Annotated in this window: 53 protein-coding genes, 1 tRNA gene and 1 other annotated feature (2 of these 55 cut by a window edge); of the genes, 22 read left to right on the plus strand and 32 right to left on the minus strand. The window is 45.7% G+C overall.

Annotation, left to right across the window (positions count from 1 at the left end; all coding sequences use genetic code 11):
* The 4 genes from QH73_RS07915 to gloA form a co-directional block, all read right to left on the minus strand.
* On the minus strand, positions 1 to 446 hold the 5' portion of the coding sequence (locus QH73_RS07915; RefSeq protein WP_039716852.1) for an O-antigen ligase family protein. Its footprint begins 859 nt before the window's first position; only the first 446 of its 1,305 coding nucleotides appear in the window; the start codon lies at positions 444 to 446; its stop codon lies off the left edge, out of view.
* Positions 447 to 545: 99 nt separating this feature from the next.
* A complete protein-coding gene (locus tag QH73_RS07920; RefSeq protein ID WP_039716851.1) occupies positions 546 to 1,970 on the minus strand; it encodes a GumC family protein in 1,425 nt (474 codons plus the stop codon).
* Positions 1,971 to 2,747: 777 nt separating this feature from the next.
* Positions 2,748 to 5,405, minus strand: coding sequence for an ATP-dependent chaperone ClpB (gene clpB / locus QH73_RS07925; RefSeq protein WP_039716850.1), 2,658 nt, complete (start codon positions 5,403 to 5,405; stop codon positions 2,748 to 2,750).
* A 306-nt stretch (positions 5,406 to 5,711) separates the two neighbouring features.
* Positions 5,712 to 6,137, minus strand: a complete 426-nt coding sequence (gene gloA / locus QH73_RS07930) for a lactoylglutathione lyase (RefSeq protein ID WP_132866812.1) — start codon at positions 6,135 to 6,137, stop codon at positions 5,712 to 5,714.
* Positions 6,138 to 6,508: 371 nt separating this feature from the next.
* On the opposite strand from gloA, the gene eno reads away from it, so the two are divergent.
* On the plus strand, positions 6,509 to 7,798 hold the full coding sequence (gene eno, locus QH73_RS07935) for a phosphopyruvate hydratase (protein ID WP_039716848.1): 1,290 nt from the start codon (positions 6,509 to 6,511) through the stop codon (positions 7,796 to 7,798).
* Positions 7,799 to 7,852: 54 nt separating this feature from the next.
* On the opposite strand, the gene argC is transcribed toward eno, so the two are convergent.
* From argC to QH73_RS28700, 6 genes are all read right to left on the minus strand, one after another.
* Complete coding sequence (gene argC, locus QH73_RS07940) at positions 7,853 to 8,911, minus strand: N-acetyl-gamma-glutamyl-phosphate reductase (protein WP_039716847.1); 1,059 nt, start codon at positions 8,909 to 8,911, stop codon at positions 7,853 to 7,855.
* A gap of 360 nt (positions 8,912 to 9,271) precedes the next feature.
* A complete protein-coding gene (locus QH73_RS07945) occupies positions 9,272 to 10,354 on the minus strand; it encodes an OmpH family outer membrane protein (RefSeq protein ID WP_132866813.1) in 1,083 nt (360 codons plus the stop codon).
* Between the two features lie 48 nt (positions 10,355 to 10,402).
* Positions 10,403 to 11,431 carry a response regulator gene (locus tag QH73_RS07950; RefSeq protein ID WP_039716845.1) on the minus strand — a complete coding sequence of 343 codons (1,029 nt, stop codon included), beginning with the start codon at positions 11,429 to 11,431 and terminating at the stop codon, positions 10,403 to 10,405.
* A 266-nt stretch (positions 11,432 to 11,697) separates the two neighbouring features.
* On the minus strand, positions 11,698 to 11,865 hold the full coding sequence (locus tag QH73_RS07955) for a hypothetical protein (protein WP_165587640.1): 168 nt from the start codon (positions 11,863 to 11,865) through the stop codon (positions 11,698 to 11,700).
* Positions 11,855 to 12,934 carry an ATP-dependent 6-phosphofructokinase gene (locus QH73_RS07960; protein ID WP_039716844.1) on the minus strand — a complete coding sequence of 360 codons (1,080 nt, stop codon included), beginning with the start codon at positions 12,932 to 12,934 and terminating at the stop codon, positions 11,855 to 11,857. Before QH73_RS07960 ends, QH73_RS07955 begins: the two co-directional genes overlap by 11 nt.
* A gap of 106 nt (positions 12,935 to 13,040) precedes the next feature.
* Complete coding sequence (locus tag QH73_RS28700) at positions 13,041 to 13,163, minus strand: hypothetical protein (protein WP_286194073.1); 123 nt, start codon at positions 13,161 to 13,163, stop codon at positions 13,041 to 13,043.
* Positions 13,164 to 13,268: 105 nt separating this feature from the next.
* Here QH73_RS28700 and era point away from each other — a divergent pair, with 105 nt between their 5' ends.
* Both era and QH73_RS07970 read left to right on the plus strand, forming a co-directional pair.
* The gene (gene era / locus QH73_RS07965; protein ID WP_039716843.1) at positions 13,269 to 14,225 is read left to right on the plus strand and encodes a GTPase Era; all 957 of its coding nucleotides are present in this window, start codon (positions 13,269 to 13,271) and stop codon (positions 14,223 to 14,225) included.
* A 141-nt stretch (positions 14,226 to 14,366) separates the two neighbouring features.
* The gene (locus QH73_RS07970; RefSeq protein WP_039716842.1) at positions 14,367 to 15,455 is read left to right on the plus strand and encodes a PstS family phosphate ABC transporter substrate-binding protein; all 1,089 of its coding nucleotides are present in this window, start codon (positions 14,367 to 14,369) and stop codon (positions 15,453 to 15,455) included.
* Between the two features lie 192 nt (positions 15,456 to 15,647).
* Here QH73_RS07970 and recR read toward each other — a convergent pair whose 3' ends face one another.
* Positions 15,648 to 16,247 carry a recombination mediator RecR gene (recR, locus tag QH73_RS07975; RefSeq protein ID WP_132866816.1) on the minus strand — a complete coding sequence of 200 codons (600 nt, stop codon included), beginning with the start codon at positions 16,245 to 16,247 and terminating at the stop codon, positions 15,648 to 15,650.
* 145 nt (positions 16,248 to 16,392) lie between these two features.
* Here recR and aptA point away from each other — a divergent pair, with 145 nt between their 5' ends.
* The 3 genes from aptA (at position 16,393) to QH73_RS07990 (ending at position 20,198) form a co-directional block, all read left to right on the plus strand.
* Positions 16,393 to 17,724, plus strand: coding sequence for an omega-aminotransferase AptA (gene aptA / locus QH73_RS07980; protein ID WP_039716841.1), 1,332 nt, complete (start codon positions 16,393 to 16,395; stop codon positions 17,722 to 17,724).
* A 287-nt stretch (positions 17,725 to 18,011) separates the two neighbouring features.
* Positions 18,012 to 19,157: an IS4 family transposase gene (locus QH73_RS07985; protein ID WP_309476474.1), complete on the plus strand. Its 1,146-nt coding sequence runs from the start codon at positions 18,012 to 18,014 to the stop codon at positions 19,155 to 19,157.
* A gap of 183 nt (positions 19,158 to 19,340) precedes the next feature.
* The gene (locus QH73_RS07990) at positions 19,341 to 20,198 is read left to right on the plus strand and encodes an Rpn family recombination-promoting nuclease/putative transposase (protein WP_039716840.1); all 858 of its coding nucleotides are present in this window, start codon (positions 19,341 to 19,343) and stop codon (positions 20,196 to 20,198) included.
* Between the two features lie 215 nt (positions 20,199 to 20,413).
* Here the strand turns inward: QH73_RS07990 and QH73_RS07995 are convergent, their stop codons facing one another.
* The 8 genes from QH73_RS07995 to QH73_RS08030 form a co-directional block, all read right to left on the minus strand.
* Positions 20,414 to 21,373 carry an ABC transporter substrate-binding protein gene (locus tag QH73_RS07995; RefSeq protein WP_039716839.1) on the minus strand — a complete coding sequence of 320 codons (960 nt, stop codon included), beginning with the start codon at positions 21,371 to 21,373 and terminating at the stop codon, positions 20,414 to 20,416.
* 67 nt (positions 21,374 to 21,440) lie between these two features.
* Positions 21,441 to 23,387, minus strand: coding sequence for a TonB-dependent siderophore receptor (locus tag QH73_RS08000; protein WP_201278047.1), 1,947 nt, complete (start codon positions 23,385 to 23,387; stop codon positions 21,441 to 21,443).
* Entirely contained in the window at positions 23,344 to 24,300 is a 957-nt protein-coding gene (locus QH73_RS08005; RefSeq protein WP_039719355.1) for an IS630 family transposase, read from the minus strand. Before QH73_RS08005 ends, QH73_RS08000 begins: the two co-directional genes overlap by 44 nt.
* A 33-nt stretch (positions 24,301 to 24,333) precedes the next feature.
* Entirely contained in the window at positions 24,334 to 25,050 is a 717-nt protein-coding gene (locus tag QH73_RS08010; protein ID WP_039716838.1) for an AMIN domain-containing protein, read from the minus strand.
* A gap of 151 nt (positions 25,051 to 25,201) precedes the next feature.
* Positions 25,202 to 26,203 carry a helix-turn-helix transcriptional regulator gene (locus QH73_RS08015; RefSeq protein WP_039716837.1) on the minus strand — a complete coding sequence of 334 codons (1,002 nt, stop codon included), beginning with the start codon at positions 26,201 to 26,203 and terminating at the stop codon, positions 25,202 to 25,204.
* A 119-nt stretch (positions 26,204 to 26,322) separates the two neighbouring features.
* Complete coding sequence (locus QH73_RS08020; protein ID WP_039716836.1) at positions 26,323 to 29,526, minus strand: efflux RND transporter permease subunit; 3,204 nt, start codon at positions 29,524 to 29,526, stop codon at positions 26,323 to 26,325.
* Between the two features lie 178 nt (positions 29,527 to 29,704).
* Positions 29,705 to 31,039: an efflux RND transporter periplasmic adaptor subunit gene (locus QH73_RS08025; RefSeq protein WP_039716835.1), complete on the minus strand. Its 1,335-nt coding sequence runs from the start codon at positions 31,037 to 31,039 to the stop codon at positions 29,705 to 29,707.
* Between the two features lie 301 nt (positions 31,040 to 31,340).
* Positions 31,341 to 31,646 (minus strand): ArsR/SmtB family transcription factor, encoded by a 306-nt coding sequence (locus tag QH73_RS08030; protein ID WP_052290191.1) that lies wholly within the window; start codon positions 31,644 to 31,646, stop codon positions 31,341 to 31,343.
* A gap of 591 nt (positions 31,647 to 32,237) precedes the next feature.
* Here QH73_RS08030 and QH73_RS08035 point away from each other — a divergent pair.
* Positions 32,238 to 32,831: a thylakoid membrane photosystem I accumulation factor gene (locus QH73_RS08035; protein ID WP_039716834.1), complete on the plus strand. Its 594-nt coding sequence runs from the start codon at positions 32,238 to 32,240 to the stop codon at positions 32,829 to 32,831.
* Here QH73_RS08035 and QH73_RS08040 read toward each other — a convergent pair.
* Entirely contained in the window at positions 32,809 to 33,039 is a 231-nt protein-coding gene (locus tag QH73_RS08040) for a hypothetical protein (RefSeq protein ID WP_132866819.1), read from the minus strand. The two genes, QH73_RS08035 and QH73_RS08040, sit on opposite strands and share 23 nt — an antisense overlap.
* Positions 33,040 to 33,170: 131 nt before the next feature.
* On the opposite strand from QH73_RS08040, the gene QH73_RS08045 reads away from it, so the two are divergent.
* Entirely contained in the window at positions 33,171 to 33,779 is a 609-nt protein-coding gene (locus tag QH73_RS08045) for a hypothetical protein (RefSeq protein WP_039716833.1), read from the plus strand.
* Positions 33,780 to 33,866: 87 nt separating this feature from the next.
* Here the strand turns inward: QH73_RS08045 and QH73_RS08050 are convergent, their stop codons facing one another.
* Positions 33,867 to 34,640 (minus strand): SDR family oxidoreductase, encoded by a 774-nt coding sequence (locus tag QH73_RS08050; RefSeq protein WP_039716832.1) that lies wholly within the window; start codon positions 34,638 to 34,640, stop codon positions 33,867 to 33,869.
* Between the two features lie 127 nt (positions 34,641 to 34,767).
* Complete coding sequence (locus tag QH73_RS08055) at positions 34,768 to 35,640, minus strand: DUF8623 domain-containing protein (RefSeq protein ID WP_039716831.1); 873 nt, start codon at positions 35,638 to 35,640, stop codon at positions 34,768 to 34,770.
* A gap of 152 nt (positions 35,641 to 35,792) precedes the next feature.
* On the opposite strand from QH73_RS08055, the gene murG reads away from it, so the two are divergent.
* Entirely contained in the window at positions 35,793 to 36,869 is a 1,077-nt protein-coding gene (gene murG, locus QH73_RS08060) for an undecaprenyldiphospho-muramoylpentapeptide beta-N-acetylglucosaminyltransferase (protein WP_039716830.1), read from the plus strand.
* 135 nt (positions 36,870 to 37,004) lie between these two features.
* Positions 37,005 to 37,610: a Uma2 family endonuclease gene (locus tag QH73_RS08065; protein WP_039716829.1), complete on the plus strand. Its 606-nt coding sequence runs from the start codon at positions 37,005 to 37,007 to the stop codon at positions 37,608 to 37,610.
* Here the strand turns inward: QH73_RS08065 and QH73_RS08070 are convergent.
* From QH73_RS08070 to QH73_RS08085, 4 genes are all read right to left on the minus strand, one after another.
* Complete coding sequence (locus tag QH73_RS08070) at positions 37,607 to 38,497, minus strand: sugar kinase (RefSeq protein WP_039716828.1); 891 nt, start codon at positions 38,495 to 38,497, stop codon at positions 37,607 to 37,609. The two genes, QH73_RS08065 and QH73_RS08070, sit on opposite strands and share 4 nt — an antisense overlap.
* 64 nt (positions 38,498 to 38,561) lie before the next feature.
* Positions 38,562 to 38,912 carry a type II toxin-antitoxin system PemK/MazF family toxin gene (locus tag QH73_RS08075; RefSeq protein WP_039716827.1) on the minus strand — a complete coding sequence of 117 codons (351 nt, stop codon included), beginning with the start codon at positions 38,910 to 38,912 and terminating at the stop codon, positions 38,562 to 38,564.
* A complete protein-coding gene (locus tag QH73_RS08080) occupies positions 38,909 to 39,184 on the minus strand; it encodes a ribbon-helix-helix domain-containing protein (RefSeq protein WP_039716826.1) in 276 nt (91 codons plus the stop codon). The genes QH73_RS08075 and QH73_RS08080 overlap by 4 nt, the downstream gene beginning before the upstream one ends.
* A gap of 48 nt (positions 39,185 to 39,232) precedes the next feature.
* Positions 39,233 to 40,060 (minus strand): pantothenate kinase, encoded by an 828-nt coding sequence (locus QH73_RS08085; protein ID WP_039716825.1) that lies wholly within the window; start codon positions 40,058 to 40,060, stop codon positions 39,233 to 39,235.
* Between the two features lie 140 nt (positions 40,061 to 40,200).
* Between QH73_RS08085 and QH73_RS08090 the strand changes: the two genes are divergently transcribed.
* The 3 genes from QH73_RS08090 to QH73_RS08100 all read left to right on the plus strand — a co-directional run bounded on the left by QH73_RS08090 (position 40,201) and on the right by QH73_RS08100 (position 44,933).
* Positions 40,201 to 41,922, plus strand: a complete 1,722-nt coding sequence (locus tag QH73_RS08090; protein ID WP_039716824.1) for a diflavin flavoprotein — start codon at positions 40,201 to 40,203, stop codon at positions 41,920 to 41,922.
* A gap of 115 nt (positions 41,923 to 42,037) precedes the next feature.
* Positions 42,038 to 43,120 carry an acyltransferase family protein gene (locus QH73_RS08095; protein WP_165587641.1) on the plus strand — a complete coding sequence of 361 codons (1,083 nt, stop codon included), beginning with the start codon at positions 42,038 to 42,040 and terminating at the stop codon, positions 43,118 to 43,120.
* Positions 43,121 to 43,226: 106 nt separating this feature from the next.
* The gene (locus tag QH73_RS08100) at positions 43,227 to 44,933 is read left to right on the plus strand and encodes a diflavin flavoprotein (protein ID WP_039716822.1); all 1,707 of its coding nucleotides are present in this window, start codon (positions 43,227 to 43,229) and stop codon (positions 44,931 to 44,933) included.
* 43 nt (positions 44,934 to 44,976) lie between these two features.
* On the opposite strand, the gene QH73_RS08105 is transcribed toward QH73_RS08100, so the two are convergent.
* Positions 44,977 to 46,059 carry a fatty acid desaturase gene (locus QH73_RS08105; protein WP_309476462.1) on the minus strand — a complete coding sequence of 361 codons (1,083 nt, stop codon included), beginning with the start codon at positions 46,057 to 46,059 and terminating at the stop codon, positions 44,977 to 44,979.
* Between the two features lie 209 nt (positions 46,060 to 46,268).
* The gene (locus QH73_RS08110; protein WP_039716821.1) at positions 46,269 to 46,817 is read right to left on the minus strand and encodes a phycobiliprotein lyase; all 549 of its coding nucleotides are present in this window, start codon (positions 46,815 to 46,817) and stop codon (positions 46,269 to 46,271) included.
* A 374-nt stretch (positions 46,818 to 47,191) separates the two neighbouring features.
* Between QH73_RS08110 and rplS the strand changes: the two genes are divergently transcribed.
* From rplS to rplL, 8 genes are all read left to right on the plus strand, one after another.
* A complete protein-coding gene (rplS, locus tag QH73_RS08115) occupies positions 47,192 to 47,554 on the plus strand; it encodes a 50S ribosomal protein L19 (RefSeq protein WP_039716820.1) in 363 nt (120 codons plus the stop codon).
* 112 nt (positions 47,555 to 47,666) lie between these two features.
* Positions 47,667 to 47,739 (plus strand) — tRNA-Trp (locus QH73_RS08120).
* A gap of 224 nt (positions 47,740 to 47,963) precedes the next feature.
* A complete protein-coding gene (gene secE, locus QH73_RS08125) occupies positions 47,964 to 48,182 on the plus strand; it encodes a preprotein translocase subunit SecE (RefSeq protein WP_015154772.1) in 219 nt (72 codons plus the stop codon).
* Complete coding sequence (nusG, locus tag QH73_RS08130; protein WP_039716819.1) at positions 48,182 to 48,823, plus strand: transcription termination/antitermination protein NusG; 642 nt, start codon at positions 48,182 to 48,184, stop codon at positions 48,821 to 48,823. The genes secE and nusG overlap by 1 nt, the downstream gene beginning before the upstream one ends.
* Positions 48,824 to 48,832: 9 nt before the next feature.
* Positions 48,833 to 49,258 (plus strand): 50S ribosomal protein L11, encoded by a 426-nt coding sequence (gene rplK, locus QH73_RS08135; RefSeq protein WP_015154770.1) that lies wholly within the window; start codon positions 48,833 to 48,835, stop codon positions 49,256 to 49,258.
* Positions 49,259 to 49,385: 127 nt separating this feature from the next.
* Complete coding sequence (gene rplA, locus QH73_RS08140) at positions 49,386 to 50,102, plus strand: 50S ribosomal protein L1 (protein ID WP_039716818.1); 717 nt, start codon at positions 49,386 to 49,388, stop codon at positions 50,100 to 50,102.
* A 34-nt stretch (positions 50,103 to 50,136) separates the two neighbouring features.
* Positions 50,137 to 50,300: a sequence feature (ribosomal protein L10 leader region), on the plus strand.
* Positions 50,301 to 50,464: 164 nt separating this feature from the next.
* Entirely contained in the window at positions 50,465 to 51,019 is a 555-nt protein-coding gene (rplJ, locus tag QH73_RS08145; RefSeq protein WP_039716817.1) for a 50S ribosomal protein L10, read from the plus strand.
* A 51-nt stretch (positions 51,020 to 51,070) separates the two neighbouring features.
* Positions 51,071 to 51,466, plus strand: coding sequence for a 50S ribosomal protein L7/L12 (gene rplL, locus QH73_RS08150; RefSeq protein ID WP_039716816.1), 396 nt, complete (start codon positions 51,071 to 51,073; stop codon positions 51,464 to 51,466).
* Positions 51,467 to 51,623: 157 nt separating this feature from the next.
* Here the strand turns inward: rplL and QH73_RS08155 are convergent, their stop codons facing one another.
* The 4 genes from QH73_RS08155 to QH73_RS08170 form a co-directional block, all read right to left on the minus strand.
* Positions 51,624 to 53,309 carry a serine/threonine-protein kinase gene (locus tag QH73_RS08155; protein ID WP_039716815.1) on the minus strand — a complete coding sequence of 562 codons (1,686 nt, stop codon included), beginning with the start codon at positions 53,307 to 53,309 and terminating at the stop codon, positions 51,624 to 51,626.
* A gap of 100 nt (positions 53,310 to 53,409) precedes the next feature.
* Entirely contained in the window at positions 53,410 to 53,598 is a 189-nt protein-coding gene (locus tag QH73_RS08160; RefSeq protein ID WP_039716814.1) for a DUF4089 domain-containing protein, read from the minus strand.
* 2 nt (positions 53,599 to 53,600) lie between these two features.
* The gene (locus QH73_RS08165) at positions 53,601 to 55,088 is read right to left on the minus strand and encodes a carotenoid oxygenase family protein (protein WP_039716813.1); all 1,488 of its coding nucleotides are present in this window, start codon (positions 55,086 to 55,088) and stop codon (positions 53,601 to 53,603) included.
* 140 nt (positions 55,089 to 55,228) lie between these two features.
* Complete coding sequence (locus QH73_RS08170; protein WP_039716812.1) at positions 55,229 to 56,689, minus strand: folate/biopterin family MFS transporter; 1,461 nt, start codon at positions 56,687 to 56,689, stop codon at positions 55,229 to 55,231.
* A gap of 783 nt (positions 56,690 to 57,472) precedes the next feature.
* Here QH73_RS08170 and QH73_RS08175 point away from each other — a divergent pair.
* A protein-coding gene (locus tag QH73_RS08175; RefSeq protein ID WP_039716811.1) for a mechanosensitive ion channel family protein crosses the window boundary here: on the plus strand, positions 57,473 to 57,671 show its start. 608 nt of this gene lie beyond the right edge of the window; only the first 199 of its 807 coding nucleotides appear in the window; the start codon lies at positions 57,473 to 57,475; its stop codon lies off the right edge, out of view.

The following is a 57,671-nucleotide window of genomic DNA, read 5'->3' on the forward strand; positions in this document are numbered from 1 at the left end:
AAATACATTAGGTAACAGATCGTCGCTAAAATCAAGCTTTGCAAGCAAAGAATACAAGCAGCTCGATAAATCACTTGTGGACGAATTTTTAGGCATCCTGCTAGGGGAAATAATGCCATTAAAGCCCAACTTCGCGCCCAGTTGTTGACCGTGGTAAAAACAAACTTTGGTATCCCTAGATCGAATTCCATATGGGACATAAAGATTGTTAGCTCTATGAATAACATGCCAACAATCCATATCCACACAGATAGCGGAATGCTAATCTTTTCTGACTCTGGTGTGTCTTTTGTTTGGAACCACCATCTTTTAAAAACACACCCTGCCAAGAGAAATCCTAAAGTTGGAATCCAAACGAGTTGCGCTCCCAGAAAATAAATGGGATACGTCAGAATTATGGTATACCAGACCAATTTCTCCTCAAAATTTTGAGGTTTAACGCTCATAGGATTTTCCTTTGAATCGGGAGTCGGGAGTCGGGTGCGATCGAGATTAATTGCGACTTGCGAATTCCAAATTCCGAATTCCGAATTCCGAATTCCCCTTTACCCCTCCACAATCCGATGCTGGGTTTTATGTTCTAGTTCCAGCATCGTCATCCGTCTTTGTCGCAGCCAGAATGCGAGTATACCTGCGCTGACAAATAGAGAACCGCCAGTTGCACCAAGTAAAATAAACATCCTTTTCGGCGAACTCGGAGATTTTGGTAAGTTCGGTTCTGCCACAATTTGTAGTAAAGGATAGGAACCAAAGGCATTTGACCTAATGATATCTAAGTTGGCAAGCGTAGAAGAGAACACTGCTTCAGATACCTGTAATTCACGCCTGAGAGCTTCTAAAGTCGTTTCTTTTTGCGATAAAGTACGGAGGCGGTTTTCTAATTGCAAGATTTGCTGTTCGGTTTCTTTGGCTTGAGATTGCAAGCCGCGATTCTCAGCTTGAGCATCGACGAGCGCTTGGAAGAGGCTTTCTCGCGCCGAACCGTTACTGGTATTAAGGTTGAGTTGTTGAATGAGATCTTGGCTGACTGGTCGTCCGAGTAACGACTCACTGCGGACAAGCATTGCTTGAGCTGCTGCGTCGCGCTTGTTTTGCTCTGCAACAATCGTGGGATGATCGGGTAAAAATTTAGCGCTCAGAGTCACCAAATCGGCACTGGCTTCACTGTAATTTTTTAAGTTTTGCTGAAATACTTGATCTGTTTGTAACACGAAGGCATTAGCAGCATCCTGTTCCGAGAGATTTAAATTAGCTGCTAGTTGTTGCAAACGAGAATTCGATTGTTGTTGTTGAGCGACAATTTCGGCTCGTTGTTTGCGTAAGGCTTCGATGTTGTCAGAGAGAGCTTTGAGCTGATCGCTAGAGTTCAAGCCAGAGATGGCTTTGTAGTCAGAGAGCCGCTTTTGAGCCATTTCTAGCTTGCGCTGGGAAGAACTTAAAGCAGTTTGGAAACTGGCATCGCGTTGAATGAATTCTTGGACTCTGAGTTCGTTGACTCTAGCCTGAATCGCTCTGTAAAGAGCGTAGGATTTATCCCGTGCTTCTTCAGGATTGTCTCCTGTCATTTGAAATTCGATGATGCTAGTGCTGTCGCCGATCTTGACTTTAGGTTTGCCAAACTCTTGAGGAGATATATCCATTTGAGTGGCAGCAATCTGAATTACGGCATCGCTTTCTGCGAGAAATTTATAATTCTGCCTGGGATCTTGAGTACTAATGCTGTAGGGCGAGGAGCTATCTAAAGAAGTCTGTCCGATCTCTGGAAGGGATACTCTAGCTTGAGCGGCAGTTCCTGGCACGTTAACAGCCCATCCACTGGTGTAGGTTGGAGCTTTAAGCTTTAAATACGCTAAAGCCGAACACCAAATGGCAGCATTAGCCAATATACCAATGAGTAGATAGGGAGACCAATGAACTTGCTGTAGTCTTGACTTGGGAAACGGGCGAGAAATTGTCACGGATTCAGTCATTCAGCAATCCTCCTAGCAGATGTTTCAACTGATACATTTTTTTAACAAAAATAACTAGCTGCTACGCAAACTTTAACTATAAAAATTACTCCGTCTCAACCTCTCGCCTGTACTTCATTACACCTACTCTGAAAACATAATTTCTCAGTCCTGGGTATGAACGTGAACTAATACTAAATAGTTATTACCGCTCTCCCAGCCAAAGTGTTGCCTCAGATTATAGACTAACTCCTAATTTCTCTGACAGTTACAAATCTTAATTTACCCTGAAATATGATTTTGTGACTAAAAGAGCGAAAATCATCTAAATTTTCCCTGGTTTTAGTGGTTTCTTCATCCTATTTGAAGTGGTTTAGGAGGACAGGAGTATAGATCTCTCCTATGAAAAGTCAAGCGATACGGAGTCAATATATCTCGGTTAGTGATGCAAAGATCTTGAAGATCCCCCCTAGCCCACGGACACTTTAACGCGAGTTGCTACAACGGGGGATACCCCCGCAACGCACTCGCTCCTCAAGTCGGGAAACCCGCCCACGTAAGTGTCCTCCCCTTAAAAAGGGGGGAACTTAAAGCCCCCGATTTGGCGGGGGTTGGGGGATCTTGCCTTAATCGAAAATATTAAATACGGAGTATATTTGACAACATAGACCACAATAAAAAAGTCGTTCTCAACTAGCAAATTTTTAGTGAATGCTCGATTTGAAAAGCATCAACTGAGGCGATCGCCACGAAATTGCTGAAGAAAAACGACAAGAAAATTTAAGTATCGTTTATGGCTTAATTTGTATCAGGCTTAGAAAGAGCAGACGAATAGGTGACAACTGAGCGTTGACGCTGGAAAGAAAGAGCGCCATCCTGACAATCGACTTGAATCGTGTCGCCTTCGGTAAAAGTTCCTTCTAATAATTTGGTTGCCAAAGGATTTCGTAGGTGGCGTTGGATGGCTCGTTTGAGCGGACGAGCGCCGTATACGGGGTCGTAGCCAATATCTACTAAGTAATCTTGAGCTGCTGGCGATAGCACGATGCCAATTTTTTGTTCGTCGAGTAATCTTTCAAATTGTTTGAGTTGAATGCCAACGATTTGCCGCAGTTGGCTGCGATCTAGGGGATGGAAAATAATCAGGTCATCGATGCGGTTGAGAAATTCGGGGCGGAAATGCGATCGCAAGACTTCTAAAACTTGCCGTTGTATCTGTTCGTAGTTAGCATCATCTCCAGATAAATTGAGAATGCGATCGCTACCGATATTACTCGTCATGACGATTACCGTATTGCGAAAATCAACAGTTCTGCCCTGAGAATCTGTAATCCGCCCGTCATCTAGCACTTGCAGGAATATGTTGAAGACATCTGGGTGAGCTTTTTCCACCTCATCTAACAACAACACGGAGTAGGGACGGCGGCGGATTGCTTCTGAGAGTTGTCCTCCTTCCTCATAGGCAACGTAGCCTGGAGGCGATCCTACTAGCCGCATCACAGAGGATTTATCCATATACTCGGACATATCCAGTCGCACCATTGCATCGTCTGAATCAAATAAAAACTGCGCCAATGCCCGCGCTAATTCTGTTTTACCCACCCCTGTCGGACCCATGAACAAGAAAGAACCGATAGGACGACCGGGATCTTTCATGCCTGCCCGAGCGCTGCGGATAGCTGCTGCTACAGCCGATACAGCCTCAGATTGACCGACAACTCTAGCGTGCAGGTGGCTTTCGAGTTGGAGTAATTTCTGGCGTTCTGACTCTAACAGGCGATTGACAGGGATGCCCGTCCACTTAGCGACGATCTCGGCAATATCAGCTTCGGAGACTTCTTCTCGTAACAGTGTAGAACCCTGGCTTTGAATTTCTATGAGTAGAGTTTCTTTTGCTTCGCGATCGCGCTGTACTCCTTCTAGTTGTCCGTATTTCAGCCGTGCTGCCGTGTTGAGATCGTAGGCGCGTTCTGCCTGCTCGATCTGCACCCGCAAAGATTCTTCTTCTTTTTTCAAAGCCCCGATCGCATCAAGGATCTGTTTTTCACCCTGCCATTGAGAATTTAATTCCTGTTGTTTTTGCGTCAGTGTCGAAATTTCTTGCTCGATCCGTTCCAAGCGTTCTTTGGTAATGGCAGCGCGTTGGTCTTCACCAGCGATCGAAAGCTTTTCCATCTCCAACTGCATTAAACGGCGATCGATGATTTCTAGTTCTGTCGGCTTAGAAGTGATCTCCATTTTCAATTGTGCAGCAGCTTCATCGACGAGATCGATCGCCTTATCGGGTAAAAAGCGATCGGTGATGTAGCGGTGGGACAGGGTAGCGGCTGCAACTAGAGCAGAATCAGTAATTTTGACGCTGTGATGCGCTTCGTAGCGTTCTTTCAAGCCTCGGAGAATCGAAATGGTCGTTTCTACCGAGGGCTGATCGACAAAGACTTGTTGGAAGCGGCGTTCTAAGGCTGCGTCTTTTTCAATATACTTGCGGTACTCATCTAGAGTCGTCGCGCCAATACAGCGTAACTCTCCTCGTGCCAGCATTGGTTTGAGTAAGTTGCCCGCGTCCATTGCGCCTTGAGTCGTGCCACCTGCACCGACAACGGTGTGTAATTCGTCGATAAATAAGACGATTTGTCCGTTAGATTCGGTGACTTCCCGTAATACAGCCCGCAAACGGTCTTCAAATTCACCGCGATATTTTGCTCCAGCAATCAAGCTACCCATGTCGAGAGTAATTAACTGCCTGTTTTTCAAAGATTCAGGGACATCGCCCTTGATAATCCGTTGCGCCAACCCTTCTGCGATCGCAGTTTTCCCCACACCAGGTTCGCCAATCAAAACAGGATTATTTTTCGTGCGGCGAGACAATACCTGAATCACGCGCCGCACCTCATCGTCTCTACCAATGACGGGATCGAGCTTGCCAACTTTTGCCTGTTCCGTCAGGTCGCGCCCAAATTTTTCTAGGGCTTCGTAGCGTGCTTCGGGGGTTCGGTCTATGACCTTTTGATTGCCACGAATCGCCTTAATTGCCGCTTCTAGCTTTGCCGTATCGAGATTGAAACCTTTACACACCCTACGCCCGATCCGTTCGTCCTCCCCAAACGCTATCAGCAGGTGTTCGACTGAAACGTGTTGGTCTTGCCAGTTCGTTCTAATCGCATCAGTCCGGTCGAGCATCAAATCCAAATTTCGACCCAAATAAAGCTGACTGCTTTTACCCACTTTCGGCTGTCGCTTGGCGAAAGCTTCAAGCTGCTGTGCCATTGCTGCGGGATCGACACCAGCTTTAGTTAGAATCCGATTAGCCAGCCCTTTTGGTTGTTCTAAAAGTGCGATCGCGAGGTGTTCGACCTCCAGTTGTTGTTGTTGAAAACGTTGAACCATCAAATCCTGAGAATTGACGATCGCTTCCCAGGCTTCTTCGGTGAACTTGTTAGGGTCGGTGGGCTGCATCTTAACGATTTTAGATTTTAGATTTTAGATTTTAGATTGGCGATGTGAGATTAAAAAGAAAATACCACCTGGTGACAGTGGTGCGATCGCTATTAGCCTATCCTATTTTGAAGGGGTTAGGAGCGAGGAGCGAGGGAAAGAGGGGGCGTAGGGTGTAGGGTGTGGAGAGAATTCGGAATTCGGAATTAATTGTGACTTGCGAATGCGCGACTTGCGACTTGTCTTGCTCCCCCTTCTTCCCCCTCTCCCTTGTCTCCCTTGTCCCCCGTGTCTTCCCCCTCTCCCCTGTCCGACGTATACCTCAGCCTACTGTGACACTAACTCCTTCTGAGGAGTAGCAGATTCTCTAGAACTGAGTTGGATCAACTCTACTTTGTAGCCGTCGGGGTCTTCAACAAAAGCGATAACTGTAGAACCGTGCTTCATTGGTCCTGGTTCTCGTACTACTTTACCGCCACGGGCTTTAATTTCTTCACAAGTGCCGTAAATGTCATCAACGCCGATCGCGATATGACCGTAAGCATCACCTAAGTTGTATTTCTCCGTGTCCCAATTGTAGGTGAGTTCGAGAACGGTGTGGTCTGCCTCATCACCATAGCCTACAAAAGCCAGGGTAAACTTACCACCTGGATAGTCTTTCTGGCGCAGCAACTTCATGCCCAAAAGTTCGCAGTAAAACTTGAGAGATGCTTCCAAGTTACCGACGCGAAGCATTGTGTGTAGTAATCGCATTAAGTGACTCCAAATTTCAGCATCGATCTCTATTCTAGGCAGTAGGGAGCAGTGACCAGTTATCAGTTATCAGTTATCAGTTAACCAACAACCAACAACCGTCAACTGTTAACCGTCAACCAACAACAAATGACCAATGACCAATGACAACCAATTTCGTGTTGAATGATCCTTAACATCGTACCCATCAGCCTGTAAAATTCCTATCCTGACTCAAATGAAGTGATTGGTGAGTAGTGAGTAGTGAGTAGAACCAGTGAAGAGTGACTTAGTGACAAGAATTGAGTCCAGCCACTAGCCACCAGCCACTAGCCACTGACAACTGATAACTGACAACTGATAACTGATAACTGAAAAAGGAGCTACGCAGCATGATCGATACAATAGACAGCGCTATAGACAACATTATTGCTAGAGAAATTCTCGATTCGCGGGGTCGCCCTACTGTTGAGGCGGAAGTACATTTAATTGGGGGAGTGGTGGGACTCGCCCAGGTTCCCAGTGGGGCTTCTACAGGTACTTTTGAGGCGCACGAACTTCGAGATGACGACAAGAGCCGTTATGGGGGTAAAGGTGTACTCAAGGCGGTGGAAAATGTCAATTCGGCGATCGCCCCACAACTATCTCAAATGGATGTCTTGAACCAAGAAGCCCTCGATCGAGCCATGATTGCTCTAGATGGCTCTCCAAATAAAGCCAAGTTGGGAGCAAATGCGATTTTATCCGTGTCTTTGGCGGCGGCGAAGGCAGGAGCGGAGTTACTTGGAATTCCTTTGTATCGCTATCTGGGGGGACCTTTAGCAAACGTGCTACCCGTACCGTTGATGAACGTGATCAATGGTGGCGCTCACGCAGCAAATAATATCGATTTTCAAGAATTTATGATCGTTCCGGTTGGTGCGTCTTCATTTCGAGAGGCGTTACGCTGGGGGGCGGAAGTTTTTGCCGCTTTGAGTAAGGTGCTGGACGATAAAGGATTGCTCACTGGTGTGGGCGATGAAGGCGGTTTTGCGCCCAATTTGGAGTCAAATCAGGTAGCTCTAGAAATACTGATGAGCGCGATCGCCAAAGCTGGATATAAACCTGGGGAGGAAGTCGCATTAGCCTTAGACGTGGCTGCCAGCGAGTTTTACAAAGACGGGCAGTATGTCTATGACGGCGCAGCTCATGCACCCACTGAGTTTATCGAGTATTTGGCTAAACTGGTCGGTGAATACCCAATTGTCTCAATTGAAGATGGGTTACATGAGGAAGATTGGCAGCACTGGCAGCTGTTAACTGAAAAAATTGGCGATCGCGTTCAACTTGTCGGCGACGATCTCTTTGTGACTAATGCCACCCGCCTCCAAAAAGGGATCGAAACCAAAGCAGGAAATGCCATCTTGATCAAGCTGAATCAAATTGGTTCGCTGACAGAAACTTTAGAAACCATCGATCTAGCTACCCGTAACGGTTTTCGCTCGATTATCAGCCATCGTTCGGGAGAAACAGAAGACACGACGATCGCTGACTTAGCTGTAGCAACACGCGCAGGTCAGATTAAAACTGGTTCTCTCTGTCGCAGCGAACGGGTAGCAAAATATAATCGCCTATTGCGCATTGAAGACGAGTTAGGCGATCGCGCTGTTTATGCTGGAACTGTGAAGATGGGACCGAAGTAGATATTGGTTGACAGTTGACGGTTAACAGTTAACCGTCAACTGTCAACCAGATATTTAAGGATAAAACCCTAATTTTGGTAATCCTAAACTCTCGTCCCAGCCCATCATTAGGTTGAGGCATTGAATTGCTTGTCCGGCTTGTCCCTTGATCAAGTTATCGATCGCTGACAAGACGATGACTCTGCCAGTACGGGGATCGGTTTCGATGCCGATGTAGCAGAGATTGCTGCCGCACGCCCACTTGGTTTGGGGATAGATACCGCTGTCGCAAATTGTTACCCAAGGACAATTGCGATAAAAAGCTCTGTAGATGGTAATTAAATCTTCTCTGACTAACCCGGGATCGCGCAGAGTGGCGTAGACGGTGGCTAGGATACCGCGTACCATTGGCACTAAGTGAGGAGTAAATTGGACTAACACTTGATGTCCAGCCAAATCGCTGCAAACTTGCTCGATTTCTGGCGTATGACGGTGACGGGCAACGCCATAAGCAGCAAAAGAGTTATCTGCTTCTGCAAGCAACAGTCCAGTTTTTGCCTGTCTACCACCCCCAGACGTGCCAGATTTTGCATCGACGATCGCAGTTTCAGGTACGATCAAGCCTTGCTTTAGGAGGGGGGCAAGTGCTAGTAGGCTAGCGGTGGGATAGCAGCCGGGACAACCGATCAGTTGGCTTTCGGCAATGCGATCGCGATACAGTTCTGGTAAGCCATAAACTGCTTTTGTTGCCACAGCTATGTCTTGCCGCTGTTTGCCGTACCAGATTTGATAAGTTTCTAAATCGCTAAATCTATAGTCGGCAGATAAATCGAGAACTTTACAACCTTTATCGATCAACTGAGGAGCCAGATCGCAAGCAAAACCATTGGGGAGTGAGAGAAAAACTACCTCACACCTTGCTGCGATCGCTTCTGAATCGACAGATTCGATTGGCTGCGCTACCCGATGAGCTAAGTGGGGATATATATCAGCAAACGATTTGCCAGCACTGCTATCGCCACCCAAGTAGACGAGTTCTACTTCAGGATGATCCATTAACAACCTGACCAATTGCACCCCGCCATAGCCTGACGCGCCAACAATTCCTACCGATACGCGCCCTTCTTTACCCATGACAATCAATCCTGATGAAATACATTTTTATGACTCGATTGAGATCGGGCTTTGATAATTGGCGATCGCCAACTGCTCGTAGCCTCTGAAATGGATTTGTAAACTAGGAAAAAAATTAACTTTCGCTGCATTGTAGTACTAAAAGGGAAATCTCGTTGCAACAATTTTCTCAAATCTTGACGTGAGCCATCAGGTGAGTTATCGGTTACGCCAATCTAGCCGCGTCTGCAAGAAAGGTTGTGGGGTGTGGGGTGTGGGGTGTGGGGTGTGGGGTGTAAAGATTTTAAATTTCTTTCTCCGCGACTCTCCCTCAGCTTCCTCAGCTCCCTACTCCCCTGCTCCCCTGCTCCCTGCTCCCTTTCAAATCTCCTGTAGCAGTTTTTGCGGATCGACTTGCGCCGCCATTTCTTGCTTTTTTAATTCAATGGCTTTTAGTTCGTCTAATTGTCTGAAAATCTTCTCACTCACATTTTCTGGTAGAACTTGGGCAATCCGTGAGGTTTCGTATTCTATAGAAATCATTCTAATAAGTTGATAATATCCATCTAATAATTCTTCTGATAATTTAATTTGTTGCGCGATCTTATTGATGCCTTTGCTCGTAATTTCAATTTGACGACCGTATAATTCTTGTTGCGCACTTAACATTTTTTGTTGTAAATTCTTTAAACGCCGAATCAGCTTTTTATTAGCATTTAACTCTTGCTGCAACTTGAGAGTCTGTTGCTCCATTTCATATTTTTGCGATAGCAATTGCTGCTCGGAGGTGAGCCTACCTAACTCTTGGCGATCGCGTTCTTTGAGTCTTTGGCGCATAGTTGCGTAGGTTCCTATTCCCGCTGCTGTAGGTGCAGCCGCAGCTAATAACAGTTTATTGGTTGTAGGATTTAGAATGCATAACGGTACGGTAATGGCGAGAGCTAATTTACTGATATTAAAAGCTAAAGATTTTGCTCTTGCTCCCGGTTTTCTTAAAAGGTAACTTTCGCCCGTACTAGAATTTTCTAACCACAACAAATCTTTTAAGACCTTACCTTGCATTAGATAAAGCAAAAGTAATTTGTCTCCAGCTACAGCCGATATTTTTTCCTCTTGTCCTAAAGTGGAAAAGTCTAGTGCTTGAAGCGGATTATTTTTGTTTGGATTACCTGCATCGTATAACCGCAATTGATAAACACGTCTGTATTCTGCTTGCTTGTTATATTTACTGCGATACCAAGATTCTAGATATGAATTAAAGCTAGCAACTTCAGTGCGTACTAAAGCATATCTATAGTCACACCTGAGACAAATACTTTCGAGAAAGTCTTCGTCGCATTCTTCAAAGCTGGGAAAATAGACAGAATGACGACAAGCCGGACAGGGAATTTGCAGTGTCATGGAAGGAGCTAGGGGCGATCGTGAGAGTTGAGGGGCTGTAGGGCAGAACTCTTTTTGAAACATGAGGGCTGAAAAAGGCTGAGGTAATCTTTCTTTTTCTCCAAAAAAAATCTAGCCTCTCGCCCTTAATCCCTCGATCCTAACCCCCAGTCCCTCCAAAGAGTTTGCTGGAACGGAAGTTGAGTTAATAAAGTCGATAAACTGTTGTACGAGTTCGGGATTGCGCCATCCTCGATTGGTTTCTGCAACCAAAACTTTTAATGCTTCTGCCTGAGACAGCGCGCGTTTGTATGGGCGATCGCTAGTCAGAGCATCATAAATATCAATAATTTGAAAGACTTGAGCGAGATAAGGAATCTGCTCTCCAACCAGCTGATAGGGATAACCAGAGCCATCCCAACGCTCGTGATGGTGCAAAACAATTGGAATCACTCCCCGCATCGTCCGCAAAGGTTGACAGATTCTTTCACCAATCAAAACGTGCTGTCGCATCACTTCCCACTCTTTGGCAGTTAGTTTTCCAGTCTTCAGCAGCACCGCGTCGGGAATGCCAACTTTACCAATATCGTGTAAATAACTACCCCACATCAAATCTCGTCTCTGAGCGCGGGACAGATTGAGATAGCCACCGAAAGCATCGCTCAACTTTACCAAGCGTTCGCAGTGATCGCCAGTATTAGGATCGCGGCTTTCCACTGCCCTAGCAATGGAAAATAACACCTGCGAAGCATGATCTAAATCTTCATTCAACCGCTTTTGACGTACCAAAGATTTGACGCGGGCAGCTAATTCCAGGCGATCGAAAGGTTTACTTAAAAAATCATCTCCCCCAGCTTCAATCCCACGAATTCTAGCTTGTCGATCGTTTAAAGCTGTGATAAAAATGACTGGGATCAGCCTTGTCTGTTCGTCCTGCTTCAGTTGGCAACAGACTTCAAATCCATCCATTTCTGGCATCATGACATCCAGTAGGATGAGATCCGGTTGACCTTGACTGACGGACTCTAGCGCTGACGAGCCACTATCTGCCTCTAAAACTTCGTACCCCTCTACTGAGAGAATAGCTACAGCCGTCATACGACTAGCTGGATGGTCGTCAACTACCAGGATTTTAGGCGGAGCTAGATCGAAGCTGTTCACTCAATATACCTGTATGATTATCTACAACGTGAAGTCTGCGTGAAGTCTGTTGGAAGGACAACAAGCTGAACGGCACAATTCGCCAAAAGTCACAGACTCATCAATGAGATTGTTTCATTTTGTCAAAAAATATCTAAATTATACTGGAAAAGTTTTAATAAATTAACTTAACTTTATCTTTGAAGCACTAGCCACGTATGATTAATTCTACCTCTGCTTTCGCAACTTCTGCTTTCACAACATACAAACTACTGATTCTTCTCACTCTAAAGTTTAGGTGAGAAGAGACATAGCATATACCAGTTTTTGAACCGTCTATAGTCAAAAGTCAGAAGTGATGGTAGTTGACGGTTGACGGTTGACGGTCGTTTTTTCTCCCTCAGCTCTCTCCCTGCTCCCTGCTCCCTACTCCCTCCTCCCTTCTCAACGCTCATCACCTAAACAAATACCCAAACCACGGGCAGTTTTAACCAGCGTACCGTGAGGATTGACTGCACGGTATTGGGCGATCGCTTCGGGAATGGGAACGCTGACAACTTGCCGTTTTTGCCACGTTACCATCCGGTCGTACTGTGCTTCGGCAATTAGATCGACAGCCGCAACACCAAAAGCAGAGGCAATTACCCGTTCTAGTGGTGAGGGCGTACCACCTCGTTGAACGTGTCCTAAGACTGTGACTCGCGTTTCTGCCCCAATCCGAGTACAAATTTCATCAGCTAAATATTGACCGATACCACCATAGCGACATTGTCCCAAGCGATCGGTAGACATGACGCATACGCCTGTCTCCGTCCGCACCGCTTCCGATACGACGACGAGAGAATAATTTTTCCCCTGTTCTTGTCTTTCTTTAATTGTGTAACAGATGCGCTCGACAGTGTAAGGAATTTCTGGAACTAAAATCACATCAGCACCACCAGCAATCCCCGCACTGATGGCGATATGTCCCGCATCGCGTCCCATCACTTCTAAAATCATCACCCGGGAATGACTGGCAGCTGTAAAATGCAACCGATCTAAAGCTTCAGTGGCAATACTGACAGCAGTATCAAAACCGATTGAAAGTTCGGTTACGCCGACATCATTGTCGATCGTCTTGGGAATTGCCACCAAGTTGAGATTTCCTTGTTGGGCAAGGCGACGTAAAATCGCCATACTACCGTCGCCACCAATGCCAATCATGGCATCCAAGCCTAATTGGTGGTAGCCTGCGATAATGTCTTCCGAGCGATCGCGGATGGTTCCGTCTGGCATCGGAAAAGCAAACGGATCGCCTTTATTGGTCGTTCCTAAAATTGTCCCACCAGCTACGAGCAATCCATCAACTTTGTCAATTTCTAAGGCGATCGCTTGCGGCGGTTGAGCCATTAATCCTAAAGTGGCTTGTCGAATTCCAAATACCTCCCAGCCATAAGTACCGACAGCGCGATGCACCACGGCACGAATCGCGGCATTCAAACCCGCACAATCGCCACCACTAGTTAAAATTCCAATTCGTTTCATTCAGTTATCAGTTATCAGTTATCAGTTATCAGTCAAGAAAGGGTGTGGGGTGTGGGGAAATTTTGAATGCGTGAATGCGTGAATGCGTGAATTTTGAGTTGCTCCCTCAGCTCCCGATCGCTCCCTCAGCTTCCTCAGCTCCCGATCGCTCCCTCAGCTCCCTCAGCTCCGCGACTCTCTCTTCTCCCCCTTGTCCCCCTTGTCTTTTCCCTAACCCCTCACTCCTCACCCCTCTCCAAAGCAGTACATTAGACTGAAACAGGTAGCATCGATCTTAATTACAATTTGATTTTAGATTTCTTTATTTTTTGCAATATTCAGCTAGTTCTAGACAGTGATTACTTCAGATAACGATTCTTTTGATTTTTCGGATGCATTAACTATTCCCCAAGCCCCGCCTGGTTATAAATCAGGCTTTATTGGGATTATCGGTCGTCCTAATGTTGGTAAATCGACGTTGATGAATCAACTTGTGGGGCAAAAAATTGCCATTACTTCTCCAGTCGCGCAAACAACGCGCAACCGCTTGAGAGGAATTTTGACCACACCCGCAGCTCAGTTTATTTTTGTCGATACGCCAGGAATTCATAAACCCCATCATCAGTTGGGAGAAGTGTTAGTCAAAAATGCTCGGATTGCCATTGATTCTGTCGATGTAGTGTTGTTTGTGGTAGATGGTTCTCAAGTTGCTGGGGGAGGCGATCGCTTTATTATCGAGTTGCTAACTCAGACGCAAACTCCTGTAATTCTGGGGCTGAACAAAATCGACCAGAGATCGACCAATATTGAAGATTTGGATCGTTCTTACCAAGAAATAGCTAAATCTTACCAATGGCAGATGCTAAAATTTTCAGCCCTTAACGGTGAGGGATTAGAAGCATTGCAACAGGCAATTGTGGAATGTTTGGAGCCTGGTCCTTATTATTATCCTCCCGACTTAGTTACAGACCAGCCAGAACGTTTTATCATGGGAGAATTAATTCGCGAACAAATTTTATTGCTAACACGGGATGAGGTTCCTCACTCAGTGGCAATTACCATTGACAAAGTGGAGGAAGCTCCTAACATTACCCGTGTATTTGCGACTATTCATATCGAGCGAGATTCTCAAAAAGGAATTCTGATCGGCAAGGGAGGAGCAATGCTCAAAGCGATCGGTAGCGCTGCTCGCGAACAAATTCAAAAGCTAATCGCAGGCAAAGTTTATTTAGAACTATTTGTAAAAGTACAACCAAAATGGCGACAATCTCGGCTCAGGCTATCAGAGTTTGGTTACAAAGTAGAAGAATAGTTGGTAAGTCGTAAGTCGTAAGTCGTAAGTTGTAAGTCGGAAATAATTCTCCTTGCTTGGAAGCTCGTGCGCTCCTCTTCTTCACTGATAACTGATAACTGATGACTGATGACTGATAACTGATAACTGATAACTGAAAAAATGTTTGAAAAATCTAATCGAACTCCAATCAAGAAAAACAAAGATGTCGTCCTGTTAATTAAAGGATTAATTATTGGCAAAGTTCTGACCTTGCTGGTTATTGGTGGTTTGTTGTGGTGGCTAAAACCTCAATTGTGGAGCAGCGCTACTGCTACAAATCAAACTTCAGAAAATCCAGTAGCAACACCAAACGGTTCTACCTACGATCGCATGACAGGTATACCATCGGGTACGTTTAACTATGGTGGTAGTGCTGCATGGATACCAATCCGTCAAGTGGTTGACGCTCAGATTCAGCAAGCACGTCCAGAACTTCAATTGCGCTATATCCAGCCGCCTAATGGTAATTTGAGTTCTAGTGTGGGAATACAGATGCTGCTCGACGGGAAGTTAGATTTTGCCCACTCCTCTCGTCCGCTAACAGCAGCAGAAAAAGCACTGGCACAAAAGCAAGGATTGACACTGGCAGAAATGCCAATTGCGGTAGATGGAATCGCCGCCGTCGTTCATCCCTCTTTGCAAATCTCTGGTTTAACCGTAGAACAGTTGCAGCAAATTTATCAAGGCAAAATTACCAACTGGAGTCAGTTAGGTGGGGAAAACTTGCCAATTGTTCCATACACTCGTCATCCTCAAGATGGCAGTCCCGCCGCGATCTTTTCTACATCAGAACAAACTTTTGGGACGAACGTACGTTCTGTCAAATCTACAACAGCTGCCTTGCGTCTAGTTAACCAGACTCCAGGTGCAATCTATTATGCTTCTGCCCGTGCGGTCGTGCATCAATGCGGAGTCAAACCACTTCCCTTGGGCGAGAATAGCGATCGCTTCGTTCCTCCCTATCGCGAACCGCTATCCCAGCCTTGCCCTAATCAGCGCCATCAACCAAACTTAGCAGCTTTTGCCGATGGCAGCTATCCTTTAACTCGTAATTTATACGCGATCGTCAAGCAAGATGGAGGTAAAGCACAACAAGCAGGAGAAGCTTACACCAGACTCCTACTTTCCGACCAAGGACAACAAGCCCTCAGACAAGCTGGTTTCGTGCAAGCAGCAGCTGCCACCGCACAAAACAAACCAGCTAACTAATAAATTTTTAATTGCGAATTGGGTACGGGCGGGTTTTGACCCAAAATTTGCTCGTCAGATTGCGAGTCGATCTGCTAAACCCGCCCCTACGACTTCTGATTTCCGTCCGGGCGGGTTTTGACCCGAGATTTGCTCGTCAGGTGGCGAGTTGATCTGCTAAACCCGTCCCTACATTTGCGAATTCCGAATTCCCTAATCCAGTTCTCGCCTTCCTTCCAAAGCTCTTGCTAACGTCACCTCGTCAGCGTATTCTAAATCGCCACCCACGGGTAAACCAAAGGCAATTCGCGTCACTTTGGTGAATGGTTTGAGGAGTTGACCGACATACAGCGTTGTCGTCTCTCCTTCCACGCTGGGACCAATTGCTAAAATCACTTCCTTGGGTTGTTGTTGACCCACCCGTTGTACCAGCGATTGAACTGTGAGTTGTTCGGGTCCGATCCCATCCATCGGTGAAATGACCCCCCCCAAAACGTGATACTTGCCGTGATATTCCCTAGTTTTTTCCAAAGCAATCACGTCGCGGGAGTCAGCCACAACGCAAATTGTGTTGTTATCTCGGTTAGAGTTACGACAGATCTCACAAACAGGTTCCGCTGAGAGATGAAAGCATACCTTGCACAAACCCACTTGTTTTTTTGCTTCTAACAAAGCTTGTGCTAAGGCTTCAACTTCTGCTTCTGGACGCTTCAAAATATGTAAAGCAAGGCGCTGAGCGGTCTTGGGACCCACTCCTGGCAAGCGCTGCAACTGCTCGATCAAACGAGCCAAAGGACGTGCGTAAACCGTGATCTTATCTCCTGCGATCGCTTCTTTATTTTAACAGGGAGTCGGGAGTCGGGAGTCGGGACAAATAACTACCAACTACCAACTACCAACTACCAACTACCAACAAGATTTAATATGTAAATGAGCTTTCAGCCCCCCAGTTAAATTTATGGAATTAGCAACTACTAATCTTCCCAGCAGCGATTTAGATGCCTTTTGGATGCCGTTTACGGCTAATCGTCAGTTTAAGGCTAGTCCGCGTTTATTAGTGGCGGCTGAGGGGATGTATTACACCACAGCTGACGGACGGCGAATTATTGATGGTACGGCAGGGTTGTGGTGCGTTAATGCGGGTCACGGTCGCCGAGAAATTGCTGATGCGGTACAAAAACAGGTGATGCAGTTGGATTTTGCCCCGACGTTTCAAATGGGACATCCAGCACCGTTTGAATTGGCGACACGGTTGGTAGAACTGTTACCTGGAGACTTGAATCGCGTCTTTTTCACCAATTCTGGTTCGGAATCTGTCGATACAGCTTTGAAAATTGCGATCGCCTATCATCGGCTGAAGGGTCAAGGGGCGCGACAAAGACTTATCGGTAGGGAACGCGGCTATCACGGGGTAAATTTTGGCGGTACGGCGGTGGGAGGCACGGGAGCAAACCGCAAGTTATTCGGCAACATCGTAACTGGAATCGATCATTTATCCCACACCCATAATTTAGAACATAACGCCTTTACTCGCGGACAACCTCAGTGGGGAGAGCATCTAGCTAACGAGTTAGAGCGACTGGTAACGTTACACGATGCCTCAACAATTGCAGCTGTTATTGTGGAGCCAGTTGCCGGATCGACGGGGGTTTTACTGCCACCAGTCGGTTATTTACAAAAGTTACGCCAAATTTGCGACAAACACGACATTTTACTGATTTTTGACGAAGTGATTACGGGTTTTGGACGTTTGGGTAAGCCATTTGCTGCCGATTATTTTGGAGTCATACCGGACATGATTACGGTGGCGAAAGGAATTACCAACGCTACTGTGCCAATGGGAGCGGTATTCGTGCGCGAGGAAATCTACCAAACCTTTGTCCAGGGAATAGAAAACGGGATTGAACTTTTCCACGGCTACACCTACTCCGGTCATCCCGTTGCCTGTGCTGCGTCTCTGGCTACCTTGGATATTTATCAAAAAGAAGGATTGCTGACTCGCGTATCAGAAATTGCGGATTACTGGGAAGATGCCGTTCATAGTTTGCGTGGTTTACCCCATGTCATCGATTTACGTAATTTGGGATTAGTCGGAGCGATCGAATTAGAATCAATTCCAGGTAAGCCAGGGGCGAGGGGATACGAAACTTTTGTTAAATGCTATCAGCAAGGGGCATTAGTTAGAGCTGCGGGAGATAATATTGCCCTGTCACCGCCGCTAATTATTGAAAAGCAGCACATCGATGAATTGTTTGGCGTGTTGACAGGTGTGTTGAAGCAACTGGCGTGAATTTACATAGATTGTAGGGGCGCACAGCTGTGCGCCCCTATAGGTTTTCGCGGATTAATCAGTTCTGTCAGGGAATATGGTTAGATATTTTAGTGGGTTCGATGCTTAACTGTAATGCTTCATGCGACGCAATACTTCTCGGTTAAGGACAAAACTGGTAAATTACAGGATGTAATAACCTTTTCATTCCCTGCCCGATGCAACTACGAGAATTCACCCTGATTAGTCCCACGATTGGAGCAGGACAAGTGTTCAAAGCGATTGAAACTGTCATTCCTATCGAGTTAATTCATCAGACAATCGCTAAGAGTCATTGCCAAAGTCAACGACAACGGAAACTGCCTGCTCACTTGGTCGTGTGCTTAGTCATCGCCTTCAGCTTTTGGTCGAAAGCAGCGATGCGAGAGGTGCTCAAGAACTTGGTGGATGGGCTCAGTGTGCAATGGACACGCTTAGCGCAGTATTGGAAAGTGCCCAACAGTGCCTCAATCAGTGAGGCACGAGCCAAGTTGGGATGCCAGGTGATGCGGCAGTTATTTGAGCAAGTGGTGCGACCGTTAGCCACAGCAGAAACACCTGGGGCATTTCTAGGCGGGTTGCGATTGATGGCAGTGGATGGCACATTGCTGGATATCCCAGACAGCAAAGCCAATGCACGGGTGTTTGGCTATCCCGGAACTCGCTTTGGTCATCAGGCGGCATTTCCCAAAGTGCGACTGGTACTGTTAATTGAAGCAGGAACGCATTTGATTACTGATGCGCTTATCTGCCCGTATCGCATGGGGGAACGACGACGGGCACTGCGACTGCTGCGAGCGATTGGCACAGGAATGCTGCTGATGTGGGACCGAGGACTGCATTCGTTTGCAATGGTGCAAGCAACCGTGGCACGGGGAGGACATTACTTGGGACGAGTGCCTGCCAATGTCAAGTTTGAAGTCGAGCAAGTGCTCTCGGATGGCTCCTATCTCAGTTGGATTTATCCAGACCGGAAATCAAAGAAAAAAGGAGCAACCCGAATGCAAGTGCGGGTGATTGAGTACACCATTGACAATGCCCAACAACCTGAACAGCAACAAAGTTACCGACTGATTACCAGCTTGCTCGACCGGCAACAGTTTCCTGCCCTGTTGTTAGCCGAGCAATATCATCAACGGTGGCAAGTGGAAACGACGATAGATGAAGTCAAAACGCATTTACTTGGACGCAAGGTGCCGATTCGTTCGCTCAAGCCCCGTGAGGTGGTGCAGGAGGTTTACGGGTTATTGCTCGGGCATTGGGCAGTGCGTTCGTTAATGGTGCAAGCGGCACAACTAGAAGGTATCTCACCGTTGTGCTTGAGCTTTACTGGCACGTTGCACGTTTTGCGTCGAGCCGTAGCTAAATTTCAAGTGGTCTCCCCTGATGAACTTCCCCTTTTTGGAGTTGGTTGATGCGCGAGATTCTCGATGCTCAAATTCCACCCCCTCAAGGCAGAGTCAATCCGAGAGTGGTCAAAAAGCCCAGGTCAAAGTTTCCTGCCAAGAAGCGACATCATCTCGAGCGGGAAACCCAACGACCGCAACTTATTTTTGCGATTCCCAACTCTGCTTAAGGCTTAACCGAGAAGTATTGTCATGCGACGTGATTCGATTTTTTATAAACTCTTTCAACAATCTCCTACTTTATTATTTGAACTGTTGACAAATCCGCCAGCAAATGCAGAGGCATATCGGTTTGACTCAGTAGCTGTCAAAGAGCCAAAATTTGAAATTGATGGGGTGTTTTTACCACCAGAAAATCAAACTTCAGGTGTAGTGTATTTCTGTGAGGTACAGTTCCAGAAAGACGAACAGCTTTATGAAAGAGTAATTGCCGAATCTTCATTATATTTTTACCGCAACCGTGGCAGATTTAGCGATTGGCAAGCTGTAATCATTTACCCATCTCGTAGCCTTGAACAAAGCGAGATTTATCCCCATCGCTCGTTCCTTAATGGTGGGCAAGTACATCAGATATATTTGGATGAGTTGGGAGATATTCGCTCCTTACCTGTATGGGTGGCGTTGATGGTATTGACTACCTTGGAGGAAAATCGCGCCACCGAGGAAGCCAGGTATTTGCTTGCCAGGAGTCAACAACAAGCACCTCAAACCGATGATCGCGCCATAATAGATTTACTGACGACGATAATGGTGTACAAGTTTGAAGATAAGAGCCAACGGGAGGTAGAAGAGATGCTAGGTATTACACTCCAAGAAACACGAGTTTACCGAGAAATTAGCGAAGAAGGAGAACAAAGAGGACGGAGAGCAGAAGGACAATCGCTCGTTTTGCGCCTATTAACCCGTCGGGTGGGAGAATTACCACAAGAAGTTCGTCAGCGCATCGAATCTCTTCCCCTGGAACAATTGGAGAATTTGGGGGAAGCGTTGCTTGATTTTACCAGCATGGCTGATTTGCAGGCTTGGTTAGAAGCGATCGCCAATAATTAGTAATTTGTTGATAGTAATTGCAAATCAAATATAGAGTGGGATTTAATCCGAGCGATACTCTCCAAGGGAGTAGTTACGCGATCGCCGATACATAGTTAAGTTGTTTATGGTAGTTGGGAATTTATTAGTTTTTCTAGTCAGTTCTGTTGGGTTTCGTTTTTCTTTACCCAACCTACGCAAGATTGCGATCGCACCTATCATAAATCGCCAGGGAATCAATTCTTGTTGATGAAATACTCATAGAGGTCATCAATAAATTGATTAGCCGTAATTGGACCTGATACATCCCAACTCACTCCATAGACTTGTTTATTCTGCACAGCTTTCAATGTTGACCAGATCGGTTCTTTCAAGAACGATAATGATTTGAGGTTTTTAGAGTCTCTTTCATAATTCGCTAAAATAAACAAAAAATCAGCATCCCAGTCAGACAAGGTTTCAATGCTTAATGTGTTGTAACCATCATTCTTTAGATCCTTATAAGCAGGAATAAATTGTATCCCTGCATCGCTCATAACTTGACCATAAACAGTAAATTCCGGTCTATGAACAACAAATGTTCCAGAACTAGGAAGGTAAATTATAGATACTGTCTTAGTTTTCAGTTTTTTGCCTAACTTTTGCCGAAATTTTTGAATTTGCCTATTATACTCAGCTAAAATTCTCTCGACTCGATCGCTTCTATCCAGAATTTCTGCTAAGTATGTTAGTGCTTTCTTAAATCCCCTAGTTTCAGGATCTATCATTACTGTAGGCGCAATCTTAGACAGTAGAGGATAGAAATTTTCTTGCCATTTCAGTCCTAAAATCAGATCGGGCTTCAGACTTAAAATTTTCTCCAATGAGGGGCTTGCAATATCACCCACGCTAGGAGTATCTGCAACAAATTTACGGGTATTCGGAGATATGCAGATAAAACAAGGAGTAAAGCCAACTGGCTTGATGCCTAGCGCCAATACAGGATCGAGAAGAGTATATTCATCTAGTACAATAATTCTTCGTGGGCGAATAAGAATACAAGTTTCCCCAAGATCGTGTTGGACGATTCGACATTTAGCAGAACCTTCTAAATCTCTAGTTAAGATATCAGATTTTTGGATGACATGTTGGTGACAAGCTATAACCAAAATAAAGGATAAAGCCATTAGTAAAAATGGCTTGATCGAACGATACATTGCGTTTCGGAGCGCACTCATTTTCTTGGTTGTCCGCAATCAATTAATGACTACCAATGCTTATCTGTTAAAACTCCCAGTTGACCGAGCCTGTGATTGTAAAAGGCGCACCTCTTTGGACATAAGTTCTGCTATCTGAGAAGCTAGCATAGTCTGTATCAAATAAATTACGAATATTAATTGCTGCTCTAAATTCATCTCGACGATAGTAAAGTGCCGCATCGGTACGCAAGTAATCATCTAATGTAAAGGAGTTATCTAAATCGCCTTGTCTCTCTCCCACATAAAACAAACCCAATCCAAATCCTAAACCTTGGAGATTGCCCTGCTGGATCTCATAGGTTGTCCACAGGCTGGCTTGATTATAGGGTACATTATTGCGTCGATTGCCAACCGTAAAGGTGTTATCTTTGGTGATTTCTGCATCCGTGTAAGCGTACGAAGCGATCGCCTTCCATCCAGGTAAAATCTCACCTGTAACATCTAGTTCAATCCCTTGACTCCGTTGCTCCCCAGTTTGAATCGAAAATGTTGGGTTAACTGGATCGGTTGTGGTCACATTGGTTTTCGTAAGGTGATAGGCGGCTAAGGTTGCTGAAAGCCTTCTATCTAGAAAGTCTGTTTTAATCCCAACTTCATACTGAGTCCCTCTAGTTGGTTTAAATGCCTGACGTGGATTGAATGCTGTGGTCTGGAGAAAAGAGCGGCTATAGCTGGCATAGAGAGAAACTATATCGCTGGGCTGATACACTAACCCAATGCGCGGGCTGAAAGCACCATCATTTTGCTCTGGCTCGTCAGTGTCATTAATGAGATTTTCATATGCATCGGATGCCCAATCATAGCGACCGCCGAGCAGTAGCTTCAAGTTATCAGTAAAAGCAATCTGATCCTGAAGGTAGACCCCGTAAGATTGAGTCAGCCACTCGGTCTTACCATCTCGGATCAAATCGGTGGGTCTTGCAACATTGTAGTTTGGGTTAAGCAAATTTAGAGGAGGTAGCGGTGTTTGACTGGTAAAAGATTCCCCCTTTTCAAAGGCACGCTCATAATCGAAGCCCACTAAAAGTTGGTGTGAGATTGAACCTGTGTTGAACTTTCCAACTAAGTCGATCTGTCCAAAATAAACGTCATTTGAACCGGTACGATCGAGGAATAAAAACTCTACAAAACGATCGTCCACGATCTCAATGGGAACGGCAAATCTTTGCTCTGGAACGCTAAAGTTGTTGACAGAAAAAGCGCTGCGAAGCTGCAAGTTGTCGTTAAAGTTATGCTTAAGCTCGAAGCCATACTTATGACTTTGCCTGTCGTCATAGGTCAGATCTGGATTACCCCAGACATTAACGCCTCTAGGTAGAAGACTACCATCACTGAGTGCCGCCGTGAAGAGACCACCATACAGATCTCCGGCGTATTTACTGTATTCATAGTATAAATCTAGGCTTGTTTGATCGCCCAAATTCAAGGTCATTGAAGGTGCGATTAACGTATTGTTCTTGCCGCCACCTTCAAAATAACCATCCGAACCATTATAAGCAGCAATGAATCGATAGAGAGCATTTCGATCGGCAGTCAGTGGACCCGATAAATCAATGCTTGGCTGATAAAATCCCCGATTACCTGCTTCAAAACCGAGCCTGTAATAAGGCTCCCGCAGAGGCTTTTTGGTGATAGTGTTGATGACTCCACCAGGTTCTAAAGCCCCAAACAAGACGGAGCTTGGTCCCTTCAGTACTTCCACTTGCTCGATCGCCACAGTAGGTTCGTCTGGAATAAGCGAATAGCTATCTCCTATTCGATAGCCATTTCGCAATTGCGATGTTGCAGTTGTTGAAAATCCTCTGAAGATTCTGAAGATTCCACCATCCCCAGCGTCAAGAACACCACTAACGGTTTCCACTGCCTCATTGATGTTTCTGACATTGCGATCGCGCAACACCTCCTGCGGTACAACTTGATAGCGGTTCTCAATTGGATGGAATATAGTAACAGCAGTGGGTGAACCATCCAATAATATCTTGCAAGGTAATAGTAGCGATTGCTTTTGTCATAGCTTCGTCGAGTTCAGAATAAGTTCGAGCTGCGAAAGAGCGCAAATATTCTTTCACTTTAGACCAGCAATTTTCAATCGGGTTAAAGTCAGGAGAAGAGGGAGAAAGGTAAACTAATCTGGCTCCAGCTGCTTCGATTGCTTCTCGAATTGCAGCAACTTTATGAGCTGGCAAATTATCCATCACTACACAAGCTCCTGACCAGAGTTGGGGGACTAAAACCTGGTTGACGTAAAATTTGAAGGTGGTCGTATCAGTCCAACCAGCAAACGTCAGAGGAGCAAGGAAGCCCTTCAAAGATAGTGCACCAATCATAGTCACATTTTGCCCTCGCTGAATAGGGCACTCACCATAAGCCCGTTGTCCCTTTTTTGCTCTAGCATAACGACGTGTCATCGCTAAATTCACCCCAGACTCATCAATAAAAATCAAGTCAGCCAGTTTAACTTCCCCAATAGTTGTCCAATATTCCACTCTCAACTTCTGAACTCGCTCACTTTTGGCTTCACTGGCATGGAGGGACTTTTTTTTTCTGGTCAATTGTAGTTTCTGGACAATTCGCCCCATTGTGGCTCGACTGATTCTGATGCCAATTTGTTCGTAAAGTTGGTGAGATAATTCCTCTAAAGTGGCATCGTTTTTGGCTTCGACTAACTGCTCCACTTGTTCAACTTGTTCTCTTGTAAGCTTTGGCGATTGCCCACCTCCATGCGGACGTGGCTGTACTTCTCCTGTTTGCTCGTAACGCCTCAACAGTTTCCAGACAAAGCTATAACTCACATTGAAACGTTGAGCTGTTTTGACAATTGAGGTTTTTTCCTTTAAATGAGTCTCGACAATTTTGGCGCGAAAGTCATTTGAGTATGCCTTCATTCTTGGGCTAAAACTTTATGCTAGTTCTCCTCTTTACTTTATCTCACTCAATTGAGAACTGCTATGAATTGATTGAGGAATATCCCGTAACGGTGTATCCGTGCGCGTTGCTGTGGTTGCGCTAGATGGGTTGTAGCCCTCATCCTGCTCCCCTGTCACCACAATTTCCCTCTGCTCATCTTCAACTGTGGGTTGAGCGGTGGATGTACCTGGCGTGAAGCTAAAAATCAACCCTTCACCTGGAGAATCATACAACTGCACTTGCGGCAAAGCTGTTTCCCCTGTCACCACCACTCGAATACTATTAGCAGTAGCCTGAGTCACAGCCACGCGAGTAATTCCGCTTGCAGGGTTATCTTGACGAAACTCTCTCCCTTGGGGTAGAGCTAGCACGGCGTTGGGAATATTCGCAATATACGATCTACCCAAAACTAGAGTTACAGGCTGAAGCACCTTTCCTTGAGTGGTTTGTAAAATTATCTCCACACCTTTATCAGTGGGATTTACCTGAACTCCCGTAATTGATACAATTTCCCCTGGTGTTGCAGGTGGGTTGGTTGGCGACTGTACCAACATTCGATCGCTTGTCGCCGGAAGCTCGACTTCACTCAGTTGAGGAATATTATTGTTGACTTCTCGATTATTCTCCCCTACCTCCTCGCCTTTTGCCGGAGTGCCGAGCAAAACAGCGATCGCACTACCTGCCACTACGATCGCCAACAGTAACCGCACCGACAACCGTAGGATCATCGCCAACTCCTTCCACCTACTCAACTACTCTATTGCCAATTACTTCTAATAAGTCGTGAAAAGTAGTGTAAAGAAGTTGCTCTAGCCCTGTCTATCAAAAAAACGACAACGACGATCGAAAAAACGACAGATCCAAGCGCGATCGCGATACTCAGTCTGCTGCGATCAGTCGTTTTCCTGCCAGACATTGACTGGGTGTAATCCCAAACCGCCGCTTAAACGCGCTGGCAAAATTTCCCAAATGCCCATAACCAACCCGCATCGCCACCTCAGCCACCGTGCGATCGCCCTGACGCAATAACTGTTCCGCCTGCTCCAGTCGTCGCTGCTGCAAATAGCACATTACTGTCATGCTGAATAGCGTTTGAAACCCACGTTGGAGAGAACGAGGGGTTAACCCGACTTGCCGTGCCAACTCCGGTAACGAAAGGGGATGAGCAAATTGTGTCGTCAAAATTTCCTTTGCATAGTGCAACCGTTCGATCGCCTCTGGTTTCAAACTCGGTACAGATTGATTTCGCGCCCCATCTTCCGAGATTAGATCGAGATGCATCGCCAACAATTCAAACACCTTCCCTTGAAGGTACATCCGTTTTGCTGCCCCCCGATAAGGCGCATTCCACATCTGGAGAGCCAGCGATCGCATTGCTGGGGTGACTTTAGGATAAAATGAAACCTTCCAATCTTCCCCTTTGAACAATTGCTTCACCGCATTGGACTGCCGTTGTCGATCGTTGAGAAAAAACGATTCCAGCACGTCTGGCTCAATCTCGATATCGACAAAGGTTGAACGCTGTGGACTTCGCCATCGCTCCAGATATGCAGGCGAAATCCCGCTGCCCGAAAAATAGCTGCAAGTCCTGTCGAATGTGGGATGAAGATCGCAGTCTAGAAAACCTGACAGAAAAATTGTCATCTGAATCGGATGCTCGTGAGCGGATACCTTCACCTCTAAATCTTGGCGATATTCAAGATCCGCGAAATTTAACCACACACCAGGCAACAATTCTATCTCCCGACCGTAGCCCCACCCTAGTTGCTCTGGCACTCCCGTCAGTTCCTCAAACTCATCCAAAATTATGTTGTCAGGACAAGTAACAGGAGCCTGAGCGTGCAGTTCATCCAAGTCGAATTGGTTGAAAATCAAAGTCATGGTGGGTCTACGTCAAGATCGCAGATTGACTTGAGTGATAATAATTTGCAATAGTATACCGCGATCGCCCCGAAACCCAAAACGCCTCATCCTAACGACAGCTTTATGGCAAAACAATATCAGCGGCTTTCAGAAGCAACTCTTGGTTCTGTATCGCTGGGTTCCAACTGCTGAGGTGGCTGAGGTGGACGACGCGATTGAAAGCGATCGCGCAAGTTACTGATAATAATGTACAGTACTGGCACGACGAACAAACTCAAGAACGTTGCCACGAACATGCCACCAAATACTGCCGTACCCAACGCTTGACGGCTTTTCGCTCCTGCACCTACAGCAATGACTAAGGGGAATATCCCCAACAAGGTAGAAAGAGCGGTCATCAAAATCGGTCGCAAGCGTTCCTGAGCTGCTTGAATCGCTGCTTGCGTAATTGACAGTCCGCGATCGCGCAGTTGGTTGGCAAATTCTACAATCAGAATTGAGTTTTTACTTGCCAATCCGATCAACATCACCAAACCCACTTGACAGTAAACATCATTCGGTAGACCGCGCAGATTCTGAGCTAACAAGGCTCCGAAAATTGCTAAAGGAACCGCCAGCATAATGATGAAGGGATCGACGTAATTCTCGTACTGAGCTGCCAATACCAAGAATACGAAGACCAAACCTAAAGCAAAGATAATTGGCGCTTGACCCCCCGATTCTGTCTCATCTAAGGAAATACCCGACCACTCGTAACCCATACTAGCTGGGAGAATCTCCGCTGACAGTTTTGCCATTGCATCCATTGCTTGTCCGGTGCTGAAGCCAGGAGCCGCAGAACCGTTGAGTTCGATCGACCGAAAGAGGTTGTAGTGGGTGATTGACTGCGCCCCAGTAGTGGGTGTAACTTTCACCAAGTTGCTCAGAGGAATCATCTGCCGCTGGTCGGGATCGTCTTGATTCGATCGCACGTACAGTTTGCCGATATCTTCTGGATTCGAGCGAAACTGCTTGTCGGCTTGGACGTAGACTCGATAAGTCCGTCGTTGCAGGTTGAAATCGTTGACGTAGCGCGAACCCATGTATGTTTGCAGGGTATTTAAAATCTCGTCTACATCAACTTGTAAGGCTTTGGCTTTGTTGCGATCGATCTCGATTTCCATTTGCGGCGCGTTTGCCCCAAAAGTACTGAAGACAGCCGACAATCCTGGGGTTTGATTGCCGCGTTGCATCAATTGTTGCATTACACCGACAAGATCGTTGAGGGGGAGATTTCCCTGACGGTCTTGGAGTTGATATTGGAAACCGCTGACGCTACCCAAACCGCGAATTGCAGGCGGATTTACAGGTAGAATCCTCGCTTCGGGAAATTGGGATACAACACCGCGCATCCGATTAATCAGAGCTTCTGCCGATTGATTTGCGCCAGGACGTTCGCCCCAAGGTACGAGCGGGGTAAAAATTGCCCCTCTGTTAGCGGTATTACCCGTACCACCAATTCCGAAACCACCAACGGCAAAAGTTGCCTTGACTTCAGGTAATTTCAAATACTCAGTTTCTATTTTCCGCATCACGTCGCTGGTGTAGTTCAGTGAAGCGCCTTCGGGTCCTTGAATTAGGGTAATGAAATAGCCTTGGTCTTCATCCGGTAAAAATCCGGTGGGGACAATTTGATACAACCATGCTGTCAATCCCAAGAAGACGACAAATATTCCTAGTACGATGGGTTTGATCCGCGTTAAAAAGTCGAGCGATCGCTCGTACTTGTGCCGCGTCCAATCAAGGAAGCGATTAAATTTGCCAAACACCCAAGCAATGGGACCCCGTGCAGGTGGTTTTTGTCGCAGCAACAAGCCTGCCAGCGAAGGCGTGAGGGTCAGCGCCAAGAAGGTAGAAATTGTAATTGAGAAGGCGATCGTCAGCGCGAATTGCCGATAGATTTGTCCTGTGGCTCCGGGGAAAAAGGCGACGGGGACAAACACCGCCATCAGTACCAATGAAGTCGCAATGACTGCCCCAAACAATTCGTGCATCGCCTCTGATGCTGCTTGACGCGGTGGCATTCCCTCATCTTGAATCAAGCGAGAGATATCTTCCACAACAACGATCGCATCGTCTACTACCATCCCTGTAGCAAGGGTTAAACCGAACAACGTCAAGGAGTTAATCGAGAAATTGAACGCTTTAACAAAAGCAAACGTGCCGATCAAAGCTAGAGGAATTGTCACAACCGGAATCAAAGTCGTGCGCCAATCCTGTAAGAACAGGTAAATCACCGCAATTACCAGCGCCACAGACATGAGCAGCGTAATAATGACTTCTTTGAGGGACTCTTCTACAAATAAGGTCGTGTCATAGGCTACCTGATATTCCATCCCTGGCGGAAATTGTTGAGATAGCCGTTCCATTTCGGCTTTAACATTTCGCGCCACCTCCAAATCGTTGCTACCTGGAATCGGAAAGATCCCGATCCCTACAGCCTCTTGACCCCGATACCGCAGGAACGAACTGTAGTTTTGCGCCCCCAATTCTACCCGTCCTACATCGCTCAACTTAATCAGGGTTCCGTCTGGTGCGGTCGAGATTACCATGTCCTCAAATTGGGACACGTCAACAAGTCTACCCACAGCCCGCAAGTCAATTTGATATTGCTGCCCGTCTTCTGTAGGTGGTTGACCGATTTGCCCTGCGCCTACTTGCAAGTTTTGTTCTTCGACGGCATCGACAACATCTTGTGCTGCTAAATTGCGGCTGGCGAGTTTATCAGGATCTAGCCACAGGCGCATAGCATAGCGACGTTCGCCAAAAATCCGCGCCTCGCTCACGCCCTTGACTCGTTGCAAGGCATCGACCATATAAAGATCGACGTAGTTGCTCAAGAAAACGTTGTCATATTGTTTGTTAGGCGAGAATATACCCATACCCAACAGCAGGTTGTTGGTCTGCTTTGTCACCGTCACGCCGACTTGACGCACTTCTTGCGGCAACTGCGGTTCGGCGATCGAAACGCGGTTTTGCACGTCTACAGCAGCAATATCGAGATCCCGTCCTGCTTCAAACGTGACTGTAATCGTACTCGTACCATCGTTGGCGCTACTGGAATTGATGTATCTCATTCCATCAACGCCGTTAATTTCCCGTTCTAGTACTGTCGTTACTGTATCTTCTACGACTTCTGCACTTGCCCCAACGTAGTTAGCGGTTACTTGCACTTGGGGCGGCGCAATTTCAGGATATTGAGCGGCGGGCAGGGTAGGAATGCTAATTGCTCCTACCAGCAAAATAATGATGGCGCAGACGCTCGTAAAAACTGGTCGCTTGATAAAAAAGTCAACAAACATGAGGGAGTAGGGAGTAGGGTAGTTGTAGGGGCGGGTTTACCAAGCGGCTTTGCTACTAGCAAAGATTTCAGGTGAACCCGCCCGTACAGGAGTAGGGAGTGGTTCATAGTTAATAGTTAATGGTTGATTGCTATTAACCATTGACCATTAACTATTGACCATTGACTCCCTTGTATCCTTAAGATTCTGGTGCGATCGGTGCGCCGTCTCTAAGGTTAAGCAGTCCTGAAGTAATAATTCGTTCTCCAGGTTTTAGTCCTTCGAGAACCTGGTAATTGTTACCTTGAATGCTGCCTAATTTCACGGGTTTTTGCCGTGCTATCAATTGTGGTTGTCCCGATTGTGCCTGTTGAGACTGCTGTTGTTGTGGTGCTGATTCTGCTACATAGACGAAGTTTTGCCCGCCAATCCGATTAATTGCCGTTGTGGGAACGAGAATGCCTTGGCGTTGATTCCAAATGACTCTCGCTCTTACATATTGGTCGGCACGCAGTTGATTTTGGGAATTTTCAAATAGAGATTTGACGAGTACGGATTGGGTATTAGTAGCGGTGTTAGGGGCGATGAAAAAGACCTTGCTCGTCCCTACACGCTTGCCTTGTCCGTCAAGCAGCTCTACTGGCATTCCCTGACGTAGTTCTGGTCCCCGTTCGATGGGTACGGAAATATTGACTTCTAGGGGTTGGTTCTCGGTAACGCTTGTGAGTTGGGTTGATGTATTGACAAAATCCCCCTCTTTGACCGGAATTCGCCCCACTGTACCCGCAAAGGGTGCGGTAATCGTGTAGTACTTTAGCTGAGCTTCCTGTCCTTGGGTATTCGCTCTTGCTTCTGCCAAGGCTTTTTCCTGTTGAGCTACGGTAGCTTTCTGAGCGGCAATGCGTTTGTCGATCGCATTGAGTTCGGCTTTTGCCGTAGCAATTCTGTTGGTATAATCGTCCGCAACCGATCGCGCAACTGCTCCCTGGTCGGCAAGGTCAGAATATCGCTTGTATTCTTTTTCGTTGAATCTGACATTCGACAAGTTAGAAAGGCGTTCTGCTTGCAGGGAACTCAGGGTTGCTTCGGCATTTGCTACCTCTGCTTCGGCAGCTGCGATCGCGGCGCTAGAACTCCTGACGGCTGCTTGTTGTTCTTCTGGATCGATTTGAATTAGGTTGGCTCCCCGATTGACGCGATCGCCTGGACGAACGAAAATACGAGAGACTTGCCCTTCAATTCTCGGCTGTAAAGTCACGGATCGTCGCGATTCTAAATTGGCAATATACTCGCTACTTTCACTGACTGCTCCTGATTCTAGGGTGGCTAGCCTCACCTTAGTTGGCGGTTGCTGCTGTGCGGCTGAATTGGGGTTTTGATTTTTAGGTGCGAGTACATACCATAGTCCAACTCCGCCACCGATGGCGATTAGACCGACTAGTAACCACATCCACGGTTTACGTTTACCTGGGGGTCTGTCTTGGACTTGTTTTCTCTCGTCCGCTACGGATGCTTTAGGTTCTGATGATTCCATATTGAATAGAAAGCTTACTAAATAAAAGTTTTGACTAACGAAGAGTCAGGAATTCTCTAAAGAGAATTGTAATTTTGGCTTATTGCCTCACCTTTGTGTAATAATCCATCGGTCAATACCAAACTCTACAGTTATCAGTGTAGAGACGTTACATCTAACGTCTTTACAAAAAAGTTTTCAGTTAGCGGTTTGATTACTTAAGTAGTGACTCCTGTAATTTCGATGAAAGTTATATTCGTAATAGGTTTAAGTTCCCTTCTATACGAGATCGAGATTATGAGTTGTCCCCAATTCAAGTTACTTAAATTCGTTCCGGCGATTTTTGTTGAATGTTTATTATCAAAAGTTGCTGTAACTGAGTAATATAAATTGACAAAACTTCCGCACGAAAACTGTAATAACAGTATTGCCCTGCACGCCTTGTTTCGATCAAACCGACTTTAACTAACTCCTTAATGTGATGAGAAACTGTTGCTTGCGATACAGGAAACTGCTCGACTATTTCTCGGCAAGATAGCTCATCATGGGTAGCGATCGCTGTTAGAATTTCCAATCGTCGTGGCTCTGCTAGAGCTTTTGCCACTTGCTGAAATTGGGCTGCGTCCATTTGAAATATTTCCTAGTTACTCAACCAATCGACGCAACCTAATACATAGTTTTAATAACCTAGCCTCGATTGCTATGCCTGAATAACTATAGTTTCAATAACTCCTAGTTTTAATACCTATACTTTCAGTACCATAGTTTCAGTAACTATGTATAAATAGCCCTGTCTAAATAACTATGTCGTTTATATATTGATATACATCGATTAACTGCTCTTGTCAACCACTAGCACCCAGATTGAACGAACGATCGCGAATCTACACCTTTTTCAGATTTTTGCAACTTCAAACCTCCAATTTCTATTTCTATGACGGAATTTTTAGCTCATGCTTCTCCTTGGCTCTTATATAGATTAAATCAAAACTAACGATTCTGATTTCCGACTTAAGATAGATGTGGTTAATAAAATTAACATCAATTTCTCTTATCAGTGGTCAGTTATCAGTGACTAGTGACTAGTGGCTGGTGGCTAGAATCGTTTCTAGTCACTAGTCACCAGCCACAAACCACTCATCATCAACCGTCAACCAACAGCAAAAAAATAGTCTAATGGTAGATGTGAACTATTGGCTCAAATCTAAGGTTTGCTGCAATGAATTTTTTTCAGCTCCAGTCACCTCCAAACGCGGCACGTCGATGGAGACGATCGTTGACTAAATTGTTGTTACTACTCGTCCTATTTTCGTACTGCTTGGGAATACCCTCTGCCCTAGCAGGAATCAACGACGACAATTATGAGGGGAACGTTTTTGTGTTGTATGGTGGAAATGCCTCACTAGTACCACCAAAAACAACGCTAGAAAAATCTATGGCAGCAAGCGATCGCGCCACGCTGCTAGTGTTGTACTTAGACGATTGCAGCGATTGTAAGCAGTATGCTTCAGCAGTATCGCGGATGCAAGCCTTCTATGGTCGGGCAACAGATATCATTCCCGTCAATGTAGACACCATTTTACCGGAATTGACCTACAAGCCCACCGAACCTGGCTATTACTACAAGGGTGCAGTCCCGCAAATCATTGTATTCGACAAAGCGGGTAAAGTCGTCCTGAATGAAACAGGACAAGTTCCTTACGAACGAGTAGATGACACCCTGCGAGAAGTGTTTGACTTATTACCCCGCACCGAATCGGCTGAGTTGAAACGCCGCTCCTTCAATGAATTTAGTTCTGAAGTGACGGAATAGGAGCGAGGAGCGAGGAGTGAGGGAAAGAGAGTGGTGCGTGGTCGTGATGAAAGGGTGTGAGGTGTAGGGTGTGGGGTGTGGGGTGTGGGGTGTGGGGTGTGGGGTGTAAAGATTTTAAATTTCTTTCTCCCTCAGCAACCTTGCGCTCCCTCAGCTCCCTCAGCTCTCTTGTCTCCCCCTCTCCCTTGTCCTTTACCTCGCCCCTCACTCCTCACTCCTCACTCCTCAAAATGTATTGCAGCTGCGCAGACAAAATGAGAATTTTTAGGCAAAATGATCGGCAGTAGCCCCACAACTAGTCACTGGTTCCACTAGCCACCAGCCACTAGCCACTAGTTAATGACAAAAGCCTACACTACACAGGAGCTAATTGAGATTTTGGCAGCCGAACGCCAAGCCTGTCTCCAGGGACAAAGGCTCAACTTGGCGGCGCAACCTTCGGGTAATATTGCGATCGACAAGTATCTCAAACCCGAAGGCTTGCAAAAATTTACTGCCTATCAAGACTTTAAGGCAGCAGTACATCGTTACCAAATAGAACATGGCGTATCTGGCATTGTCTGGCGACAGATGACGGTTAAAGGTAAAACGATCGCCTATCCTGAAGTTGATGCCCACTTAATCGCCGTTCCTGAAGATTTAGAGATTTTGAAAGATTATAAGACGGCGATCGCTGAGTTTTGGCGAGAAGTCACGGCAGGAATGGATATTTACCTCAGTATCAATCATGGCAAAGGCTACCGACAGATTACGCCAGGAGATGTTGAAAGAATCCTGCACCGCACCCAATGGGCGACTCTATGGAAATCAGAAAATATCAATTTTCTCGAAATTATTCTGCAACTGGGTTGGGGTCAACCCCAAGAAGCAGCCTACAAACGCGGCTGGCCCGATTCTGGTAGCGAGTACATTCATGCTGTGAATCCTGGGAATCGACCGATTTGTTAATCGTCTGTTAGTGGCTAGTGGCTGGTGGTTGGTGGCTAGAGTTTTTAAGTTTTTAATATCTAGTCACTAGTCACTAGTCACTAGCCACTACTCACTACGATTAAACAAAGTCGAACTAGATTGATCCACGGGCATCATCAAAACTTCGCTGATATTAACGTGGGGCGATCGCGTGACGCAGAAGAAAATGACATCGGCTACGTCTTCCGGCGTGAGGGGTTTGAGTCCCTGATACACTTTACTTGCTCGTTCGGTATCGTCGTGAAACCGGACTTGGCTGAATTCTGTTTCTACCATCCCAGGATCGACGGATGTAACCCGCACGGGAGTCCCCAGTAAGTCTTGTTTTAAGCCTTCAGAAATGGCTTTGACGGCGGCTTTAGTAGCACAATAGACATTACCGTTAGGATAAGTTTGGTGTCCCGCGATCGAGCCGAGGTTGACAACGTGTCCCCGCCCGCGACTGACCATTCCTGGGACGATCGCGCGGGTAAAGTAGAGCAACCCTTTAATATTGGTATCGATCATTTCTTCCCAATCTTGGTAACTACCCTGATAGAGTTTGTCTAAACCGCGACTCAGACCAGCATTGTTAATTAAAATGTCGATCGCAGAGAATTCAGACGGCAACTGAGCTAAAGCCGATTCTATACTGGCGCGATCGCGCACGTCCAACTGCATAGTATGTATATCGCTGGCAAATTCTTTATTGAGATCGTCAGCCAATTGTGCCAATCGTTCCTGGCGACGGGCGACTAAGATTAACTTAGCACCAGCTTGGGCAAATATTTGCGCTGTCGCTTCACCAATGCCGCTACTTGCACCCGTAATTAATACAATCTGATGTCGGACTGAAACCATACTCCTTTCTTAAAAGTCAAAAGTTAAAAGTCAAAAGTCAAAAGCAAGGAGCTAGGAGTCAGAAAGATAGAATTGTCCAAATGCTTCCTCAGCTCCCGATCGCTCCCTCAGCTTCCTCAGCTCTCTTCTATGGCTTCTGCGCCGCAGGTGGATTTTTGCCGACTACATTAAGGCGCTGAGTTACCAGTGTCATGCCATCGCCTCGGATAAGTACGGCAGAAACCCAGTAGCGATCGGGTTTGATGGGAGCGCGACCAATCTTAAATAATCCGCCGGATGAAAGTAACTCTAGATCTACCCGCGCCGGATTTGCGAAATTATCTGGTCTAATTGGTTCTTCGATCGCCGCACCGAGGAGATAATCGTCACCTAATGGTTCTCGCACGACTGCATCAAAGTTATATTGCTGTCCGGGTTTTACCTGCTGAGGTAGCTTGACCTCTACTGTCGGTGGTTTGTCACCAGTTTTAATTTGACTTTGCTCGGAAAGAATTTCCTGCTGTACGATTTGACCGTTCTCGTACCGCTGTTTGGATCTAATGGTGGCATCAAGTAGCGTATTACCAACTGCTTGCGACTGCGTGCCAGTAATCTGAGTCACTGTCTCTGCAATAATTGCCTTGCCTTGAGGTTGCCACGATTGCAGTTGCGTCTGATACTTGAGCTGCGGGTAACTCTTCCACAAATTAGTTAAAGCTTGTGTCATGCTTTGGCGCGTTAAGCCATCGGAATGAGTGAAATTGGGGCTATAAAACTTTAATACCTCATTAATGTTGCGTTGGTTGGCAGCCGCATCGATTTGCGCAATTATGTTTGTCAGTTCTGCGGGTGCGTTGAGCGGTACTGGTGGCTGAGGCTGAGGCGCATTAGTGGGGGTGGATGCTGGAGGGGTTTGTACTGGAGCTTGGGCAACGGAACGGTTGCTTGAGACTGTGACAGAGAGTGCTAGTAGTACTGGAACTAACGAGCAAGCAGACAGAGAATTCAAGATTTTACCCATTGACGATCGCCTAAGTATTTAACTGGTGAAGCAGTTATAACAACTCGTGTTGGTTGTCATTTGTCATTTGTCACTTGTGAACTACCAATGACCAAAAACGACATCATTTGCTTTATCTTAGGTTAACCTGTGTCTTGACTTGGTAGAAGGGAATGGGGGATGCACGGATGCGACTATTGATTGCAGCAAGTGGCACTGGGGGACATTTGTTTCCGGCGATCGCGACGGCGGAACAGTTACCAGATTACCAAATTGAGTGGTTGGGAGTTCCAAATCGGTTAGAAACTCAATTAGTTCCATCCCAATATCGCTTGCATACTATCGATGTAGAAGGCATTCAGCAACGCTTGGGACTGGGTACGGTAAGAATTTTGACTAAACTTGCCCTTGCTATTTTTCAGGCGCGACAGTTGCTAAAACAGGGGCAGTTTCAGGGGGTGTTAACAACGGGTGGATATATTGCGGCTCCAGCCGTTATTGCAGCGCGATCGCTTGGTTTACCCGTGATTTTGCACGAATCGAACGCTATTCCTGGTAAAGTGACTCGCTTTTTAAGTCGTTGGTGTAGTGTTGTGGCGATTGGGTTTGAACCAGCAGCAAAATATTTACCAGGAGTCAAAACCATCTTTACAGGTACGCCCGTGCGATCGCAGTTTCAAATAGAGGCGCTGGATACCTTACCATCTTTAGATCTACCTATTCCCGATAACGTACCGCTGATTTTAATTGTCGGTGGTAGTCAGGGAGCAGTGGCTGTCAACAAGTTAGTGCGTCAGTCTGCTGCGGCTTGGTTTGAGGCTGGAGCGTGGGTGGTGCATCAGACGGGAAGTAACGATCCTGACGTGGAAAGTTTGAAACATCCCCAGTATATTGCACTGCCTTTTTATGACAATATGGCGCGGCTGTTGCATCGGGCAAGTTTGGTTATTGCTAGAGCCGGAGCTGGTACGGTAACGGAATTAGCGATCGCCCGCAAGCCAGCAGTTTTTATTCCCCTACCAACAGCAGCAGAAGACCATCAATATTACAACGCTCAAGTTTTAGGGGCAACGGGAGCGGCTTTAGTCTTTCGCCAACCAGAATTAACAGCGGAAATCTTAACCAAAGAAGTTTTAAGTTTGTTGCATTCACCTGAAAAGTTAGCTCAAATGGGAAAAAAAGCAGGTGCGATCGCGGTAGTTGATAGTGCTGAAAGATTGGCACAGTTAGTCCGCGAAATAGTACAGTAGGGGCGGGTTTACCAACTATCTCTGCTGCAATCTGAGATCTTCCTAAACCCGCCCTCCGATATTTTGTACAACCTACCAAGTTAGACTATCGGTAGAATTTGTGATTTCCAGTTGTAATTTGAGATTGACAAAATTATGCAAATTACAGAACAGCGCTATTACACTCCAGAGGAATATTTAGAGTTAGAGGAGGCGGCTGAATATAAGAGTGAATATATAAACGGTGAAATTATTCCAATGGCAGGCGGAACGACAAATCACAATCGGCTAGCACTAAATCTTAGTACTGGACTAAATTTTGCTTTCAGACAGCAAGACTACGAAGTTTTTATGGGTGACGTGCGTTTGTGGATACCCGACAAGCACATTTATACCTATCCCGATGTCATGGTAATTGCCGGAAAGCCGGAATATTACAATAATCGTACCGATACAGTGACTAACCCGATCGTCATTGCCGGGATTTTATCAAAATCTACCCAAAATCGCGACCGCCAAACAAAATTTGAGGATTACAAAACCATACCCTCTTTCCAAGAATACATATTAATTGACCAAACTAAAATTAATGTCATGCAGTATGTGAAGACGGGAAGAAAGCGTTGGGAAATTCGAGAACATGATATAGAAGATGAAGTCATTGCCCTTCATTCCATTCTCTTTCAGCTCTCTCTAGAAGATTTATATAATAAAGTTGACTTCGAGGCAAAGCAGGTAGAGGAAACTAATCTTGATAGTTAATCTCTTCTAGTTTGCATCCATTGACGAGAACCAAAAGACTGGCAAGCCCGAGCAGCAATTTTTGCCGCAGCTTCTAACGCTTCAGTAAAAGTGTACTGAAGGATGTAATGACAAAAAGCACCGTGAAAAATATCCCCTGCACCGAGAGTATCTACAGGTTTAATTTGAGGAATTTCTAGAGATTTAATTTTACCTTCAGTTAAAAACTGAATGGGTTTTTCTCCTTGAGTAATTGCAATATGAGGAATTCCCATTTGGGAAAGATAATAAATGACTTCTTCAATATTGTGACAATTGGGAGGATGAAAGTTAGCAGAACAGATAGCATAGTCTGCAAAATATAAAACTTTTTCAAAACCAGGTTTCCAACTCCCACCATCAACAACAATAGGAATATTATTAGCTTTAGCAAGTTGTGCGATCGCCTCCCCTACTAACATTTGATGCCCATCGATTAAAATAATATCGACCCCCTCTAAAATATTTTCTGGAATAAATTCAGGTGTAACTTGGTTTTTGACAGCATTAATAGAAACTACTGCCCGTTCCCCCGTCTCTTGAGAGACAATAATCGATGAGACAGGCGGCGGTTCAGTTTGACTGGGTGCTAAATCTGCGATCGCCACTCCATAAGTTGCCAAATCTGCTTGAATTAGCTGGGTAATCGGGTGGTTTCCTACTGTTCCCAACAAAGTAGCGCGATCGCCTAAATAACTAAATGTGACGGCAGCATTAGTAGCAGGTCCACCAGCTGCAACAATATAATCGGAGGCAACAATTTTTTGATTGTTAGTTGGTGGAGACGGAGCTAAATAAACAAAATCTAGAGTGACTAAGCCAATAAATAGTCCACAAGTGCCTTCAACTAGTTGTCGATTGCGATCCATTAGCTACAATCCCTAACTCCTACTTGCCCTAACTCCTACTGGCATAACTAATCGCTTGTTAGTCTCAATTTTGTCCCAGCAAATCTAAAGCAATTAATAATGCTCGCTCTAATTGTGACATTACTTCATAGGAGAGCGTTCCCCGTAGGCGGAGAAGGCGAGCTTTAGATAAGACGCGCACCTGGTCTGCCATAGCAATAGAATCTCTACTCAATCCCCCATCTGATGCACGAATTAAAACTTGAGTCGGATAAACCCGTTTATTTGACTGATAAGTGGTGCAGGGAACAGCTAAAATTACTGGACTGTAGGCATTAATTGCATCTCGACTGACAATGATAATCGGGCGAGTTCCTCCTTGTTCAGATCCTTCAACGGGTTCGAGACGAGCATCATAGACTTCCCCCCGTTTCACAGCTGAGAATCCTCTAAATTTAGAGCTTCCCAGCTAGCAGAAGCAAACTCAGCTTCCATTCTTAACACCTCTGCTTGATAGTCTGGATCTTGTGCCATCTGGACTAACGCTGCATCAATCTCTGCCCTTTGTAGTGTTGCTAATTCGTGTCGCAAAGCTTGGGCTACAAACTCATTGCGATTCTTGGCTTTCCCTTCGCTGACCATCCTATCGGCGGCTTCTAGAAGTTCAGAAGGTAGAGTCAGGGTGGTACGTACCGTTTGCTTTTCCATGTCTCTTTTGATGGCTAAATTGATGTCAATAGTGGCATCAACTTAAGCTTAGCTCAAACATGACGACTGAGAATTTTGCAAAGACGATCGCATTCCCCAGAAAGTTAAATTAGGTTCGTAAACGATCTTGGTAGTGAGTTCGGGATAGAGCGATCGCAGATATTCCAAGAGCAATTTACCATCGCCTCCTTTAAAACAAATCTGACTATCGGGAAATTTTTCCCACCAAGCCGTGATAAAGTCGCGAATGCTAGCAATTAGCGTGTAGATAACTCCACTTTGGATTGCTTCTGGGGTATTCGTCGCCCAGCGTTCGGGTAAAGAAAGAATTTCTGGAGCTGCGATTGAAGGTAGATTAGCTGTTTTTTGTCCTAAAGACTGCAATTGTAAGCTTAATCCTGGTAATATCGCCCCACCAACCAAACAGCGATCGCCATCTGCACCTGTAAAAGTTAATGCTGTCCCTGCATCAATAACTAAAATGGGAAAACCGCAAGTTTCTCCAGCTCCCAACACAGCTAAAGCGCGATCGATCCCCAGAGTAGGGTAAATTCCCAAAAGGGGGATTTTATCTAGCGAAATTACGTGTGCTTCTGGGTATGCTTGCCACAGCACTGTCTGACTAGGAACAACAGAAGCAATATATATAGGTAAGAGATAGGAGCGCACAGCCCCCCCAGAGATAAATGAGTCAATAGGAGACAGAATTTCTTGAGGGAGATCGGCAAAAGTCTTACACTGAGCTAGCTGTTGCTCAATCGATCTAGAGAGATGGGGAGTATCCCAAGTTATTTGCAGATTTTCACCTGCAAACCATCCCCAATGCAACCGAGAATTGCCAATTTCCAAACCCAACCAAGTTTTCATCTCGGTCATCAGTTAATTCCGACTTACGACTTACGACTTACTTTTAGCTTATTTAACTCACTGATAATTTATTTAATAAAGCTTTACAAGAAAGACGTGAGAGAATGAAGATAAGGAAATAATACTTAAAAATTTAGGGGAGAGGACTAATGGTAGTACTCGCCGATAGAAAGCAAAATCGCCTGACCATCCAGACAAGTGAAATTGCTGCCAATACTACAGCGATTCGATCGCTCGACTGGGATCGCGATCGCTTTGACATTGAATACGGTTTACAAAACGGTACAACGTACAACTCATTCATCATTCGGGGCGAACGGACTGCCTTAGTTGATGCTTCCCACGAAAAATTTCGCCAGCTGTATTTAGATACCCTCAAAGGTCTAATTGACCTTTCACAGCTAGATTACATCATTATCAGCCACACCGAGCCAGACCATAGCGGCTTAGTCAAAGACGTGCTGCAACTCGCACCTAACGCCACGGTTGTCGGTTCTAAGGTTGCCTTGCAGTTTCTTGAGGACATGGTACACCAACCATTCCAACGTCAAATTGTTAAAAATGGCGATCGCCTCGATTTAGGCAACGGACACGAACTGGAATTTGTCAGCGCGCCTAATTTGCATTGGCCCGATACTATGTTCACCTACGATCGCGCTACTCAAATTCTCTACACCTGCGATGCTTTTGGCTTACATTACTGCGACGAGCGCCTATTTGATGAAGATTTAAGCGCGATCGAAGCCGATTTTCAATACTACTACGAGTGCTTGATGGCTCCCAATGCTCGTTCCGTGATCTCTGCGATGAAGCGGATGGGTGAATTAGGAAAGATCGCGGTCGTTGGTACTGGTCACGGTCCCTTACTCTCTCACAATGTCGCCGAACTCACCGGACGTTACCGCAAGTGGAGTCAAAATCAAGCTAAGACAGAAACTACCGTCGCCCTGTTTTATACTCCAGACTACGGCTACAGCGATCGCCTAGCTGCTTTTATCTCCCACGGGATAGATAAAACGGGTGTTGCTGTTGAAATGGTGGATATGCGGACTACCGACCAGCAAGAAGTGCAAGAAATTGTCGGTCGCAGCGCCGGAGTTATCATTGGGATGCCCCCCAGCAGCCTCAGCGATCCCGCCCACGATACTCTCAGTTCGATTTTGGCAGCTGTCAAAGCCAAGCAAGTCTTCGGTCTATTTGAATCTGGGGGTGGCGATGACGAACCGATTTATCCACTGCAAAATAAGTTTCGTAACTTGGGCTTGACTCCGGCTTTTGGTATCATTCGGATTCAAGATACCCCGACAGAGAATACGTACCAGCAGTGCGAAGAATCGGGAACGGACTTGGGGCAGTTACTAACTCGCGATCGCAGTATTAAACAGTTAAAAGCCTTCGCCGCCGACTTAGAAAAAGCCCTGGGAAGAATCAGCAGCGGACTTTACATCATCACTACCCAAAAAGGCGAACTATCTGGGGCGATGTTAGCTTCTTGGGTTGCCCAGGCTAGCTTCCAACCTTTAGGAGTTACAATTGCTGTTGCTAAAGACCGCGCGATTGAGTCTTTAATGCAAGTTGGCGATCGCTTCGTGTTAAATGTCCTCGAAGAAGGCAACTACCAAGTCTTGATGAAGCACTTCCTCAAGCGCTTCCCACCTGGTGCTGACCGCTTTGCCGGAGTCAAAACCCAAATGGCAACGAATGGTTCTCCCATCCTGACCGATGCCCTTGCTTATATGGAATGCGAAGTTGCTAGTCGTATGGAGTGCAACGACCACTGGATCGTCTACTGCACCGTCTATGCAGGTCGCGTCTCCAAACCCGAATCTATCACCGCCGTCCACCACCGAAAATTAGGAAATTCTTATTAGGGAGTGGCTAGTGGCTAGACTTTTTTCTAGTCACTAGCCACCAGCCACTAATAACTGGTAATTCATAACTAACTGTCCTAATATACTTCGGAGCAGTTAGCGAGAGATAGAGAAATTGCAAACTTATACTCAATCGACAGCAACCAGAGTATTTCCACTTGATGTACTCAAAGCATTAAGTATTTTAGCAGTCGTTTCTTTTCATGCTATTTTCGTTCATCCATCGGCATACGCATCAGTAGGATCGGCTTTAGATATTCTGTTTGCACCCTTGAAATTCTGCGTGCCTGTTTTCCTGACTATCTCTTTCTTTTTGTTACAACGAGGCATAGACAAAAATTTCGGTCAGTCTAACTACTTTCTCTTGAAAAAACGTTTGTTGCGTCTACTTATTCCTACTATCTTTTGGTTTGGTGTAGCGCTACTTATCAGGAAATTTATTTGGTATAGAACCAAAGAGGAGCTTTTATTATCTCTGTTCCAAGGCACAATTTACCCAGGGTCTTATTATCTACTCATTCTGCTACAACTCATACCTTGCTTTGTTTGGCTTTACCCCTGGTTGAATCGTCACCGTTTTATTGCTGCAACATTAATCTTACAATGTCTAGTTTTTTTAGGAGTATATCTAACCTTATCGGGAGCATTTGCTAATTGGCTACCGCAAATCTTGGAAAATCTCCATCGTCCTTTCTTTATTTATTGGTTTGGCTATATGGCATTAGGCAGTTTATTGTCCAAACATTGGTATAAAGTTATTAAAATATCGCAGCGCCTTCCTACAATTGTCAAAGTCATTTTGTTACTACTAGCAAGTACGCTTTTAATTATAGAATCTATATTTTTGAGCTCTTTAACTGAGCCAGCGATCGCGCCATATGACTACATGATGCTGTCTTGTATATTCAGCGTATTTGTTTGCTTTTTGTGTTTTGCCTCCGTCACAGAAGATAGTCTATCTATAACAGGCAGAAAAATCGTTAAGCTACTGTCAACATATAGCTTGGGGATTTATTGTATTAACGGAGTGACACAAACAATCTTCCATGCTTTTTTTGTCACAATGTTTCCTGACGCGACTTTTAATTTACTGGAAATTCTCGTCATGAAAACTTTGGGATTTATTCTTCTTCTGTCAGTTTCCATAGGTGTTTCATTGCTAATTGATAAGCTTGGTGGTAGTGCGTTAGTCCGGTAGAATACCTCAAAAAAATCAAATTTAAAAATCAGCTCGTATACATTTATCGAATCACGATCTGCAATTTTATTTCCTCACTATTCAACTTCAAATTAACCAACTAACTATGCTAGAAACCAAACCCCGCGACGTTCAAGTTCTACCCATTGGGATCGATACAACTATAGTGCGATCGCGCAGTTGGGCGCGGCTGCGCTTTGAAATTGAATACGCCCTTGCCAAGGGTACAACGGCAAATTCCTATTTCATTCAAGCCGATAGAACTGCCTTAATCGACCCTCCAGGCGAAACTTTTAGCCAAATCTATCTCGAAGCTTTACAACAACGCTTCGACCTCAAAAGCTTAGATTACGTCATTCTAGGACACGTCAATCCCAACCGTGCCGCTACTCTCAAAGCCTTACTAGAACTTGCCCCCCAAGTTACTTTTATCTGTTCTAATCCTGGGGCGAAAAATTTACGCACCATCTTAGAAGATCGAGAATTATCAATTTTAGTCATGCGGGGTGAGGAAACCTTAGATCTAGGTGGAGGGCATCTTTTACAATTTATCCCCACTCCCAATCCTCGCTACCCCGACCACCTTTGTACCTACGATCCGCAAACCGAAATTCTCTACACCGACAAACTTTTTGGGGCGCATCTATGCGGCGAACAAGTATTTGATGAAGGCTGGGAAATTTTCAACGAAGACCGTCGCTATTATTTCGATTGTGTCATGGCTCCCCATGCACGACAAGTAGAAACAGCGCTGGAAAAACTTTCAGAATTACCCGTGAGAATGTATGGTGTGGGTCACGGTCCCATCGTTCGCTATGGGCTGATCGAACTAACCCAAGCATATCGTCAGTGGAGCAAACAGCAAACCTCTCAGGATCTAACCGTAGCCTTGCTCTATGCCTCGGCTTATGGTAGTACTGCAACCTTAGCACAGGCGATCGCCCGTGGGATTACCAAAGCTGGAGTCGCCGTAGAATCGATCAACTGCGAATTTGCCGAACCTGACGAGATCCGCACATCTGTAGAAAAAGCTGCTGGGATTGTCATCGGTTCCCCCACCCTGGGCGGACACGCACCGACTCCAATTCAAACTGCTTTGGGTATCATTCTCTCTACCGCTAGCAGTAACAGAATGGCTGGAGTTTTTGGTTCCTTTGGTTGGAGTGGAGAGGCAATAGATTTAATCGAAGGCAAACTCAAAGATGCTGGCTACCGATTTGGATTTGAACCAATCCGCGTCAAATTCAAACCTACTGATGTCACTTTGCAACTATGTGAAGAAACAGGCACGGATTTTGCCCATAGTATCAAACGGGCGAAAAAAGTCAGAATCGCACGTCAACCAGCTAGTAATGTGGAACAAGCTGTAGGACGAATTGTCGGTTCTCTCTGCGTCGTTACCACCAAACACGGAGATATTTCCAGTGCCATGCTAGCTTCTTGGGTATCTCAAGCTACATTCAATCCACCTGGACTCACCGTAGCCGTTGCGAAAGACCGCGCCATAGAGTCAATGATGCATAGCGGCGATAAGTTGGTTTTAAATGTTTTGACAGAAGGAAGACAACTACGCAAGCACTTTATGAAATCCTTTGCCCCAGGCGAGGATAGATTTGCCAATGTTGCTACGGAAACATCTGAAAACGGCTGTCCCATTCTCACTGATGCTTTAGCATATCTCGAATGTACGGTTAATAATCGGATGGAGGCTGGCGATCACTGGATTGTCTACGCGATCGCCGATAACGGAAAAGTCCTCAACCCCGATGGTGTCACCGCCGTCCATCATCGTAAATCAGGGAATCATTACTAGAGTGTTAACGGTTGACGGTTAACTGTTAACCGTCAACCGTTAACTAATCGCGCTGCAATTCCTTCGGAGACTGATAATAAACAACTCCGCCTGTATCTGACACGAAATAGCAGGATTTATAGGATTGCCACAAAGCCTGCAATATAGAAACCTGAGACTTGCGATAGTAGTCTCCCAAGATTGGTTTAATTGCTTCCGTAGCGGTACGCAGGTGGTAGTGTGGCATATTCAGAAAGATGTGATGTGCCACATGAGTTCCAATATCGTGATGAATGGGGTTAATCCAGCCGTAATCGCGATCGATTGTTGATAAAGCCCCTCTTAAGAAATACCATTCCTCACCCCGATACCAGGGAATATCTGGTTCTGTGTGATGTAAGAATGTTACCAAGTCCAACCACATCACAAAAATGACGTATGGTACTAGGTAATATTTCAGCAAAAATATCCAGCCATAAAGGTAAGTCAGCCCTCCCAAGAAAGCTATCATCAATCCGCAGCAGATCGTACTCGTAATCACATCCCACTTTTCGGAAGGACGAAAAAGATTGCTGCTAGGTAAGAAATGCGAACCCTGTTTTCCAGGCGATCGCTTAAATAAATAGAGTGGATACAAGAACAAGATTAGTTGAAAGCGTAGTAGCTTTTCATACCAAGCCATCTGTCGATATGTGGTTTCCGTCACTGGATACCAGCTTTCATCTGTATCGATATTGCCAGTGTTATTGTGATGGGTTCTGTGACTGATCCGCCAACCGTGGAAAGGGACGAGAATTGGCGTGTGTGCCAAATGCCCGACGAAGTTATTCAACCACTTATACTTAGAAAACGAACGATGTCCGCAATCATGTCCAACCACAAATAAAGCCCAAAACATGGTTCCTTGCATCACCCAAAAAATGGGAAAGAACCACCAGGAGTCAATCGCACCAGCCACTACGTAGAGAAGACTGATAATACCGATATCTAAAAAGAAGTAAGCAAGCGATCGCCAAGTAGATGGTTGAAAGCACTCAACGGGGATTGCAGCTTTCAGTTCTGCCAGCGTGAAGGGAAGGCTTGCCCGATCTTGGCTAGTTTCCTTGCTTCCCAGATTTTCTACACTACTAACAAGCTCAAATGGCACAGAGTTTTTTAGTTTTAAACAGCGAACATCATTGTAATGCCAAAATGTAACGAAATTTGAATAAATCTCTGATAATAACGAATTTTTATCGCGAATATCAATTTGATTTGTTGTCAATGCGATCGCAGCAGCGCATTAACGTCTAGGGGCGCATTAACATGTAGGGGCGCACAGCTGTGCGCCCCTACAACAATCCTATGGTAGAAACGCTATTCTACCCGTTTTTCCAAATATTGACCGATCATCTGTTGCTCCCCGGCGCGGGAAATAATTGTCTGGCGCGTGCGATACTTATCGCCAATCAGTTTTAACTGTTCCTCAAAGACTGAGCCATTATACTCAGTTCGCAGACACATAGTTTCCGGTTCTAGAAAATAATATTCAGCTGTTACAGGCTTAGTCGTGGCAAAACCGCGATCGCGATATAAAGTAGAACCTGCAACCCCAAACATTGTTGCGCCTTTTGACTGCTTCTTCTGTGACACCGAATCCCGACTTTCCCAACTGACTTCCGCACCACAAGTTAAGATATCTGGATCGCTCAATTGATGTAACTGCGCTAATTTTCTTAACTCATCGCATCCCGGCTCTAAAAACCTGATGGTAATGTAGCTGACCATTTCCTTAGTTTCGCCATCAGGTAACGTATAGTAGCGTCGTTGCGATCGCCATTCACCTGCCGACTTGCGAAAGAACTCAGCAACTTTCTGGGATGCCGATGCTTCATCAACTTGAGCCAATCTTAATTGTGATGTCACGGTTAGCAAGTCCTCACATACTATGTATTCATCTTGCGCATCATACCCCTTTACTTGGGGATGTTCCAGAAAGCAAGAGCTTGTTAATATTTTTAACGATTGACTATATATTAAGTCAAGATTCTCAAGTTTGACATCTAGTAGATGAATTAACTCTCCAGAGTGACTTTGCACCCGAGCTTAACAAGAAGGCGGTTGAGTGGTTGTAATTGTTGACACAGTTAGAGGACAAGCCGCTCTTTCGCAGTCACAATTAATTCCGAATTCTCTCCACACCCTTTCCTCACTGATAACTGATAACTGATAACTGACACCCCCTAGACCGATCGATAAACATTGAGCTATGATTAACGATTGTGAGTTTTTTAATAAAGATGAACGCGCAAGAAATTATCCGCTCGATTGAAGCGGAGCAGTTGAAGTCGAATTTACCTGAGATATATATCGGTGACACGGTAAAAGTCGGGGTAATTATTCAAGAAGGTGGCAAAGAACGTACTCAGCCTTATGAAGGCGTAGTTATTGCCATGCGTAACAGCGGCATTAACAAAACGATCACCGTGCGCCGCGTATTTCAGGGTGTAGGTGTAGAGCGAGTCTTTCTACTGCATTCGCCTCGAATTGATAGCGTTAAAGTGATGCGACGCGGTAAGGTACGACGTGCTAAGCTGTACTACCTACGCGATCGCGTAGGGAAGGCAACTCGGATCAAGCAACGGTTCGATCGCGCCCTGTAATTGCAATTGGGTGACTGTTGCAAGTCACACAAGAAAAATTACCCAATGGCAATCGCGAAGATCGCGCTTCAGGTCGCCAAATTGCGTTAGACTAGAATCCAGCCAAATTTGTGCGCTCTTAGTTCAGTTGGTAGAACGTCGGTCTCCAAAACCGGATGTCGGGGGTTCAAGTCCTCCAGGGCGCGCTCTCAATCAGGCAAATCCCTTACCCAAAAGCGCGATCGAATGCTAGCTATCGGCAGCAAAAGTAGAAGCTTTTGGGTAAAATTAGTTGGTGACGACCCAGAGCTTAAATATTTATAAGTTAGATCGGCTGGACTCGAACGAACTGCTCAGTCTGAACAAAACAGTCAAGCAGTGAGGGTTAAACCGCGATCGCTTCTATTATCAATTGAGGTGTAAAGCAACCGTGAGCAAGAAAAACGAAGCCGAGATCCAACAAAGCAGTGGATTTAGCGTCACCGACTTTTTAAAGGGAACTAAAGAGGAACTTGATAAAGTAGTTTGGCCCAGTCGCCAACAGCTAATCAGCGAATCTTTAGCCGTACTATCAATGGTGGCACTCTCTGCCACAATGATTTACCTCATTGATGCGTTGTTTGCTTGGGCAGCAAGAAAGGTATTCTGATGACTTTTGCAACAGACGAGCCAGGTGACTCTCGCCGCGAAGAAGAGGCAACACCAGCGATCTCTGACACAGCAGATCGCAAGCCGCGTTGGTATGCCGTACAAGTCGCCTCTGGCTGTGAAAAGCGCGTGAAAGCAGACTTAGAGCGACGGGCGCAGACATTCGACGTATCCGAGCGCATTTTTCAAGTAGAAATTCCGCAAAGTAAAGCCTTCAAAATCCGTAAAGATGGCAGTAGGCAAGAAACAGATGAAAAAGTGTTTCCTGGTTACGTGCTAGTCAAAATGGCGATGGATGATGAAACGTGGCAGGTGGTGAAAAATACCTCTCACGTCATTAACTTTGTGGGAGCCGAACAAAAGCGTGGTAGCGGTCGCGGTCGCGGTCACGTTAAACCCCTACCCCTCAGTCCCCCAGAAGTAGAAAGAATCTTTAAGCAAGCTCAGGAACAGGAGCCAGTGGTCAAAATCAATTTGGCAGCTGGAGATCGAATTATCGTGTTAACTGGTCCGTTTAAAGACTTTGAAGGCGAAGTGGTGGAAGTCAGTCCAGAACGGAGTAAGCTAAAAGCTTTGCTCTCAATTTTCGGACGGGACACGCCCGTAGAATTGGAGTTCAATCAGGTTCAGAAACAAGGCTAGAACAGAGAAATGGCAAAGAAAGTAGTTGCGGTCATTAAGCTGGCGTTGAATGCTGGTAAAGCTAACCCAGCACCGCCAGTCGGACCAGCGCTAGGTCAGCATGGCGTGAATATTATGATGTTCTGCAAAGAATACAACGCCAGAACCGCCGACCAAGCAGGAATGGTCATTCCCGTAGAAATTTCGGTGTTTGAAGACAGAAGCTTTACCTTTGTCCTCAAAACTCCCCCTGCTTCCGTATTGATTCGTAAAGCCGCAGGGATCGAGCGCGGGTCTAACGAGCCAAATAAAAAGCGAGTTGGTTCGATTTCAACAGCTCAATTGCGAGAAATCGCCCAAACGAAGCTACCAGACCTTAACGCTAACGATATCGATGCCGCGATGAAAATTGTGGCAGGAACGGCGAAAAACATGGGCGTAAACGTCACCGAGTAGGGGCGAGGAGCGAGGAATGAGGGGTGAGAGGCTTTGGAAGCATCCTCAATCCAAAATCTAAAATCTAAAATCCAAAATTATATCGGGGGAGAGGCAGGAAGCTTCGCAACGACCCCAGGAGAGCAAAATGGCAAAGAAAGTATCGAGAAGATTGCGATCGCTGCAAGAGAAAGTAGAAGATCGGGCTTATGCGCCGATTGAAGCGTTGCAATTATTAAAAGAAACCGCTACAGCTAAGTTTCCCGAAGCTGCAGAAGCACATATACGGTTGGGAATCGATCCGAAATATACAGACCAACAGCTCAGAACGACAGTCGTACTACCCAAAGGTACGGGTCAAGAAGTTCGCGTTGCCGTGATTGCTAGAGGTGAAAAGGTCACGGAAGCGAGCAATGCAGGAGCAGATATCGTTGGCTCTGAGGAATTAATTACCGAAATTCAAAACGGTAGAATGGACTTTGACAAACTCATCGCTACACCTGATGTTATGCCCCAAGTGGCAAGATTGGGTAAGTTGTTGGGTCCACGCGGTTTGATGCCATCGCCGAAAGGGGGAACAGTAACATTTGACATCGCCAGCGCGATCTCGGAGTTCAAAGCTGGTAAACTAGAATTTCGTGCCGATCGTACGGGAATCGTTCACGTCATGTTTGGGAAAGCAGCTTTCCCCGCCGAAGATTTGCTAGTCAATTTGAAGGCGCTACAAGAAACTATCGATCGTAACCGTCCCTCTGGTGCAAAAGGTCGTTACTGGCGAACCATCTTTGTGTCTGCTACGATGGGACCCGCAATTGAAGTTGAAATCAGCGGCTTGCGAGATCTCAAGATGGCAGAAGCAGCGTAGAGAATTCGGAATTCGGAATTCGGAATTCGGAATTAAATGAGAATAAAAAAAGCCGAAGATAGCAGGTGCTAATTAGCTTAATATCCTGCCGAGGTTTGTACAAAAATGTTTTTGATGACACTAGTTATAGTGAAGTCGAAATAACATGACGTACACCGTGTCACCTCGGCTCTTGAGTCGAGGTTTTGTTTTGGGTGGGGTAGAGACAGTAACCAGTTATCAGTGACCAGTGACCAAGAGTCGTTTAATCTCCTCTGCTTCCTCAGCTCCTCAGCTTCCTCTGCTCTCTTCCCCCGATTCCCGACTTCCTGATAACTGACAACTGTTAACTGATAACTGAAATTAGCTAGGAGGTGAAATGAATGGGTAGAACCATAGAAAACAAAAAAGAGATTGTAGAGGATCTCAAAGCTACTTTGAGTGAGTCCCAACTCGCTCTTGTGATTAACTATCAAGGGTTATCGGTGGCTGAAATTACAGATTTACGGCGGCGATTGCGCCCAACCGGAACAGTCTGTAAAGTCACCAAAAACACGCTGATGGGCATCGCGATTAGCGGTCAGGATAACTGGCTAGCTATGGAAGAATTGCTCCAAGGTTCTTCAGCATTTTTGCTGGTAAAAGAAGATATCAGCGGTGCAATCAAGGCTTACCAGGACTTCCAAAAAGCCAGCAAGAAAACTGAATTGCGCGGTGGCGTAATGGAAGGTCGTCTGCTGAAAGAAGCAGATGTTAAGGCACTGGGAGACTTGCCATCTAAAGAGCAGCTTATGGCTCAAATTGCTGGAGCTATCAATGCATTGGCAACCAAAGTTGCTGTGGGGATCAACGAAGTTCCATCTTCGCTGGCGCGTGGTATTCAGGCGTATGCCGATAAAGATGGCTCGGCTGCGACCGAAACAGATGCTGCTGCTTAATCAGTAGCGAGAAAGACAAGCACAAATTTAGATTACATAGGAGTTAATTGCATGTCTGCTGCAACCGATCAAATTTTGGAACAACTCAAATCTTTAACTTTGCTAGAAGCATCTGAGTTAGTCAAGCAAATCGAAGAAGCTTTTGGCGTAAGTGCTGCTGCTCCTGCTGGAGGCATGATGATGATGGCTCCTGGTGCTGGCGCTGCTGCTCCTGCTGAGGAAGTCGAAGAGAAGACTGAATTCGACGTAATTCTAGAAGAAGTCCCCGCTGATAAGAAGATTGCCATCCTGAAGCAAGTGCGCGAACTAACAGGTCTAGGCTTGAAAGAAGCTAAAGACTTAGTAGAATCTGCACCCAAGCCAGTGAAGGAAGGCATTGCTAAAGAAGCGGCAGAAGATGCGAAGAAGACTCTAGAAGCTGCTGGCGCTAAGGTGACTGTTAAGTAATCAGTTATCAGTTATCAGTTATCAGTTATCAGGCTGAAACTGATAAAAGGAAATGTCGCCTTGTGTAGGGGTGGGTTCACCAACAATCTCTGTTTTAGACAAAGATCTAGGTGAACCTGCCCCTATCGGTATATTTCGGTATATTTGGGTAATGAATTTAATCATGTAAATTTGCATCCCAGATGCCGATGTAAATGCGATCGCGGCTATTACGTTCGATCGCTCCTTTTAGTTGACCTTGACGAAAAGAATATCTGTTAGTCCGGCGCTGATAAACTTGTTGCAATCCTTTGGTAATTTCAGGTGCGATTCGATCGCGTAACATTCGCTGTAGTGTTGTTTGCATAGTTTCCGGCGCGACTGATTGAGCAAAAGAGACTTCAGTTTGACGCAACCGTCCAGAAGTGCGATCGAATAAATAACCGAGCGTAATGCGTTCTGGCTCGATATCGTAAATTGCCGCACGGGTGTTAACCCAAAGACCTCTACTCGTTTTTGTAGGATTGCCTAATGCTGCTTTGACTACATTTTCAGTAGTACCAATCGGAAATCCAGGTATATCTCGATCTCGATCCCCTCTAGCCCCCCTTAATAAGGGGGGTTGTATAGAGTTTCGGTCTGTCGCCCCCCCCCTTTGTAAGGAGGATTGTGGAGAGTTTTGGTCTGTCGCCCTCCTTTGTAAGGGGGGTTGGGGGGATCGAGCAGCTACGGGACTAGCGGGAGAGTTTTGGTCTGTCGCCCTCCTTTGTAAGGGGGGTTGGGGGGATCTATCCGTTGTTACGGGTGTAGGCGGCGATGCTGGCAGCACAGACGATCGCGGTGCTGGCTGGGGAACGAAACTAAAAACTGTAGCAGTACTGAGCAATCCACCAATAAGCAGCCCACCGAAAATCAGATATTTCTGCTTTTTGCCCGAACTCTGTCGAATTGTAGGAGGGGGTATAGTTTGAGTTTCTAAAGTCTGCTGGTGAGTGGGAGCGATCGCATCTCGATCGACTTCCTGGCAGGAGGATATAGTATCTACAGATTGCAAATCGTTAAGCATTTTAATCGCAGTTGAGTAGCGATCGCGTGGCTGATACTCAACTGCTTTATTCAGCACGGCGGCTAAACTAGGACTCACGTTTGCCGCGTATTGCTGCCAGATCGCTCTTTCGGTATGCGGGTCAACCTCTAACTCTTGCGGTAACTTACCAGTCAAAAGATAAATAGCTGTCATGCCCAAACTGTAAATATCGCTGGCGTAGATCGGTCGCCCTACGGCTTGTTCTGGAGCCATGAAGCCAGGAGTGCCCAGCACCATTGTATAAATCGATCTACCTTGAGCCGCGATCGCCGTTGCCATTGTTTCCTTAACCGCGCCAAAATCAATCATGACTGGCTGGCAATCTGGCTGACGCAAAATAATATTGTCTGGCTTAATATCGCGATAAATAATTCCCTTACTATGGACGTAATGTAGAACTTTAAGTAGACTCACTAAGATTTTCCAGACAGTTGCTTCGCTCAGCACCCCTTCAGATGTAACTTTTCTCGTGAGAGTTTCACCCTCAATCCACTCCTGAATCAGGTAAAACTGTCCGTTTTCGCTAAAGTAGGCGTACAACTTAGGAATTTGATCGCTACCTGCACTCAAAGCTTCCAAGGTTGCAGCCTCACGCTGGAACCTCTCTTGAATGATTTGATACAGTTGCAAATCGTTTGCTACGGGTTTGAGTTGCTTAACTACGCAAGGACGGCGAGACGGCAAATATGTATCTGCTGCCAGAAAAGTTTCGCCAAAGCCGCCTGCTCCCAGTAATTTAATTGTTTGATAGCGATTATTGAGTAACGCAGTTGTCATGGAAAGTTTACTAGCAGTTTTTATACTGCTCGAATGCCATAACTCTACAGTAGCTATTTATTCAAATATCATCTGCTACCAAAAGAAACACCTCATTCGATTAGGGTTCAAACACTGTAGCTGCCTCAATATCTTCTGGTATAGCAAAATCATGGACGATCTGGGCGATCGCTTTTATCTTGGCAAAATTATCTACCACGCCCGACCGATAAGCAGCTGGGATTGGTAAATCCAACACCAGCGCCATGAGATCGACATATTCAGCTAAATCTAACTGCTGCTCGTCCATGATTAACTAGCGGTCGTGCAATCTGGGGCAAAGTTACCATGCAGTCCGTAGGGAATATGATGCTTGAGATGTAAAGTCGCGATCGCGCCTTTATTTAAATCCCGACCATCCAAAATTACCACATCAGAACGGTGGTGGGTAGAATCATAAACCACACTCAGTACCCAACCATCATCTTCTAACGTCGAGTCAGGACGGGGGACAAAAATCGGTTCGCTGATAAAGCCACGCGGCGCAGCACTCCAAAGTTGCCGTTCTCCAGTTTCTAAGTCGATTTTGAGAATTGCTTGCAAAGGTGCATTTCCGGTCGATTCATGCGCCGCACCCATAAACAGATAGCGATAAGGTCTACCTACTTTATCCTTGTGGATGCTAGGAAATTCGCAACATCTCTCCTCTATCAGTTCTCGCGATACTGTTTTATCTTGTAAGTTGAGATGAAAGCGCCACAATTGCCCAGGCTTGAGCGCATCAAAATCTACTTGCTTGAAATCGCTGGCTGGTTCTACTTCGGGGAAAGACTCGTAGCAAATTGAATCAACCACAATTTCCCCATCTTGTTCAAAAGCGTTGGCGTGGTGAAACACAAACCCAGCATGAGTTTCCAAAATCTGAACCGCTTCTTTAGGATGGCGCGGAATCAGGACAATGCGCGTTTTTTGGTGAGGTTGGAACTTGATACACTCTGCTGCCCCTCTTAACCCTAATGTAAATGGTATTGGGTTAAAAGCAACGGGGTTTTGGAAAAGAATGCAGTAGTTAGGAGTAATAGCGAAATCGTGAATGAAGGCAAACCCAGGAATACTATGGGCGTGCTGGCGAATAACTTTCCCTGCGGGGTTCAGTTCAAAAATAGTAACTGTAGTTGATAAACCAACCTTGAGGGAGAAATTGACCAAGCAAGGTTCGCCGCCGTCCATATCGCAACTAGGATCGAGGCGAGGATGTGCTGCAAAAGGATCGCCTTCTGCGATCGCGCCGTCCAGAAAATCTTTTCCCAAGGTTTCCAGATTGTGAGGATCGAGGCGATGGGGTTCGGCTGCTTCCCACAGTGCCAATAGTTTGCCACCCCAGTAGATAACATTAGTATTGGCAATATTCTTTAGCTTGAAATCAAAGGCATTTGCCAACCAACCGCCAGCTTTTTGCGTACCAAAGACACCGCGATACAGAATTTTTCCAGCTTTTTGTTCTTCTACATACGCTTCTGTACGAATATAGCGATTGCGGAAGTGGGCGCGACCGTCACGAAATGCGATCGCGCTAATCATACCATCGCCATCAAAGGGGTGGTGAACTGGTTGTCCGTTGATATCCAATAAGCCAGGACCATTGCGGAATAGTGTCCCGCACAGTTCAGGAGGGATTTCCCCTTCGACCTCATCAATTGAATAGTCGTATTCTTGTTTGAGCGATTCATATCCTCGCTGCCAATCGTGGCGTTGGTATGACTTGGGGGGAACTGTGGTGGCGCGTTCGTGAAGTTGCATAGTTAGGGAGTAGGGAGTCGGGAGTCGTAGGGGCGGGTTTACCTAAAATCTCTGTTCGGAGCGAAGCTAAAGAGTCAAGATAAATTACGAATTATGACTATAATTTCATAATTCACCATGCAGTATTCATTCTTCATCCGTCACTCGGCAGGTTCTTCGACTGGTTCTTGTCGCAAAGAAGATGGTACTAACTCTGACAAGTTAGGTAGCAAAGTTTGCCCGATCTCCTTATTGTCAGTTGCATCTGGAGCGATCGCAGGTTGTCCGCTAGCAGCAGTAATTTCTTCTTTAGCAGGTAGCCAGCTTAAAAATGGCAGGGGTAAAAGTGTTGATAAGTTAGTAATGACTACCAGAAGCCAGAGCAAATCGAAGTTATTCTGAGAAATGCCAAACCACCGCATCAAAATTGCTCCCATTTGATAGGAAGCCAAGGAAGCAAGGTTTGATACAGACATTAACAAGGCAAACAGGGTTGCTTCTACTCCTGGAGGGCAAAGTCTTGCTGCCAACACCAAAACAGGCATGTAGGCAATTTGTCCCATCACCGTGAGGACAAGACTATCGCCCAAACTAAACCAGCGATCGTCAATTCCTAAACTGCGATTGGTATGGGTAACTAAGAGCAGCATACTCATACCCAAAACTGCTGAAAATAAAGTACTCCAACCAAAAATGACGCGGAAGGAGACACCTTTGAGGAAGCGCTGAAAGATCCACACGCCAACGAGGGAAGCGATACTCGTCACCAAGCGCACCCTACCTAGAAATTCTGGTTCAAACCCTAATTCATTGGTGGTGAAGAAAAAGAAGGCTGCATCAGCCGTGGGAGTGGCTTGCCAGAGGAAAATAAAGGCAGTAGGAAGCCAAATTGTTCTTTGGGCGATCGCTTGTCGTAGTTGTTTAATTTGAGTATTGACACTAGACCAGTTGGCAAACGCTTGCGAGTTCTCTGTTTTGCTGACTGGGACTTCGGTAATAAACCAAGCAATGAAAGAAACTATGAGGGGAAAAGTTGCCGTAATCAAAAATACCGTGCGGGTGCTGAAATGTTCTAGCAGCCAGCCGCTGAAATAAGCTGTAATTAAACCACCAAAGGCTGAAGTTCCCCAACATAGAGACTGCAGCGAACCCGCATCAGCTTGAGATTCGACTCTTGCTCGTTCTACCACCAAAGAGTCTACAATCACGTCGCTGACGGCAACTGATAAAGAGCCTAGCGCGATCGCCCCTACAGCTGCCATTGGCGTATGTACGACTGTCGCCATACTCACCCAGGAAATAGCCCCTAAAATGCCTGATAAGATCAGGTAAGGACGGCGGCGATAGCCAAAAATGGGTAAACCATCAGAGACAAAGCCAAATACTGGTTTGATAATCCAGGGAAGTGCCACAATGCCTAATAAGGACGAGACTTCGGCTGGACTCAATCCCAGTTCATCCTTGAAGAAAAAGCTGACGGCAAGGCGGGCTAAGCCTAGAATTCCCTGAACGAAGTAGACAGTCAGGATTGCGATTAACTCCGTACTGGGTTCTTGACCGAAGAAAATCTTTTCTTTTAACGAGTCTTTTACCTTGGACAAGCCAGACGCGGAAATCAGCATTGATTAAAATAAATAAACTTTAAGATTTATCGACTTTTATATCATATCTACTTTGAAAGGGAGTAGGGAGTAGGGAGTCGGGGAAAGAGAGCTGCTCTTGAGCTGGGGAGCAACTATAAATTAAATTCAAAATTTCAGAGGGTACAAACCTGACCCAGAAATGAAGAGTTGCCGAGCGACAAGTTAATGGTAAGTTCAGGTTGTCACCAATTGCAATGTGACAATTGATCGTGAGCGAGTTTTGCATGTCCCGAATGGGTTGACGATGCTGCAAAAATTTGACTTCACCTGAAATTTTATTCAAACACGAACATCAGTTGAATTAGGAAACAAATCCGAACATATTGGCAGAATGGAAAAATTTCTGATTGCAGTATCCTTCATTAGATGCGCGATCGGGGACTACACAAAAAAGCCTTTCTAGTAAGGTAGGTAGTACTTGCCCTACACTTATCTTTTAATAAGTAAAAAGTAGCTATTTTTACACGTAAAATATCGGTATTTGAAAAACTACGTAAAAGTCGCCTCTTGTATCGCAAATATAGACACAAATCGGACATAAGCATTGCTGTATAACCAATATTTTATTTTTTTGAAATAAGAATTATAAAATTGTTGCCATCTATGAATTTATTTTTAGACAAAAATTTAATGCATAATTTGCTATTCCTTAAAATAATCTGAATAAGTATAACCGCAGAGAGATGACATGGGAATATCTAGCCAAGACGCAAACTTCAGTCTGTTTGGATAGTCATCAAAAAACTTTTTCTTAAAAAAATTATGGACATAACGCAGATTGTGCAGACAGCTTCGCAAACACTAACTCAAGTAGGGTTGAAGCTCATTGGTGCAATTGTTTTCTGGATTGTTGGTCGATGGTTGATTAACGTTGCGGCTAGCCTTTTATCCCGCAGCCTCAAGCACCAAAAAGTTGATAAAACAATTTTGAGCTATCTAGTAGCTACGGTTAAAGTCACGC

It is taken from the genome of Scytonema millei VB511283 (assembly GCF_000817735.3).
GTDB lineage: Bacteria > Cyanobacteriota > Cyanobacteriia > Cyanobacteriales > Chroococcidiopsidaceae > Chroococcidiopsis > Chroococcidiopsis millei_B.

What these genes read in the sequence shown, in the direction of transcription:
- QH73_RS07920 (WP_039716851.1), bottom strand. Translation starts at nt 1,970, where the DNA reads ATGACTGAATCCGTGACAATTTCTCGCCCGTTTCCCAAGTCAAGACTA.
- clpB (WP_039716850.1), bottom strand. Translation starts at nt 5,405, where the DNA reads ATGCAGCCCACCGACCCTAACAAGTTCACCGAAGAAGCCTGGGAAGCG.
- gloA (WP_132866812.1), bottom strand. Translation starts at nt 6,137, where the DNA reads ATGCGATTACTACACACAATGCTTCGCGTCGGTAACTTGGAAGCATCT.
- eno (WP_039716848.1), top strand. Translation starts at nt 6,509, where the DNA reads ATGATCGATACAATAGACAGCGCTATAGACAACATTATTGCTAGAGAA.
- argC (WP_039716847.1), bottom strand. Translation starts at nt 8,911, where the DNA reads ATGGGTAAAGAAGGGCGCGTATCGGTAGGAATTGTTGGCGCGTCAGGC.
- QH73_RS07945 (WP_132866813.1), bottom strand. Translation starts at nt 10,354, where the DNA reads ATGTTTCAAAAAGAGTTCTGCCCTACAGCCCCTCAACTCTCACGATCG.
- QH73_RS07955 (WP_165587640.1), bottom strand. Translation starts at nt 11,865, where the DNA reads ATGAGCGTTGAGAAGGGAGGAGGGAGTAGGGAGCAGGGAGCAGGGAGA.
- QH73_RS07960 (WP_039716844.1), bottom strand. Translation starts at nt 12,934, where the DNA reads ATGAAACGAATTGGAATTTTAACTAGTGGTGGCGATTGTGCGGGTTTG.
- QH73_RS07970 (WP_039716842.1), top strand. Translation starts at nt 14,367, where the DNA reads ATGTTTGAAAAATCTAATCGAACTCCAATCAAGAAAAACAAAGATGTC.
- aptA (WP_039716841.1), top strand. Translation starts at nt 16,393, where the DNA reads ATGGAATTAGCAACTACTAATCTTCCCAGCAGCGATTTAGATGCCTTT.
- QH73_RS07990 (WP_039716840.1), top strand. Translation starts at nt 19,341, where the DNA reads ATGCGACGTGATTCGATTTTTTATAAACTCTTTCAACAATCTCCTACT.
- QH73_RS07995 (WP_039716839.1), bottom strand. Translation starts at nt 21,373, where the DNA reads ATGTATCGTTCGATCAAGCCATTTTTACTAATGGCTTTATCCTTTATT.
- QH73_RS08005 (WP_039719355.1), bottom strand. Translation starts at nt 24,300, where the DNA reads ATGAAGGCATACTCAAATGACTTTCGCGCCAAAATTGTCGAGACTCAT.
- QH73_RS08010 (WP_039716838.1), bottom strand. Translation starts at nt 25,050, where the DNA reads ATGATCCTACGGTTGTCGGTGCGGTTACTGTTGGCGATCGTAGTGGCA.
- QH73_RS08015 (WP_039716837.1), bottom strand. Translation starts at nt 26,203, where the DNA reads ATGACTTTGATTTTCAACCAATTCGACTTGGATGAACTGCACGCTCAG.
- QH73_RS08020 (WP_039716836.1), bottom strand. Translation starts at nt 29,526, where the DNA reads ATGTTTGTTGACTTTTTTATCAAGCGACCAGTTTTTACGAGCGTCTGC.
- QH73_RS08025 (WP_039716835.1), bottom strand. Translation starts at nt 31,039, where the DNA reads ATGGAATCATCAGAACCTAAAGCATCCGTAGCGGACGAGAGAAAACAA.
- QH73_RS08030 (WP_052290191.1), bottom strand. Translation starts at nt 31,646, where the DNA reads ATGGACGCAGCCCAATTTCAGCAAGTGGCAAAAGCTCTAGCAGAGCCA.
- QH73_RS08035 (WP_039716834.1), top strand. Translation starts at nt 32,238, where the DNA reads ATGAATTTTTTTCAGCTCCAGTCACCTCCAAACGCGGCACGTCGATGG.
- QH73_RS08045 (WP_039716833.1), top strand. Translation starts at nt 33,171, where the DNA reads ATGACAAAAGCCTACACTACACAGGAGCTAATTGAGATTTTGGCAGCC.
- QH73_RS08050 (WP_039716832.1), bottom strand. Translation starts at nt 34,640, where the DNA reads ATGGTTTCAGTCCGACATCAGATTGTATTAATTACGGGTGCAAGTAGC.
- QH73_RS08055 (WP_039716831.1), bottom strand. Translation starts at nt 35,640, where the DNA reads ATGGGTAAAATCTTGAATTCTCTGTCTGCTTGCTCGTTAGTTCCAGTA.
- murG (WP_039716830.1), top strand. Translation starts at nt 35,793, where the DNA reads ATGGGGGATGCACGGATGCGACTATTGATTGCAGCAAGTGGCACTGGG.
- QH73_RS08065 (WP_039716829.1), top strand. Translation starts at nt 37,005, where the DNA reads ATGCAAATTACAGAACAGCGCTATTACACTCCAGAGGAATATTTAGAG.
- QH73_RS08070 (WP_039716828.1), bottom strand. Translation starts at nt 38,497, where the DNA reads ATGGATCGCAATCGACAACTAGTTGAAGGCACTTGTGGACTATTTATT.
- QH73_RS08080 (WP_039716826.1), bottom strand. Translation starts at nt 39,184, where the DNA reads ATGGAAAAGCAAACGGTACGTACCACCCTGACTCTACCTTCTGAACTT.
- QH73_RS08085 (WP_039716825.1), bottom strand. Translation starts at nt 40,060, where the DNA reads ATGACCGAGATGAAAACTTGGTTGGGTTTGGAAATTGGCAATTCTCGG.
- QH73_RS08090 (WP_039716824.1), top strand. Translation starts at nt 40,201, where the DNA reads ATGGTAGTACTCGCCGATAGAAAGCAAAATCGCCTGACCATCCAGACA.
- QH73_RS08100 (WP_039716822.1), top strand. Translation starts at nt 43,227, where the DNA reads ATGCTAGAAACCAAACCCCGCGACGTTCAAGTTCTACCCATTGGGATC.
- rplS (WP_039716820.1), top strand. Translation starts at nt 47,192, where the DNA reads ATGAACGCGCAAGAAATTATCCGCTCGATTGAAGCGGAGCAGTTGAAG.
- nusG (WP_039716819.1), top strand. Translation starts at nt 48,182, where the DNA reads ATGACTTTTGCAACAGACGAGCCAGGTGACTCTCGCCGCGAAGAAGAG.
- rplK (WP_015154770.1), top strand. Translation starts at nt 48,833, where the DNA reads ATGGCAAAGAAAGTAGTTGCGGTCATTAAGCTGGCGTTGAATGCTGGT.
- rplA (WP_039716818.1), top strand. Translation starts at nt 49,386, where the DNA reads ATGGCAAAGAAAGTATCGAGAAGATTGCGATCGCTGCAAGAGAAAGTA.
- rplJ (WP_039716817.1), top strand. Translation starts at nt 50,465, where the DNA reads ATGGGTAGAACCATAGAAAACAAAAAAGAGATTGTAGAGGATCTCAAA.
- rplL (WP_039716816.1), top strand. Translation starts at nt 51,071, where the DNA reads ATGTCTGCTGCAACCGATCAAATTTTGGAACAACTCAAATCTTTAACT.
- QH73_RS08155 (WP_039716815.1), bottom strand. Translation starts at nt 53,309, where the DNA reads ATGACAACTGCGTTACTCAATAATCGCTATCAAACAATTAAATTACTG.
- QH73_RS08160 (WP_039716814.1), bottom strand. Translation starts at nt 53,598, where the DNA reads ATGGACGAGCAGCAGTTAGATTTAGCTGAATATGTCGATCTCATGGCG.
- QH73_RS08165 (WP_039716813.1), bottom strand. Translation starts at nt 55,088, where the DNA reads ATGCAACTTCACGAACGCGCCACCACAGTTCCCCCCAAGTCATACCAA.
- QH73_RS08170 (WP_039716812.1), bottom strand. Translation starts at nt 56,689, where the DNA reads ATGCTGATTTCCGCGTCTGGCTTGTCCAAGGTAAAAGACTCGTTAAAA.